This window comes from Citrobacter sp. wls710, assembly GCF_005281115.1.
GTDB classification, from domain to species: Bacteria; Pseudomonadota; Gammaproteobacteria; order Enterobacterales; family Enterobacteriaceae; genus Citrobacter; species Citrobacter werkmanii.
In genome coordinates, this window is sequence record NZ_SZXD01000045.1 from 1 (window position 1) to 57,671 (window position 57,671).

General features: G+C 53.5%; 47 protein-coding genes (1 of these 47 running past the window's edge). 26 read left to right on the forward strand and 21 right to left on the reverse strand.

Annotated elements, in window-relative coordinates; all coding sequences use genetic code 11:
* Positions 1–660: 660 nt before the first annotated feature.
* Together malP and malQ are read left to right on the forward strand one after the other, a co-directional pair.
* A complete protein-coding gene (malP, locus tag FDX14_RS20090; protein WP_137350116.1) occupies positions 661–3,054 on the forward strand; it encodes a maltodextrin phosphorylase in 2,394 nt (797 codons plus the stop codon).
* Positions 3,055–3,063: 9 nt separating this feature from the next.
* Positions 3,064–5,151 (forward strand): 4-alpha-glucanotransferase, encoded by a 2,088-nt coding sequence (gene malQ / locus FDX14_RS20095; protein ID WP_137350117.1) that lies wholly within the window; start codon positions 3,064–3,066, stop codon positions 5,149–5,151.
* A 46-nt stretch (positions 5,152–5,197) separates the two neighbouring features.
* On the opposite strand, the gene gntT is transcribed toward malQ, so the two are convergent.
* From gntT to gntX, 3 genes are all read right to left on the reverse strand, one after another.
* Positions 5,198–6,514 carry a gluconate transporter gene (gntT, locus tag FDX14_RS20100; RefSeq protein WP_042311900.1) on the reverse strand — a complete coding sequence of 439 codons (1,317 nt, stop codon included), beginning with the start codon at positions 6,512–6,514 and terminating at the stop codon, positions 5,198–5,200.
* A gap of 368 nt (positions 6,515–6,882) precedes the next feature.
* A complete protein-coding gene (nfuA, locus tag FDX14_RS20105; protein ID WP_003023509.1) occupies positions 6,883–7,458 on the reverse strand; it encodes a Fe-S biogenesis protein NfuA in 576 nt (191 codons plus the stop codon).
* 58 nt (positions 7,459–7,516) lie between these two features.
* The gene (gene gntX, locus FDX14_RS20110) at positions 7,517–8,200 is read right to left on the reverse strand and encodes a DNA utilization protein GntX (protein ID WP_137350118.1); all 684 of its coding nucleotides are present in this window, start codon (positions 8,198–8,200) and stop codon (positions 7,517–7,519) included.
* 37 nt (positions 8,201–8,237) lie between these two features.
* Here gntX and bioH point away from each other — a divergent pair, with 37 nt between their 5' ends.
* On the forward strand, positions 8,238–9,008 hold the full coding sequence (gene bioH, locus FDX14_RS20115) for a pimeloyl-ACP methyl ester esterase BioH (RefSeq protein WP_137350119.1): 771 nt from the start codon (positions 8,238–8,240) through the stop codon (positions 9,006–9,008).
* Positions 9,009–9,051: 43 nt separating this feature from the next.
* Here the strand turns inward: bioH and FDX14_RS20120 are convergent, their stop codons facing one another.
* The 6 genes from FDX14_RS20120 to greB all read right to left on the reverse strand — a co-directional run bounded on the left by FDX14_RS20120 (position 9,052) and on the right by greB (position 16,278).
* A complete protein-coding gene (locus tag FDX14_RS20120) occupies positions 9,052–9,990 on the reverse strand; it encodes an Rpn family recombination-promoting nuclease/putative transposase (RefSeq protein WP_137350120.1) in 939 nt (312 codons plus the stop codon).
* A 194-nt stretch (positions 9,991–10,184) separates the two neighbouring features.
* A complete protein-coding gene (gene feoC / locus FDX14_RS20125; RefSeq protein WP_038634895.1) occupies positions 10,185–10,421 on the reverse strand; it encodes a [Fe-S]-dependent transcriptional repressor FeoC in 237 nt (78 codons plus the stop codon).
* A gap of 11 nt (positions 10,422–10,432) precedes the next feature.
* Positions 10,433–12,751 carry a Fe(2+) transporter permease subunit FeoB gene (gene feoB / locus FDX14_RS20130; RefSeq protein WP_137350121.1) on the reverse strand — a complete coding sequence of 773 codons (2,319 nt, stop codon included), beginning with the start codon at positions 12,749–12,751 and terminating at the stop codon, positions 10,433–10,435.
* An 18-nt stretch (positions 12,752–12,769) separates the two neighbouring features.
* Entirely contained in the window at positions 12,770–12,997 is a 228-nt protein-coding gene (gene feoA, locus FDX14_RS20135) for a ferrous iron transporter A (RefSeq protein ID WP_003023519.1), read from the reverse strand.
* 375 nt (positions 12,998–13,372) lie between these two features.
* Positions 13,373–15,706 (reverse strand): Tex family protein, encoded by a 2,334-nt coding sequence (locus FDX14_RS20140; protein WP_137350122.1) that lies wholly within the window; start codon positions 15,704–15,706, stop codon positions 13,373–13,375.
* Positions 15,707–15,804: 98 nt separating this feature from the next.
* Positions 15,805–16,278: a transcription elongation factor GreB gene (greB, locus tag FDX14_RS20145; RefSeq protein WP_003023524.1), complete on the reverse strand. Its 474-nt coding sequence runs from the start codon at positions 16,276–16,278 to the stop codon at positions 15,805–15,807.
* Positions 16,279–16,503: 225 nt separating this feature from the next.
* Here greB and ompR point away from each other — a divergent pair, with 225 nt between their 5' ends.
* Entirely contained in the window at positions 16,504–17,223 is a 720-nt protein-coding gene (gene ompR / locus FDX14_RS20150) for an osmolarity response regulator transcription factor OmpR (RefSeq protein WP_001157751.1), read from the forward strand.
* The gene (gene envZ / locus FDX14_RS20155; RefSeq protein WP_042311918.1) at positions 17,220–18,572 is read left to right on the forward strand and encodes a two-component system sensor histidine kinase EnvZ; all 1,353 of its coding nucleotides are present in this window, start codon (positions 17,220–17,222) and stop codon (positions 18,570–18,572) included. Before ompR ends, envZ begins: the two co-directional genes overlap by 4 nt.
* A 75-nt stretch (positions 18,573–18,647) precedes the next feature.
* Here envZ and pckA read toward each other — a convergent pair whose 3' ends face one another.
* From pckA to igaA, 5 genes are all read right to left on the reverse strand, one after another.
* Positions 18,648–20,270: a phosphoenolpyruvate carboxykinase (ATP) gene (gene pckA, locus FDX14_RS20160; protein ID WP_137350123.1), complete on the reverse strand. Its 1,623-nt coding sequence runs from the start codon at positions 20,268–20,270 to the stop codon at positions 18,648–18,650.
* A gap of 500 nt (positions 20,271–20,770) precedes the next feature.
* Positions 20,771–21,649 (reverse strand): Hsp33 family molecular chaperone HslO, encoded by an 879-nt coding sequence (gene hslO, locus FDX14_RS20165; RefSeq protein ID WP_016157640.1) that lies wholly within the window; start codon positions 21,647–21,649, stop codon positions 20,771–20,773.
* 24 nt (positions 21,650–21,673) lie between these two features.
* Positions 21,674–22,075: a ribosome-associated heat shock protein Hsp15 gene (hslR, locus tag FDX14_RS20170; protein ID WP_003837900.1), complete on the reverse strand. Its 402-nt coding sequence runs from the start codon at positions 22,073–22,075 to the stop codon at positions 21,674–21,676.
* Positions 22,076–22,085: 10 nt separating this feature from the next.
* Positions 22,086–22,754, reverse strand: coding sequence for a GMP/IMP nucleotidase (gene yrfG, locus FDX14_RS20175; RefSeq protein ID WP_042311923.1), 669 nt, complete (start codon positions 22,752–22,754; stop codon positions 22,086–22,088).
* A gap of 62 nt (positions 22,755–22,816) precedes the next feature.
* Positions 22,817–24,952 carry an intracellular growth attenuator protein IgaA gene (igaA, locus tag FDX14_RS20180; protein ID WP_079225881.1) on the reverse strand — a complete coding sequence of 712 codons (2,136 nt, stop codon included), beginning with the start codon at positions 24,950–24,952 and terminating at the stop codon, positions 22,817–22,819.
* A 322-nt stretch (positions 24,953–25,274) separates the two neighbouring features.
* Between igaA and nudE the strand changes: the two genes are divergently transcribed.
* Positions 25,275–25,835, forward strand: coding sequence for an ADP compounds hydrolase NudE (nudE, locus tag FDX14_RS20185; RefSeq protein ID WP_038634868.1), 561 nt, complete (start codon positions 25,275–25,277; stop codon positions 25,833–25,835).
* Positions 25,836–25,891: 56 nt separating this feature from the next.
* Here nudE and mrcA read toward each other — a convergent pair whose 3' ends face one another.
* Positions 25,892–28,444: a peptidoglycan glycosyltransferase/peptidoglycan DD-transpeptidase MrcA gene (gene mrcA, locus FDX14_RS20190; RefSeq protein WP_042311928.1), complete on the reverse strand. Its 2,553-nt coding sequence runs from the start codon at positions 28,442–28,444 to the stop codon at positions 25,892–25,894.
* Between the two features lie 120 nt (positions 28,445–28,564).
* Between mrcA and FDX14_RS20195 the strand changes: the two genes are divergently transcribed.
* From FDX14_RS20195 to FDX14_RS20290, 20 genes are all read left to right on the forward strand, one after another.
* Positions 28,565–29,344, forward strand: coding sequence for a type IV pilus biogenesis protein PilM (locus FDX14_RS20195; RefSeq protein WP_061381000.1), 780 nt, complete (start codon positions 28,565–28,567; stop codon positions 29,342–29,344).
* Positions 29,344–29,883, forward strand: coding sequence for a PilN domain-containing protein (locus FDX14_RS20200; RefSeq protein ID WP_042311933.1), 540 nt, complete (start codon positions 29,344–29,346; stop codon positions 29,881–29,883). The genes FDX14_RS20195 and FDX14_RS20200 overlap by 1 nt, the downstream gene beginning before the upstream one ends.
* The gene (locus FDX14_RS20205; RefSeq protein ID WP_079225882.1) at positions 29,867–30,322 is read left to right on the forward strand and encodes a HofO family protein; all 456 of its coding nucleotides are present in this window, start codon (positions 29,867–29,869) and stop codon (positions 30,320–30,322) included. Before FDX14_RS20200 ends, FDX14_RS20205 begins: the two co-directional genes overlap by 17 nt.
* Positions 30,312–30,725: a HofP DNA utilization family protein gene (locus FDX14_RS20210; RefSeq protein WP_061381002.1), complete on the forward strand. Its 414-nt coding sequence runs from the start codon at positions 30,312–30,314 to the stop codon at positions 30,723–30,725. The genes FDX14_RS20205 and FDX14_RS20210 overlap by 11 nt, the downstream gene beginning before the upstream one ends.
* Positions 30,640–31,875 (forward strand): DNA uptake porin HofQ, encoded by a 1,236-nt coding sequence (gene hofQ, locus FDX14_RS20215; protein ID WP_170973607.1) that lies wholly within the window; start codon positions 30,640–30,642, stop codon positions 31,873–31,875. The genes FDX14_RS20210 and hofQ overlap by 86 nt, the downstream gene beginning before the upstream one ends.
* A gap of 405 nt (positions 31,876–32,280) precedes the next feature.
* On the forward strand, positions 32,281–32,802 hold the full coding sequence (gene aroK / locus FDX14_RS20220) for a shikimate kinase AroK (RefSeq protein ID WP_003023552.1): 522 nt from the start codon (positions 32,281–32,283) through the stop codon (positions 32,800–32,802).
* A gap of 57 nt (positions 32,803–32,859) precedes the next feature.
* Complete coding sequence (aroB, locus tag FDX14_RS20225) at positions 32,860–33,948, forward strand: 3-dehydroquinate synthase (RefSeq protein WP_061381003.1); 1,089 nt, start codon at positions 32,860–32,862, stop codon at positions 33,946–33,948.
* Between the two features lie 96 nt (positions 33,949–34,044).
* Positions 34,045–35,340 carry a cell division protein DamX gene (damX, locus tag FDX14_RS20230; protein ID WP_042311943.1) on the forward strand — a complete coding sequence of 432 codons (1,296 nt, stop codon included), beginning with the start codon at positions 34,045–34,047 and terminating at the stop codon, positions 35,338–35,340.
* Positions 35,341–35,457: 117 nt separating this feature from the next.
* Complete coding sequence (dam, locus tag FDX14_RS20235) at positions 35,458–36,294, forward strand: adenine-specific DNA-methyltransferase (RefSeq protein WP_042311945.1); 837 nt, start codon at positions 35,458–35,460, stop codon at positions 36,292–36,294.
* A 17-nt stretch (positions 36,295–36,311) separates the two neighbouring features.
* Positions 36,312–36,989, forward strand: coding sequence for a ribulose-phosphate 3-epimerase (gene rpe, locus FDX14_RS20240; protein ID WP_003023561.1), 678 nt, complete (start codon positions 36,312–36,314; stop codon positions 36,987–36,989).
* Complete coding sequence (gene gph / locus FDX14_RS20245) at positions 36,982–37,740, forward strand: phosphoglycolate phosphatase (RefSeq protein WP_079225883.1); 759 nt, start codon at positions 36,982–36,984, stop codon at positions 37,738–37,740. The genes rpe and gph overlap by 8 nt, the downstream gene beginning before the upstream one ends.
* Positions 37,733–38,737, forward strand: a complete 1,005-nt coding sequence (gene trpS, locus FDX14_RS20250) for a tryptophan--tRNA ligase (RefSeq protein WP_042311949.1) — start codon at positions 37,733–37,735, stop codon at positions 38,735–38,737. The genes gph and trpS overlap by 8 nt, the downstream gene beginning before the upstream one ends.
* Positions 38,738–38,902: 165 nt before the next feature.
* On the forward strand, positions 38,903–39,808 hold the full coding sequence (gene yhfZ, locus FDX14_RS20255; RefSeq protein ID WP_061381006.1) for a GntR family transcriptional regulator YhfZ: 906 nt from the start codon (positions 38,903–38,905) through the stop codon (positions 39,806–39,808).
* A gap of 15 nt (positions 39,809–39,823) precedes the next feature.
* Complete coding sequence (locus tag FDX14_RS20260) at positions 39,824–40,186, forward strand: hypothetical protein (RefSeq protein ID WP_061381007.1); 363 nt, start codon at positions 39,824–39,826, stop codon at positions 40,184–40,186.
* 83 nt (positions 40,187–40,269) lie between these two features.
* Positions 40,270–41,433 carry a YhfX family PLP-dependent enzyme gene (locus tag FDX14_RS20265; RefSeq protein WP_137350127.1) on the forward strand — a complete coding sequence of 388 codons (1,164 nt, stop codon included), beginning with the start codon at positions 40,270–40,272 and terminating at the stop codon, positions 41,431–41,433.
* Complete coding sequence (locus FDX14_RS20270) at positions 41,433–42,659, forward strand: phosphopentomutase (RefSeq protein WP_061381009.1); 1,227 nt, start codon at positions 41,433–41,435, stop codon at positions 42,657–42,659. The genes FDX14_RS20265 and FDX14_RS20270 overlap by 1 nt, the downstream gene beginning before the upstream one ends.
* Positions 42,656–43,534 (forward strand): phosphotriesterase-related protein, encoded by an 879-nt coding sequence (locus FDX14_RS20275; protein ID WP_137350128.1) that lies wholly within the window; start codon positions 42,656–42,658, stop codon positions 43,532–43,534. Before FDX14_RS20270 ends, FDX14_RS20275 begins: the two co-directional genes overlap by 4 nt.
* 10 nt (positions 43,535–43,544) lie before the next feature.
* Positions 43,545–43,898, forward strand: a complete 354-nt coding sequence (locus FDX14_RS20280) for a DUF2620 domain-containing protein (RefSeq protein WP_047408212.1) — start codon at positions 43,545–43,547, stop codon at positions 43,896–43,898.
* Positions 43,899–43,909: 11 nt separating this feature from the next.
* Positions 43,910–45,214: a YhfT family protein gene (locus FDX14_RS20285; RefSeq protein ID WP_042311968.1), complete on the forward strand. Its 1,305-nt coding sequence runs from the start codon at positions 43,910–43,912 to the stop codon at positions 45,212–45,214.
* A gap of 13 nt (positions 45,215–45,227) precedes the next feature.
* Complete coding sequence (locus FDX14_RS20290) at positions 45,228–46,322, forward strand: aminotransferase class I/II-fold pyridoxal phosphate-dependent enzyme (RefSeq protein WP_137350129.1); 1,095 nt, start codon at positions 45,228–45,230, stop codon at positions 46,320–46,322.
* A gap of 68 nt (positions 46,323–46,390) precedes the next feature.
* Here the strand turns inward: FDX14_RS20290 and FDX14_RS20295 are convergent, their stop codons facing one another.
* From FDX14_RS20295 to nirB, 6 genes are all read right to left on the reverse strand, one after another.
* A complete protein-coding gene (locus tag FDX14_RS20295) occupies positions 46,391–46,561 on the reverse strand; it encodes a YhfL family protein (protein ID WP_042311973.1) in 171 nt (56 codons plus the stop codon).
* 198 nt (positions 46,562–46,759) lie between these two features.
* On the reverse strand, positions 46,760–52,387 hold the full coding sequence (bigA, locus tag FDX14_RS20300; protein ID WP_137350130.1) for an autotransporter adhesin BigA: 5,628 nt from the start codon (positions 52,385–52,387) through the stop codon (positions 46,760–46,762).
* Positions 52,388–52,722: 335 nt separating this feature from the next.
* Entirely contained in the window at positions 52,723–54,096 is a 1,374-nt protein-coding gene (gene cysG / locus FDX14_RS20305; protein ID WP_137350131.1) for a siroheme synthase CysG, read from the reverse strand.
* Positions 54,097–54,107: 11 nt separating this feature from the next.
* A complete protein-coding gene (gene nirC / locus FDX14_RS20310; protein ID WP_042312026.1) occupies positions 54,108–54,917 on the reverse strand; it encodes a nitrite transporter NirC in 810 nt (269 codons plus the stop codon).
* A 187-nt stretch (positions 54,918–55,104) separates the two neighbouring features.
* A complete protein-coding gene (gene nirD, locus FDX14_RS20315) occupies positions 55,105–55,431 on the reverse strand; it encodes a nitrite reductase small subunit NirD (RefSeq protein WP_042312029.1) in 327 nt (108 codons plus the stop codon).
* Positions 55,428–57,671, reverse strand: partial view of an NADPH-nitrite reductase large subunit gene (gene nirB, locus FDX14_RS20320; RefSeq protein WP_061381016.1) — the 3' portion only. Its footprint extends 300 nt past the window's final position; 2,244 of the gene's 2,544 nt are visible here — the last part of the coding sequence; its start codon lies off the right edge, out of view; the stop codon is at positions 55,428–55,430. The genes nirD and nirB overlap by 4 nt, the downstream gene beginning before the upstream one ends.

The following is a 57,671-nucleotide window of genomic DNA, read 5'->3' on the forward strand; positions in this document are numbered from 1 at the left end:
TTGTCTGGTGATTCAGGGGGCCAGTCTAATAAGTTAGTCACTTCACTGTGTGAAAATGGGGAAGAATGATTTTTTTTGCGCTTCGTAATTAATAGATATAAGGTCGGCCAGATTGGTATTTTATGCAAGCTAAGCGGGCTTTTTGTGTGTCTGATTTTGCACTATGTCACAAATCTATACATCTATTGCAATAATTTCTTTAAAGAGTCGCAACAGGCGTGGTGACTGGATCCAGCGTGACTTTCACCCAGCGGAAAGATTCCACTTTTTTATGTTGTTACTGTATCGTTTAATAAAAAGACGATGAATTTTGTGCTCGACTTAAAACTTTCATGTGAAATAACTCAAGCAGAATGCGTATTTCAGGTGAGAAACTATTTCTCTGTTTACATATTTTTTCTAAATATCATCTTACTGTTTGATATTGTCTGGCTAATCTCTTTAGGTTAATGCGAAAACCGTGATGCATTTCAGGGGGATGCGGGGGAAACCTACGTATTGACCGGCAATGCCTCTCTTCTTTAAGTGGCGGCGATCACACTTTTATGCTCATCCCCGCCCCTCCTCCCTCCCTAATCCGTGCCAGGATGAGGAAGGTCAACAACGAGCCTGGCAAACTAGCGATAACGTTGTTTTATTACCTAAGGACCTGGAATCCCTATGTCACAGCCAACCTTCAACAAAGATCAATTTCAGGCAGCCCTGACGCGTCAGTGGCAGCATTTCGGTTTACTGTCGGCTCACGAAATGACGTCGCGCCAGTGGTGGCAGGCAGTGAGTGGGGCGTTGGCTGAGTTACTCAGCGCCCAGACAGCGGTGAAACCGGCAAAAAATCAGCGCCATGTTAACTATATCTCGATGGAGTTTTTGATTGGTCGTCTGACCGGCAACAACTTACTCAATCTGGGCTGGTATCAGGGGGTGAGCGATGAGCTGAAAGCGCACGACATCAACCTGACCGATCTGCTGGAAGAAGAGATCGATCCGGCGTTAGGTAACGGTGGGTTGGGGCGCCTGGCGGCCTGCTTCCTTGATTCGATGGCGACGGTCGGCCAGTCGGCGACGGGCTATGGTCTCAACTACCAGTACGGCCTGTTCCGCCAGTCTTTTGCCGACGGTCAGCAGATGGAAGCCCCGGATGACTGGCATCGCGGTAGCTACCCGTGGTTCCGTCACAACGAGGCGTTGGACGTGCAGGTCGGCATTGGCGGTAAAGTCACCAAAGAGGGACGTTGGGAGCCTGGGTTTACCATCACCGGCCAGGCCTGGGATCTGCCGGTTCTCGGCTACCGTAACGGCGTGGCGCAACCGCTGCGTCTGTGGCAGGCCAGCCACGCGCATCCGTTTAACCTGACCAAATTTAATGACGGCGATTTCCTGCGTGCTGAGCAGCAGGGCATCGACGCCGAAAAACTGACCAAAGTGCTGTACCCGAACGATAACCACACCGCGGGTAAAAAGCTGCGCCTGATGCAGCAGTACTTCCAGTGCGCCTGCTCCGTAGCCGACATTTTGCGTCGTCATCATCTGGCCGGGCGTAAGCTGCACGAACTGGCGGATTACGAAGTCATTCAGCTTAATGATACTCACCCGACTATCGCGATCCCTGAGCTGTTGCGTGTGCTGATTGATGAGCACCAGATGAGCTGGGACGATGCGTGGGCCATTACCAGCAAAACCTTCGCTTACACTAACCATACCCTGATGCCGGAAGCGTTAGAGTGCTGGGATGAGAAGTTGGTGAAAGCGCTACTGCCGCGCCACATGCAAATCATCAAAGAGATTAATGACCGCTTTAAGAAACTGGTCGATAAAACCTGGCCGGGTAATGCTGAAGTGTGGGCGAAACTGGCGGTGGTGCATAATAAACAGGTACGTATGGCCAATATGTGTGTGGTCAGCGGTTTTGCGGTTAACGGCGTGGCGGCGCTGCACTCTGATCTGGTGGTGAAAGATCTATTCCCGGAATATCACCAGCTCTGGCCGAACAAATTTCATAACGTCACCAACGGGATTACTCCGCGTCGCTGGATTAAGCAGTGCAACCCGGCGCTTGCCGCACTGCTGGATAAATCGCTGAAAAAAGAGTGGGCCAACGATCTCGACCAGTTGATTAACCTGGAAAAATACGCCGACGACGCGAAGTTCCGTCAGACTTATCGTGACATTAAGCTGGCGAATAAAAAGCGCCTGGCAGAGTTTGTGAAGGTACGGACTGGTATCGAAATCAATCCGCAGGCAATCTTTGATATTCAGATCAAACGCCTGCATGAGTACAAGCGTCAGCATCTGAACTTGCTGCATATTCTGGCGCTGTATAAAGAAATTCGTGAAAACCCGCAGGCGGAACGCGTGCCGCGCGTATTCCTGTTTGGCGCAAAAGCCGCTCCGGGTTACTACCTGGCGAAAAATATTATCTTCGCTATCAACAAGGTGGCGGAAACCATCAATAACGACCCGAAAGTTGGCGACAAGCTGAAAGTTGTCTTCCTGCCGGATTATTGTGTCTCGGCGGCGGAAATGCTGATTCCGGCGGCGGATATCTCTGAGCAGATCTCAACCGCCGGGAAAGAAGCTTCCGGCACCGGTAATATGAAACTGGCGCTGAACGGCGCGTTAACTGTTGGTACGCTGGATGGTGCCAACGTCGAAATCGCCGAGAAGGTGGGTGACGAGAATATCTTTATCTTTGGTCATACCGTGGAAGAGGTGAAAGCGCTGAAAGCGAAAGGCTATGACCCGGTGAAATGGCGTAAGAAAGATAAGGTGCTGGATGCTGTTCTGAAAGAGTTGGAAAGCGGGAAATACAGCGACGGCGATAAACATGCCTTTGACCAGATGCTGCACAGTATTGGCAAGCAAGGCGGTGATCCGTATCTGGTCATGGCGGACTTCGCGGCCTACGTTGAAGCCCAGAAGCAGGTTGACGTGTTGTACCGTGACCAGGAAGCCTGGACCCGTGCGGCGATTCTGAATACCGCGCGTTGCGGCATGTTCAGTTCAGATCGCTCTATTCGCGATTATCAGGCTCGTATCTGGCAGGCGAAACGTTAAGGAATCGCGATGGAAAGCAAACGTCTGGATAATGCCGCGCTGGCGGCGGGGATCAGCCCTAATTACATTAATGCCCACGGTAAACCGCAGTCTATTGGCGCCGAAACCAAGCGGCGTTTGCTTGACGCCATGCATCGCACCACCGCCGCCACGAAGGTGGCGGTGACCCCGGTGCCGAACGTCATGGTTTATACCGCGGGTAAAAAAATGCCGTTGGCGGTTGAGGGAAGTGGAGAGTTTAACTGGCTGCTAACTACCGAAGAGGGTGTGCAGCACAAAGGGTATGCCGTCGGCGGTAAATCTTTCAACCTTCCGGCGAAGCTGCCGGAGGGGTATCACACGCTTACCCTGACTCAGGGGGAGTTGCGTGCCCATTGCCGCATCATCGTGGCGCCGAAACGCTGTTATGAACCGCAGGCGTTGTTGGCCGGGCAGAAGCTGTGGGGGGCATGCGTTCAGCTTTACACCCTACGTTCAGAAAAAAACTGGGGGATTGGCGACTTTGGCGATCTCCGTGCCATGTTGGTGGATGTGGCAAAGCGTGGCGGCGCGTTTATTGGTTTGAATCCGATTCATGCGCTGTATCCGGCGAACCCGGAAAGCGCCAGCCCGTACAGTCCGTCCTCACGTCGCTGGCTGAATATTATTTATATTGATGTCAACGCAGTAGACGATTTCCACCACAGCAAAGAGGCGCAGGCCTGGTGGCAGAAACCGGCGACTCAGCAAGCTCTGCAACGCGCGCGCGACGCCGTATGGGTTGATTACTCCACCGTTACCGCACTAAAGATGACCGCGCTACGTATGGCGTGGAAAAGCTTCTCTGCGCGCGATGATGAGCAGATGGCGGCATTTCGCCAGTTTGTGGCTCAGGAAGGCGATAGCCTGTACTGGCAGGCGGCCTTTGACGCCCTGCATGCGCATCAGGTGAAAGAAGACGCCTTGCGCTGGGGCTGGCCGGTGTGGCCAGAGGCTTTCCAGTCGGTGGACTCGCCAGAGGTCAAACAGTTCTGCGAAGCGCATCGTGATGACGTGGACTTCTACCTGTGGCTTCAGTGGCTGGCGTATACCCAGTTCGCTGACTGCTGGAAAACCAGCCAGGGCTTTGCGATGCCTGTCGGGCTGTATCGCGACCTGGCGGTTGGTGTGGCTGAAGGCGGGGCGGAAACCTGGTGCGACCGCGAGCTGTACTGCCTGAAAGCCTCGGTTGGCGCGCCGCCGGATATTCTCGGTCCGCTGGGGCAAAACTGGGGGCTGCCGCCGATGGATCCGCACATCATCACGGCACGTGCTTACGAACCGTTTATCGAACTGCTGCGCGCCAATATGCAGAACTGCGGTGCGCTGCGTATCGACCATGTTATGTCGATGCTGCGTCTGTGGTGGATCCCTTACGGTGAAACGGCCGATCACGGTGCCTACGTGCATTATCCGGTCGACGACCTGCTTTCAATTCTGGCGCTGGAAAGTAAACGTCATCACTGCATGGTGATTGGTGAAGATTTGGGTACGGTGCCGGTAGAGATCGTCAGCAAGCTGCGCGATAGCGGCGTGTACTCCTACAAAGTGCTTTATTTTGAGAATGACCATGAGAAAAACTTCCGTGCGCCGAAAGCGTACCCGGAACAATCAATGGCAGTCGCGGCGACGCATGACCTTCCTACGCTTAAAGGTTATTGGGATAGCGGCGATCTGACGCTGGGTAAAGCGTTGGGGCTCTATCCGGACGAAGTCGTACTGCGTGGCTTGTATCAGGACAGAGAACTGGCCAAACAGGGGCTGCTGGACGCGCTGCACAAATATGGTTGTCTGCCAAAACGTGCAGGCCACAAGGCCTCATTGATGTCGATGACGCCGATTCTTAATCGTGGCATGCAACGCTACATCGCTGACAGCAATAGTGCGCTGCTGGGCTTGCAACCGGAGGACTGGTTAGGAATGGCGGATCCGGTCAACATCCCGGGGACCAGCGACCAGTACAAAAACTGGCGGCGTAAGCTCACCGTCACGTTGGAGCAGATGTTTGCCGATGACGGGGTGAACAAGCTGATTAAGGATTTGGATAAGCGCCGCAAAGCCGCTGCGAAGAAGAAGTAAAAAAGCCGGGGATTTCCCCGGCTTTTTTGTCTGGGATATGTAGGGGTTAAACCACCATACCCAGTAGCAGACAACCCACCAGACCGCAGACTGAGATAATGGTTTCCAGCATTGACCATGACTTGATGGTCTCACCGATGGTCAGGTTGAAATACTCCTTGAACAGCCAGAAGCCTGGATCGTTCACGTGGGAGAAAATGACGGAACCGGAACCGACTGCAATAACCATCAGCTCAGGGCTTACGCCGGTCGTCGCAATCAGCGGCGCCACGATCCCACCTGCAGTAATCGCAGCAACGGTCGCGGAACCCAGCGCGATACGCAGTACCGCAGCGATAGACCATGCCATCAGCAGCGGGGAAACACTTGAACCGTGCATCATTGAAGCGATGTATTTGTCCACGCCGCTATCAACCAGAACCTGTTTGAAGGCACCGCCACCACCGATGATCAACAGCATCATCGCGATGATTTTGATTGAGGACACCAGCGTGTCGTTAATCTGATCCATCGAACGTCCACGGTTCAGACCAAAAGTGAACATCGCAATCAGCACCGCGATAAGCGTAGCCATGACCGGGTCGCCAAGGAATTCTGCAACAGTCAGGAAAGCATGACCTTTTGGCAGAATCATCTCCGCGACGGCGCGCATCGCCATCAGGATAACCGGAACCAGAGAGGTCCAGACGCTGACGCCAAAGCCAGGCATCTCTTCTTCAGTAAAGGTTTTCGCGCTGTACAGACCTTCCGGGATTGGCTTATCGATGCCTTTCAGGAAACGTGCGTACACCGGACCGGCGAGAATCACGGTCGGGATGGCCAGAATCGTACCAAACAGCAGGGTTTTACCCATATCTGCGTGGAAAATGGTGGCAATAGCGGTTGGACCCGGGTGCGGCGGCAGGAATCCGTGTGTGACGGACAGCGCAGCAGCCATTGGTACACCAACGTACAGCAGAGGGATATTTGCCGCCGCGGCAATTGTGAACACCAGCGGCAGCATCAGAACGAAGCCGACTTCATAGAACAGGGCGAAACCGACGGTGAAACCGGTTAATACCACCGCCCACTGAATGTGTTTTTTACCGAATTTAGCAATCAGCGTGGTGGCAATGCGCTGTGCGCCGCCACAGTCCGCCAACATTTTGCCCAGCATGGCGCCAAAACCCATAATCAGGGCGAGGCTGCCAAGAGTTCCGCCGACGCCGGCTTTAATAGAACCGATGACTTTATCCAGTGGCATCCCTTGCATCAATCCGACAGCAAGCGCCACCAGGACGAGAGCGATGAAGCCGTTCATTTTGAAACGGATCATCAGGAGGAGTAACAAGATTACACCGATAGCAACGATGACTAATGGCATGATTTACCTGGCCTTTACTTTGTTATGGGTAACGTCAGTGTTTAGATGACAAATTCCGATTGTCCCGACCGGGAACAGAGTATTTACAGCACCAATGCTGATTACCTTCAAAACTAATCAGTTTAGCTGGCTATTATGTGTGTGTTAGGTGCTGATACGAATGATACGGGTAACATGCAGCGCTTGAAAATCACCTGGGCAGGCAAAATTTAAATTATGAGAGGCTGGTCAAATTATGCAGGGGATTGTTGCAGGGCATAGGCAGAGAAATGCAGGGTTGTAGGCCGTTACGCTGCCATTCGGCAGCAATGCCCGATAGCGACGCGGATGCGTCTTATCGGGCCTACGGCAACTCTACAGCTGAGGACTTAGTAGTAAGAGTGCTCACCGCGCTGGTGTTCGGTTAAATCGCGAACGCCTTTCAGTTCAGGGAATTCAGCCAGCAGCTGTTTCTCGATACCTTCTTTCAGCGTTACATCTACCATTGAACAGCCGTTACAGCCGCCGCCAAATTGCAGAATGGCGTAGCCTTCATCGGTGATCTCCATCAGAGAGACGCGGCCGCCATGGCCTGCCAGCTGTGGGTTGATCTGCGATTGCAGCATGTACTCTACGCGTTCCATCAGTGGCGCATCATCGGCAACTTTACGCATTTTAGCGTTTGGCGCTTTCAGCGTCAGCTGGGAGCCTAACTGGTCGGTAACGAAATCGATTTCTGCATCTTCCAGATACGGTGCGCTCAGTTCATCAACATATGCGGTCAGCAGGTCAAATTTAATGGCGGTGTCGGTTGCTTCCACGGCGTCTGGCGGACAATAAGAAACGCCGCATTCAGCGTTAGGCGTGCCGGGATTAATCACAAATACGCGAATTTGTGTCCCTTCTTCCTGATTTGCCAGCAGTTTGGCAAAGTGCGCTTGTGCAGCATCGGAAATATGGATCATAGTAATGGCCTAATAGTTGACTATTTTACTTGGTTATAATACGCCCATCATCGAGGCTCTACAAGGTTCGACACAGGCACCATACCTGGACAGTCGCCGCGCCGTTGCGCAAAAGCAGCTGCGCGATTTCCGCGACGGTACTTCCGGTAGTGACGACATCATCCACAATAACCATATGGAGTCCCTGCACTGGCAATTCAAGGCGAAAGGCATTTTTCAGGTTACGTTTGCGTAATCTGGCGCTTAGATGGTGTTGTGTAGCGGTGGCCCGAACCCGTGTGATGGCCTGCCTGTCCCAGTCGCAGCCAAGCCAGTGCGCCAAAGGGCGACACAGTAAGTCGCTCTGATTAAATCCTCTGCGCCAGTGTCTGCGTTGCCAAAGTGGGACGCTAACGATCCTGTCCGGCAGAGGAAGACCGCTGACGCGCCGGGCCTGTAATACCTCCAGCAACAGTAAACGTGAAAGGGCAATGGCCATTTCGCTGCGGCGTGAAAACTTAAACTGGTGGATAAGTCCGCTCAGCGGAGGAATATAGTCACTGACGGCGATCAGACGCTGCCACGGCGGGGGTTTTTGCAGGCAACGGCCGCAGGGAAGCGAAGGATGCGCGGCAGGTAGTCCGCATTGAGGACATCGGCTGAGAGGTTGACGCGTTGCCCGCGAGCAAACCGAACAGATCCCCCAGTGCCCCAACGTCAACGGCATTCGGCATAGCCAGCACAATCCTGGTACTGTTAGCATAGATGCATCCTTTCAGGCTAAAAGAGAACAATAACTGATGAATGACATTTGGTGGCAGACCCAGGGTTCGGGAAATTGCCATCTTGTGCTGCTGCACGGATGGGGACTGAATGCGGAAGTATGGCATTGCATAAGTGAGGAACTGAGCTCGCATTTTACGCTGCACCTTGTCGACTTGCCGGGATTTGGTCGCAGTCAGGGTTTCGGCGCAATGTCGCTGGAAGAGATGGCTGAACGGGTATTAAGACAGGCGCCGGAGAACGCTATCTGGCTCGGCTGGAGTCTTGGCGGGCTGGTCGCAAGTCAGGTGGCGTTAACGCACCCTGAGCGTGTTCAGGCGTTGGTGACCGTCGCGTCTTCACCTTGCTTTAGCGCGCGCGCTGAATGGCCGGGAATTAAGCCGGAAGTGCTGGCAGGTTTCCAGCAGCAACTGAGCGAAGATTTTCAGCGTACAGTGGAGCGTTTTCTGGCATTGCAAACGATGGGCACGGAAACCGCGCGTCAGGATGCGCGGGCGCTGAAGAAAACGGTGCTGGCTTTACCCATGCCGAAAGTCGAGGTGCTTAATGGCGGACTGGAGATCCTGAAAACAGTCGATCTGCGTGAGCCGTTATGCTCGGTGGATAAGCCTTTCCTGCGGATGTACGGTTATCTTGATGGTTTGGTTCCGCGCAAAGTCGTCCCGATGCTGGATACCCTGTGGCCACTGAGCGAGTCGTTGGTGTTTGCCAAAGCCGCGCATGCGCCGTTTATCTCACATCCAACGGAGTTCTGCTCAGCGCTGGTGGCGTTAAAACAGCGGCTATAAATCCGCTGTTTTGCCCGGTAGAATCATGCTGCCGGGCTGGGGATTAATGGCTGCACGTAGCCAGTTCCTCAGCGGCCAGGCCGGTGATTCTGCAGATAGTCAGCAAGTCTATGCCATCAGCCTGCATGGTTGTTGCAATGCGCAGAGCTTCCTCACGTTTGCCTTGTTGCAAACCCTCTCGTAACCCTTTCCTGTGACCTTCCTGAAGACCATTAAGGTGCCCTTCCTGACGTAATCTTTCGGCAATAGTCATCAACTTTTCCTTGTGTTGAGGTAAACGTTCGGCGACCTGGTGAATAAATTCGCTAAAACGCGCGGTGTCCCCGGCCTGCATCAGGTAATTAAACAGGGCTTTCAACTGGTTGTCATTAGCGTGTCCTTTAACAAGCAGGATGGCGAGTTTTTCTACTAACCCCATCAAATCTCGTTTACGAATATGTTTTTGGATGAGCTCCAGCAGCGCCATCCGGCGGTGCTGCATGATCTCGTCATCGGGCACAACGGTGATATCGACCAATGGAAATGCTGTGGCATAAAGTGGTCTGGCTGCCTCCGGGTTGTCAAATTCGTCCAGCCAGCAGAGTGAATATGGATATGGGCTGACGGTACCATGATAAAAAAGTATGGGGATCACCAACGGTAGTTTCTTATGGCCCGCGTCCAGATGCCTCTGCATTACGGCAATGGCATAGCGCATGAGGCGAAATGCCATATGAGCATCCGCGGTACTCTGATGTTCAATGATGGTGTAAATGTAGCCATCGCCTTCACGAGTTTTCAGCGACCACAACACGTCTGAATAGTACGCGCGCAAATCATCTTCAATAAAGCTGCCCGATTCCAGTTGTAGTGTGTTCAGATCGCAAAGTGCACGCAAAGAGTCGGGTAGATGAAGTTGCAGAAAATCGCGGGCGGTCGCTGGGTGGTTTAAGAACGTTTTGAAAATCGCGTCATGCGGCGTAGCTGTCGTGTCAGTATTCATGGCGAACCGTCACCTGGGAAATAAGATGACGAGACTCTACTTGCCCGATCGACAGTAATCATCCACGAGTTGATAGTTCTGCGCGGAAGGCAGAGGGATAGATCTGTTTTGCTGAAACAGTGAAATCGTTGTGGGAGCCGTTACGCAAAAAGCCGGATATCAGCATAAACGCTGAATCCGGCAGGAGCGGCACACTAGCGCAAAGCCCACCACTCGCGCAGGCAGGCTTTACCTTCCGGGCAACTCTTGCAGCTTCCGGACAGACACCCATCGGCATCTTCCTGAATCCGCACCGCTTTGCCCATCTTTTCTAACTGATTCAGCATGGCGTCAATCATTGGCTGCGGGGTATGCAGCGTGTGGCTAATTTGCTTTGCCTCCATACGCCCCCGCAGCGCCAGTAAATCACGAACCTGAATAAGCGATGCCATTGTTGACGACCTTAGTGGCAATCGCCAGTGGTACTGGAACAGCAGGAGCTAGCCGTTCTGTTGGTTGACAGCAGTGAGAGATCCACCCGGCTGCGGGCACGGCGCAGCAGACCCAGCAATACGATGTTAAACAGGATGACGGCTAAGATGCACACCAGACTGTAAGTCGGATGCTCTTTGTAACTGACGGTCTGATAAAACAGCGTCGACAGTGAATAGGCGATGTTCAGGCCCCACAGGATCGAGAAGCCCATCCAACCACGGCTTGATTCACGTGCGATAGCACCCATCACTGAAATGCACGGGACATACAGCAGCACGAAAATCAGGTAGCTGTACGCGGCGGCGGCGCTGCCAAATTTCTCGCCCATCACGCCCATTGCGCCTGTAGCCATCTCGCCGTCGCCTTTGCTGGCTTCGATAGGGTTGGCCAGAACGCTCAGGCTAAAGGTATCTTTCAGGCTTTGCCAGGTTTCATCCACCGCACTGAACAGCTCTTCACCGAGGTGGAAATCTGCCGGATTGAACTCTTCTTCCTGAATGTTTTCTGCGGTATAGAGCGTGTTCAGCGTACCGACAACCACTTCTTTCGCCATCGCGCCGGTAAACAGACCTACGGTTGCCTGCCAGTTATCTTCGTGAACGCCAATCGGCTTAAAGACTGGGGTAATAATGCGGCTAACGGAGGCCAGAGCAGAGTCGTTGATGTTGTCGACGATTTTTCCGCTCAGCGAGAAGCTGTTAAACGCGCTGAGGAAAATGCTGACGATGATGATGACTTTACCGGCACGCAGCACGAAGCCTTTCAGGCGTTGCCAGGTCTGAATAATCAGGCTCTTGATGTGCGGCACATGGTACACCGGAAGCTCCATCACGAACGGTGTTGCTTCGCCACGCATGATGGTGTGTTTGAGCATCAGACCGGTCAGTACCGCCATGATGATACCCAGTACATACAACGAGAAGACCGCCAGCGCTCCGTTCTGACCAAAGAAAGCCGCGGCAAAGACGGCGAAAATCGCCAGGCGTGCGCCGCAGGACATAAACGGCGCCATCATGATGGTCATCAGACGTTCACGTGGGGCATCCAGCGTACGGGCGCCCATCACCGACGGTACGTTGCAGCCAAAACCGACTATCAGCGGGACAAACGATTTGCCCGGCAGTCCCAGCGCCTGCATCAGGCGGTCCATCACAAACGCAGCGCGCGCCATGTAACCGGAGTCTTCAAGGAAGGAGAGGAACAGGTACATCATGCCGATTTGCGGTACCAACGGCAGCACGGTGTTAATCCCGCCGCCAAGACCTTGCGCCAGGAAGATGGTCAGCCAGTCCGGGAAGTGCAGCGTATAGCCAATCCATTGAATACCATGAATAAATAGCGCCACGGAACCCACATCGAATAACGGCTGCAGCGCGCCGCCAATGTTAATGGCGAGCAGGAACATCAGGTACATCACGAACAGGAAAATTGGCAGCCCAAGGAAACGGTTGAGGACAATTTTATCCACCGCGGTAGTGAAACGGCTCGGCTCTGCCGTCAGGGTATTACTGACGGTATCGCAGATTGCGGCGATGCATTGGTAACGCGCATCGGCGATATGCAGCGCCGGATCGTCCATTGTTTCGCTCAGACGCGCAATGGCGGCATCGAGGTTTTGCGCGGCGTCACCGGCGTAGGCACGGCTGTAGATATCGCCTTCCAGCATTTGCAGGCCCAGCCAGCGGCGCTGTTTTAGCGGCATATCTTTGGCCATCGCGTCAGCGAGGGAATCGGCTTCCTGCAGCAGCGGCTGGGCATAATGCACCAGTTCGACGGTGTCGTTTTCTTTATAGCGATCGATCGCCAGCTTCAGCGCTTCAATGCCGCGGGCGCGGGTGGAGACCAGCGGAACCACCGGGCAGCCAAGACGGGCGGAGAGGGCGTCGATATCGATACGGATTTGCTGTTTCTCAGCAATATCCAGCATGTTCAGGGCGACGATACAGGGAATACCCAGCTCAAGCAGTTGCAACGTCAGGTAGAGGTTGCGCTCAAGGTTTGAGGCATCGACCACGTTGATCAACAGATCCGCGTCGCCGCTTAAAATGTAGTGACAAGCGATTTGCTCATCGAGAGAGGTCTGTGATGAGATTGTTGTCAGTGAATAGGTGCCGGGTAAGTCGACCAGCGTGACCTGATGGTCCGTCGTGGCGAAATGACCTTCTTTACGCTCAACGGTAACGCCAGCCCAGTTGCCTACACGCTGACGCGCGCCGGTGAGCTGGTTGAATAAGGTTGTCTTGCCGGAATTAGGATTACCAATTAAACCAATGGTTAGTTTTTTCATTTTTATAGACTCACTGTATTAACAGGACACCGCTTCCACTTCTAATAACGCCAAATCCTTTTTACGCAATACCAGACTTACGCGACGCGTTTCAATATGGATAGGATCGCCGAGCGGGGCGACGCGAACCACGTTGAAGGATGAGCCGGGTAGCATGCCAAGTGACAACAATTTCTGACGATAAGCCGGGCTGATTTCACGGGCAAAACCGGTAATTTTCCACGCACTGTCAGGAGTGAATTGCATAGGGACCTACTTATATCTCGCTAACTGGGTGATTACCTCATGGGGCGACAGGGCGGCATGAGACCAGATGATTAGCCAACGTAAGGAAAGAGTAAATAATCAACAAACCAATGATAATGAGAATGGTTTCTATCATCAATAGAATAAGTGTGACGGAATGTACAATTAGATAATAATTTGAGCCAATTTTGATATTCCTCAATATTTATTCTGGTTGGGGACGAATGATTCGCGCTAGCAATTATTGAAATCCTTAATGTTTAATTAAGGTTTCATCTGTTAATGAAGTGATAAATATAATGAGGAAGAGAGAAGATAATATAGCAAATATGCCGGATACGGTATTTACACCGCTATCCGGCACATGATCCAAACTTAGCGCTTTTTACCCATTGCCGCTGCCAGCGCATCCATCATCGCGCTGTTGCCCGCAGGCTGAGCGTCACGGCCACGAGGTTTCGCGGCTTTTGGTGCCGGACGATTGCCCTGAGTACGATCGCTATTTTCGCCGCTGCGGCGCGCGTTGGTTTCACCTGGCTGCTCATCCAGACGCATAGTCAGCGCGATACGCTTACGCTGCAGGTCTACTTCCAGCACTTTTACCTTCACAATATCACCCGCTTTCACCACGGTGTGTGGATCTTCGACGAACTTATTTGACAGTGAAGAAATGTGCACCAAACCGTCCTGGTGTACGCCGATATCGACAAACGCGCCGAAGTTGGTGACGTTGGTGACAGCCCCTTCCAGAATCATTCCCGGTTGCAGATCGTTCATGGTTTCTACGCCGTCAGCAAACTGTGCGGTTTTGAATTCAGGACGCGGGTCGCGGCCCGGTTTTTCCAGCTCTCTGATAATGTCGGTGACGGTTGGTACCCCGAAACGTTCGTCGGTAAAGTCGGACGCTTTCAGATTACGCAGTTCTGTGCTGTTGCCCATCAGATCACGCAGCGATTGCTCGGTGGCAGCCAGAATGCGTTCCACAATCGGATACGCTTCCGGGTGAACGGTGGAGGCATCCAGCGGATTATCGCCGTGATTGATACGCAGGAAGCCCGCGCACTGCTCAAAGGCTTTAGGTCCCAGGCGGCTGACTTTGAGCAGTTGTTGGCGGTTCTGGAACTGGCCGTTCTCATCGCGCCAGGCGACGATGTTTTGCGCCATCATGCGCGTCAGGCCCGCCACGCGGGTCAGCAGCGGTACGGAGGCGGTGTTCAGATCAACGCCGACGGCGTTTACGCAGTCTTCCACGACCGCATCCAGCTTACGCGCCAGCTGCGTCTGGCTGACGTCGTGTTGATACTGGCCCACACCGATAGATTTCGGATCGATTTTCACCAGCTCAGCCAGCGGATCCTGCAGACGACGGGCGATAGACACCGCCCCACGCAGCGAAACATCGAGGTCCGGGAACTCCAGGGCCGCCAGCTCGGAAGCGGAGTACACTGATGCGCCGGCTTCGCTGACGATTACTTTCTGCGCGGTGACTTGCGGGAACTGTTTCTGTACATCGAGGAAGAAACGCTCGGTTTCGCGCGACGCCGTACCGTTACCAATCGCCACCAGCTCAACGTTGTATTTTTCACATAACGCCGCAACGGCGACGGCGGCTTTGGCGGCCTGACCGGTATGCGGATAAATGGTATCGGTAGCGACCAGTTTGCCGGTACCGTCAACCACAGCCACTTTTACCCCGGTACGCAGACCCGGATCGAGGCCCATTGTGGCGCGCAGTCCGGCTGGGGCGGCCATCAGCAGGTCATGCAGGTTGCGGGCAAAGACGTTAATCGCTTCATCTTCCGCACGTTCGCGCACGGTACCCATCAGCTCGGTTTCAAGGTGCATCAGCACTTTGATGCGCCACGTCCAGCTCACAACGCCTTTACGCCAGCTGTCGGCAGGTGCGTTATTCAGGCGCAGTCCCAGATGATCCTGGATAATCTGCTCGCCGTGGCTCTCTTTTGGCGGCTCATCGAATTGCGGGTCGGCATTCAGAGAAAGCTGTAACACGCCTTCGTTACGACCACGAAACATGGCCAGCGCACGGTGGGATGGCACGGTAGAAATCGGTTCATGGTGGTCGAAGTAGTCACGGAACTTCGCCCCTTCCTCTTCTTTACCGCTGACCACGGTAGAAACCAAATGCGCGTTTTTCCACAGGTAATCACGAACTTTTGCCAGCAGCGCGGCGTCTTCTGCGAAACGCTCCATCAGAATGTAGCGCGCGCCGTCGAGAGCGGCTTTGGTGTCCGCCACGCCGTTTTCGGCGTTGAGGTATTTTGCGGCTTCCGTTTCCGGGTCGTGGGAGGGGTCGTTCCACAGCAGATCAGCCAGCGGCTCCAGCCCGGCTTCAATGGCGATTTGCCCACGGGTGCGGCGCTTGGGTTTGTACGGCAGATAGAAATCTTCGAGTTCGGTCTTACTTAACGTACCGTTGATCGCATTCGCCAGATCATCGGTCAGTTTGCCTTGCTCGCCGATAGATTTCAGGATCGCCTGACGGCGGTCTTCCAGTTCACGCAGATATCCCAGACGGGTCTCCAGATTACGCAATTGCGTATCGTCCAGACCGCCGGTGATTTCCTTACGATAACGTGCGATAAACGGCACGGTGTTCCCTTCATCAAGCAGGCGAACGGCAGCTTCTACCTGTTCAGCACGAGCCTGAATTTCACCTGCGATAATGCGGCAGAAAGAATCATTCATCATGGATAGCTTCGTCTATAGGATAAAAAATCAGGGGATAGTTATACGGATTGACTGGCAAAAATGCCAGTCATCTACGGGGGCTTCGGATTGTTCCGGTCTCACTTCACGTATTCGATCTCGTTTACATACCAACTGGCTTCGCCGCCAGGGGTGTTGACTACCGCGAGATCGCCGACCTCTTTTTTCAGCAGCGCCCGCGCCATTGGCGAATCGATAGAGATGTAATCTTTACGACCGAAGATCTCATCGTAGCCGACAATGCGGAATTTGCGGATGTCGCCATCGTCATTTTCAATCTCGACCCATGCGCCAAAGAAGACTTTGCCTTCCTGTTGCGGGGAGTAATCGACGATTTTCAGATTTTCCATGCACTTGGTCAAATAACGGACGCGGCGGTCGATCTCGCGCAGGCGCTTTTTATTATACTGGTAGTCGGCATTTTCGCTGCGGTCACCCAGACTTGCGGCCCAGGTGACCTTTTTGGTGACTTCCGGGCGCTCTTCACGCCAGAGATAATTCAGCTCTTGTTTGAGTTTTTCATACCCTTCACGGGTTATCAGGGGCGTTTTCATCTTATTGTTTTACCTTCGACTCTGTGATGATGCGCACAATTAGTATTACGTGAGCATATCAACAGAATAAATAATGTATTGCGAGAAACATTGTATACTTAAGCTGCTGTTTAATATGCTTTGTAACAATTTAGCCTGGAATTCATACCAGAATTCGCTGGTGACTCACGTGAGCTTTCTTAAGAATATACACTTAATTGTTGCGAACCTTTGGGAGTAATAACAATGCAAGAGAACTATAAGATTCTGGTGGTCGATGACGACATGCGCTTACGTGCGCTTCTGGAACGTTATCTGACCGAGCAGGGCTTCCAGGTTCGAAGCGTCGCAAACGCTGAGCAGATGGATCGTCTGCTGACCCGTGAGTCCTTCCACCTGATGGTGCTGGATTTAATGCTGCCGGGTGAAGACGGCCTGTCTATTTGCCGTCGCCTGCGCAGCCAAAGCAACCCGATGCCGATCATTATGGTGACTGCGAAGGGTGAAGAAGTTGATCGTATCGTAGGGCTGGAAATCGGCGCTGACGATTACATTCCGAAACCGTTTAACCCGCGTGAACTGCTGGCGCGTATTCGTGCCGTACTGCGTCGTCAGGCGAACGAACTGCCGGGCGCACCTTCTCAGGAAGAAGCGGTTATTGCCTTTGGTAAGTTCAAACTGAACCTCGGTACGCGTGAAATGTTCCGCGAAGATGAGCCGATGCCGCTCACCAGCGGGGAGTTTGCGGTACTGAAAGCGCTGGTAAGCCACCCGCGTGAGCCGCTGTCTCGCGACAAGCTGATGAACCTGGCCCGTGGTCGTGAATACTCGGCGATGGAACGTTCTATCGACGTACAGATTTCTCGTCTGCGCCGTATGGTGGAAGAAGATCCGGCGCATCCGCGTTATATTCAGACCGTATGGGGCCTGGGCTACGTTTTTGTTCCGGACGGTTCTAAAGCATGAGGCGAATGCGCTTCTCGCCACGAAGTTCGTTTGCCCGCACATTATTGCTCATCGTCACCTTGCTGTTTGCCAGCCTGGTGACGACTTATCTGGTTGTGCTGAACTTCGCGATTTTGCCGAGCCTCCAGCAGTTTAATAAGGTCCTGGCCTACGAAGTTCGTATGCTGATGACCGATAAACTGCAGCTGGAGGACGGTACACAACTGGTGGTGCCTCCCGCGTTTCGTCGGGAAATTTATCGTGAGTTGGGTATTTCCCTCTATTCCAACGAGGCCGCTGAAGAGGCCGGACTGCGTTGGGCGCAACACTATGAATTCTTAAGCCATCAGATGGCGCAGCAGTTGGGTGGCCCGACAGAAGTCCGCGTTGAGGTCAACAAAAGCTCGCCAGTCGTGTGGCTGAAAACCTGGCTGTCGCCCAATATCTGGGTACGTGTGCCGCTCACTGAAATCCATCAGGGTGATTTCTCGCCGCTGTTCCGCTATACGTTGGCGATCATGCTGCTGGCCATTGGCGGCGCATGGCTATTTATTCGTATTCAGAACCGACCGCTGGTGGATCTTGAACATGCGGCGTTGCAGGTAGGGAAAGGTATTATTCCGCCGCCGTTGCGTGAGTATGGCGCTTCTGAGGTGCGTTCTGTTACCCGTGCCTTTAACCATATGGCGGCAGGCGTGAAGCAACTGGCCGATGACCGTACATTGCTGATGGCAGGGGTGAGCCACGATCTACGTACTCCACTGACGCGTATCCGTCTGGCGACGGAAATGATGGGCGAGGAAGACGGTTATCTCGCAGAATCCATCAATAAGGACATCGAAGAGTGTAACGCTATTATCGAGCAGTTTATCGATTACCTGCGTACCGGTCAGGAGATGCCGATGGAGATGGCAGATCTGAACTCGGTGTTAGGCGAAGTGGTCGCAGCGGAAAGCGGCTATGAGCGTGAAATTGAGACTGCGCTGCTGCCGGGCAACATTCAGGTGAAGATGCATCCACTGTCGATCAAGCGTGCGGTTGCCAATATGGTGGTTAATGCCGCCCGCTATGGTAACGGCTGGATTAAGGTCAGTAGCGGTATGGAGCCGCATCGCGCCTGGTTCCAGGTGGAAGATGATGGTCCGGGCATCAAGCCGGAACAGCGTAAACATCTGTTCCAGCCGTTTGTCCGCGGTGACAGCGCGCGTAGTACCAGCGGTACGGGTCTGGGGCTGGCGATTGTGCAGCGTATTATCGATAACCATAACGGTATGCTGGAAATTGGCACCAGCGAGCGGGGTGGGTTGTCGATTCGCGCCTGGCTTCCGGTGCCCTTCACTCGTGCGCAGGGCACCACGAAAGACGCATAAAAAAAGGGAGGCGAAATGCCTCCCTTTTTGTTGTTGTAGGCCGGATAAGGCGAAACCGCCATCCGGCAACGTCAATTACAGCTTCGGCCCGGCGCTAACCAGCGCTTCACCTGCTGGGGTGTCGGTGTACTTCTCGAAATTCTCGATAAACAGTTTCGCCAGTGCGTTGGCTTTTTCCTGCCACTGCTCCGGTGACGCGTAGGTGTTACGCGGATCGAGAATGCGAGTATCCACGCCCGGCAGTTCGGTTGGGATAGCCAGGTCAAACATCGGCAGACGGAATGTTTCTGCGTCGTCCAGTGAACCGTTCAGAATGGCGTCGATAATCGCGCGAGTATCTTTGATGGAGATACGCTTACCGGTACCGTTCCAGCCGGTGTTAACCAGATACGCCTGCGCACCTGCCGCCTGCATACGTTTCACCAGCACCTCTGCGTACTGCGTTGGGTGCAGCGTCAAAAATGCTGCGCCAAAGCAAGCAGAGAAGGTTGGGGTCGGTTCAGTGACGCCACGCTCGGTACCGGCCAGTTTAGCGGTAAAGCCAGACAGGAAGTGGTACTGCGTTTGATCGGCGGTCAGGCGAGAAACCGGCGGCAGCACGCCAAACGCGTCGGCGGTCAGGAAGATAACCTTAGTGGCATGACCCGCTTTTGACACCGGCTTAACAATATTCTCGATGTGATAAATCGGGTAGGAAACACGGGTGTTCTCGGTTTTGGAACCGTCGTCGAAATCGATGGAACCATCTCCGCGCACGGTAACGTTTTCCAACAGCGCGTCACGACGGATCGCGTTGTAGATTTCCGGCTCGGCCTCTTTAGACAGTTTGATGGTCTTGGCGTAGCAACCGCCTTCGAAGTTAAACACGCCATCGTCATCCCAACCGTGTTCATCATCGCCGATCAGGCGGCGTTTGGGGTCGGTGGACAGCGTGGTTTTACCGGTGCCGGACAGGCCAAAGAAGACCGCCACATCACCTTTTTCCCCGACGTTTGCCGAGCAGTGCATAGAGGCGATGCCCTTCAGCGGCAGCAGGTAGTTCATGACGGAGAACATCCCTTTTTTCATCTCGCCGCCGTACCAGGTACCACCAATCAACTGAATGCGTTCAGTCAGGTTGAATGCCACGAAGTTTTCTGAGTTCAGACCCTGCTCTTTCCATTGCGGGTTGGTGCATTTAGCGCCGTTCATTACGATAAAATCAGGTTTAAAATCAATCAGTTCTTCGTCGCTTGGGCGGATGAACATATTTTTGACAAAATGCGCCTGCCAGGCCACTTCGGTAATAAAGCGCACGGAAAGACGGGTATCGGCGTTAGCGCCGCAGAACGCGTCAACGATAAACAGGCGTTTGCCAGAGAGTTGCTGGGTGACTAACCCTTTCAGATGTTGCCAGGTTTCCGGGGAGAGCGGTTTGTTGTCGTTCTTGCCTTTACCTTTGTCTGACCACCACAGCGTATCTCGCGTGGTGTCGTCGCGGACAATGTACTTATCCTTCGGCGAACGCCCGGTAAAGATACCGGTATCAACAGCAACGGCGCCCAGATCCGTTAACACGCCACGCTCATAACCTTCCAGATTTGGATCAAGTTCTTCCTGATACAACAGGTCGTAGCTGGGATTGTAAACGATATCCTGAACGTCATTGATACCATAAGCCTTGAGATCTTGCGGGGTTAAACTGTTGTTCACACGCATTTCACTGCTCCTTAGCCAATATGTATTACCTGGAATAGTAAGGTTTTTTTGGGATTGCTAACCGCGACAAGGCTCATAGATTTACGCATCCGGAAAAACCACAGGCGACCGAATGCGCTGCGACTCCTGTCACAAAGAGGCAGATATTATGGCAGGAAACCCTTTTTTGTTGTGGAAAATGTTCTTAAAACGTTAATAGAGAGTGTTTTTGACGGGAATCTTGTGAGTGTAATCGCATTCACGTAAGAAAAATACGTAACTCATACATAAACAATATCGATTCACTTCCCGTCGTCATGGTTCGAAAAAGGTCAGTCAATACTCAAAATTGTGAAGTTGATGCGATTATGGGGCTTTCTCGTGATGCTGGATGACGACATGGATAGCGTTGAACTTTCACAAACGACTAGCGGGAGTATGAGATCTATTGGTATGCGGCAGGTGGGGGCTAATGAGTAAGCAGGAGCTAGCCCGGCAGAGCAAACTACCGGGCTAATAACTTAATGGACCTGTGGGTCTGCTGGAGAAGCGTTGCTGCGGATCTCAGCAATATCCATAGCGTTAAACAGATAGTGGCTACCGCAGTAATCGCAGTGCATATCGATCTCGCCTTCTTCCGCCAGAATGCTGTCCACTTCTTCGTCCGGCAGCGTTTTCAGTGCGCCTGCGCAGCGTTCGCGTGAACAGGTGCATTTGAACTCAACGTCCTGCGGATCGTAGAGAGTGACTTCCTCTTCGTGGTACAAACGCCACAGTACTTCGTTAGCTGGCAGCGTCAACAGCTCTTCGGTTTTGATGGTTTCGGTCAAAGCGGTGAGGTGATCGAAATCATCTGCCTGCGCGTTTTGCGCCGGCATCACCTGCAGCAGCATCCCACCAGCGGCGGGTTTGCCATCGACGTCGCCAGTACGGATAAACAGACGAGTCGGTAGCTGTTCAGAACGCATGAAGTAATCTTCCAGACAGGCGGCCAGCGTGTCGCCTTCCAGACCGACTACCCCCTGATAACGCTCGCCTTCTTCCGGCGTAATGGTGATCACCAGGTAGCCGTTACCTACCAGCGTTTTCAGATCCGCGCCTTCAGGAATATCACCCTGCATGCGGGCCACGCCACGCATCTGCTGGTTGTTATTGCCGTTGATGACGGCCAGGCTCAGCGGACCATCGCCCTGCAACTGAACGGTGATATCACCAGCAAACTTCAGCGTAGCGGTGAGCAGACTGGTGGCAACCAGCAGTTCAGCCAGCACGTTTTTGACTGGCTGCGGGTAAGTATGGTTTTCGAGGATCTGTTGCAGGGTTTCCGAAACGGTCACCAGCTCGCCGCGCACGGCAAAGTTTTCAAACAGATAACGATGTAATTGGTCATGTTGCGGCATAATCATCTCTCTTGCAGGTGACAGTCACTCGCTGTCGCCGTGTTTAAATCGTAACAGGTCGCGGCGTTCTTTCTTGTCCGGTCGTCTGTCCGGGTGCGGCATGGTTAACGCGTTAAGTTTACGCGCCAGCGCCATTTTTTCGCGTTTTTCCACGCTTTCCGCGGTTTCTTCATACAGCGTAACGGCTTCCGTGGCCGGGCGACGCTGCTCGGTAATGGCCTTGATAATGACCGTTCGCTCGTCATTTCCCTGGCGCAGGGTGAGGGTGGCGTTCAGCTCGACAATCTTGCTCGGCTTACTGCGCTGGCCGTTGTAATGCACCTTACCGCCTTCAACCATTTCGCGGGCCAGCGCACGCGTTTTATAAAAGCGCGCAGCCCATAGCCATTTATCCAGCCTGACTTCAGCAGAGGGCTTTTCTTTCATGGCGTCTCCTTCACATCAGTGAGGGGATCAGTCGGCGGTAGTCATTCAATGACGGATGGCGTGCGTACTGTTTTTCCGCAATACCTGAGTCGGGATTGGTTACGCCGAGGCAGTAACGAATGCCGAACAGAGCAGCGGCGTCGAGAATGGGTTCGCTATCGTCAATAAACAGCGTCTTCTCTGCACTCATTCCCGTTTCTTCAGCCACAGCGTGCCATAACCGCTGATCCTCTTTGGGATAACCAAATGTGTGGGTGGAAAGTAATAAATCAAGGTGCGAGGCCAGACCGGTATGCTCTAGTTTTACCGCGAGATTATGCGGATGTGCGTTGGTGAGCAAAATACGGCGTTTGCCGCTGGCTTTCAAAGCATCAAGAAACGGTACGGTATCTTCACGCAAAACGGCGCGTGGTCCCTGTTCCGTTGTCATGGCGCAAATATCCAGATCCAGGCACTCGCTCCAGTAATCCAGGCAGTACCAGTTTAGCGTATGCTGCACGGCATGATACTGCTGGCGAATATAGTCCTGGGCTTCCTGGGGAGAGATGCCCTGCTTCGCGCCGTAGGTTTCCGGCACCAGTTTTTGCCAGAAATAATTGTCGAATGCCAGATCGAGTAGCGTGCCGTCCATATCCAGCAACACAGTGTCGACATCCTGCCAGGCAATATTGATATGCATGGAAACTCCCCAGAAGAAAACATGATGCGCGACAGGGTAGCATATCCTGGCGCGCGAGCGTGTTATCGAATCAGGCTTTCCGGGTCGTCAATCAGCGTTGGGTTGAGGCAACTTTCGTAGTAGCTCTGAATTTCCGCGATGCGCGAACGATGGCGCTGGTAGCGTCTGAATGCCTGAACGCTGTTATAGATAGTGCATCCGAGCATGGAGAGCATCAGCAGCGTCGTGCCAAGGTAGCGCCATAATCCTGAACGATCCGGGATTCGGTGCAGGCCAATGTGCTGAGTACCGTTGGCGTCGGTAGAGATATTGGTGACAATCCCCTCCGCGCGAAATGGTGTTTGCATTAGCATCTGAGCCAGACGCTGGAAGGCGTTCCACTGTTCTTGCGGCGGGTAGTCATACAGAGAGGTCGACGGCCAGGGCTGATCCACCAGATCGCTGCCTTCGTCGCTGATAATCAAAAAACCGCCAGGGGCAGGGCTATTCAGCGCCTGGGCCGCACGCGCTGTCTCGCGTGCAATAAACGGCGCCGTAGAGGTATTCACCAGATTATCCAGCGACTCTGCGCTTACTGGACGTAACAATACGTTTACGCCATCCAGTTTTCCGGCGTTGGCGCGTTTCACCAGCGCAGCCCAGTCTTTACTGTTACCGAGGTTAACCAGCGCATTTTTTAAGCGTACGCATTCATCTTTGGCTGCGCACAAATCGGCTGTTTTCAGGACAATTTCACCAAAATCGTCCAGTAACACCATGCCGGACTTTTGGATTGCCGAACGTAACGACGCGCTGACGCGGGAATCATCATCCGGTTTGGGGTGCAACTGGCGGTTTACGGCCTGCGTGAGCGCGGTGGCTTTATTCACCAGATCGGATTCAGGAAGCGGTAGCGCGCGCGCGTCATTCCAGATAATTTGCGTGCAATCAAAAGGCATGAACGGCGTGGCGGGCTGTGTATTCCAGCTCCCTTGGGTATGAATGTTACACATACCTGTGCCGCTCAGGTGTAGCGTGTCCCCCACGCGGACGCCCGCGTTCTCAAGCTGTTTCACGCTGGTGGCTTCGATAGTCTGTGCACCTTTCATCCACGAAAGCGTGAATTTTATCGGCATATCTAACGGGATCCAGAACAGTAGCATCAGCAGCACCAGCAGCGAACCGCCTGCGATAACGGCATTGCGTAGCCAGTGTTGCAACGGGAAATTTTTAACTTCGTCGTGCAGGGATAAAAAACGCCCCTGGCGAACAACGTGGCGATCGAGATAAATATCGATATCCGTTTGCTGACCGAGATCCTGCGCAATGTATGGCTGCCAGTGAGGGGGGTAGATCAGATCAATAATACCCAGAGAGATATTGTTAATTTGCTCCTGGTCGTTCTCGCCAAACAATCCCCAGCGACGCGGTGTCCCGCGCAGACAATGAATTTCTCGCAGGGCGGTTTTAGATGGCGGAGCGAACAGCCCCCACAGACCTGCACCCAGCAACAGCACCGCGCCACCGACTGCCCACGGCACAAACGTATCCGGGATGATTAAACATAAAAAGAACAGCAGGAATGATGCGGCGATCAGTAACGCTTCGCGTAATCCAGAAGGGCGGCTGAGCGCATATTCTTCATGGGTTTCCTGACGAATATTCAGTAGTTCGATTTGTTCGCTTTCTTCACCGCGAATGGACGCCTGGGTAGAGGCGGTATGCTGCAACGCATAGCCACGCGCTTCCTGCATATATTCCTGCAGCGTGTGGCCGTTTAGCGAAATAACCAGCGGCAACGTATTGGTGTGGATCAGCTCAACGCTGTTTTCGTCATTGATGTATTGTTCCCAAAAAGGCGGCAAATGCACCTCAACGGAATCAAGATAATAGCGCCATTTGTTAGGATCGTCGGTGGTAATGCCGTAACGTGTAATCGCGTGCGTAAGCACAATGACGCTGTTACTTTGGGCATTCAGCGTTAACGATACCGGCGCAGAGCTGGCGCCCGTTGGACCTGGTACTTGCTGAATTTGACTCAGGTTTTCGAGATAGTTTTCGACAGCGCTGCGTTCTTCAGGCGTAAGTTTACGCTTCGCGGCGTCTGAAAAGACGTTGCTCAAGGGTAAATTTTTCCGTCTGGATTTCGTTCTGAGTCGCCACCCTGCAAGCAATGAGCAGGCCAGCAAAGCAGCTAAAAAAATCAGAATGGTGCTCATGCTTTCCCCATCTTACTTAGTCTGTCAGGCGTGGTCAGTCGCACCCTGTTCAATATTCGTGATTCTTTAGTTGGCTATCGGCAAGTGTGGAGTTGAACTTGAGCATCTTAAAGCGCAGCCCAGTAAATGCGAATCATAGCAAAATCACTAAAAATGGAATATCAGCAAATTCCTGGAGTTATTTCAACCTATTGACTTTTAATTTGAAATAGGGATTAACTTTTAGTACGTTACATAAATGTAAATAAACGGCAATTCACGTTGCCGAAACCGTGCGGTATATCGCACAATGACCCCAGATTTCACAGCAAAGATCCTCACAATGAGCAAATCATTACAAAAACCCACGATTTTGAAAGTGGAAACCGTCGCCCAATCCCGGCTGTTTAAGGTCGAAAGCGTGGACCTTGAGTTCAGCAATGGCGTACGCCGCGTTTATGAACGTATGCGGCCCTCCACGCGTGAAGCAGTAATGATTGTGCCGATTGTGGATGACCACCTGATCCTTATCCGCGAATACGCGGTCGGGACCGAGTCCTACGAACTGGGTTTTTCCAAAGGATTAATTGATCCCGGTGAAAGCGTATTTGAGGCGGCGAATCGGGAACTGAAAGAAGAGGTGGGATTTGGCGCGAAAGATCTGACTTTTTTGAAGAAACTCAGCATGGCGCCATCTTATTTCTCCAGCAAGATGAACATTGTGGTGGCAGAGGATCTTTATCCTGAATCGCTGGAAGGGGATGAACCTGAGCCATTACCGCAGGTACGCTGGCCACTCGCGCATATGATGGATTTGCTGGAGGATCCTGATTTCCACGAAGCTCGCAATGTGAGCGCGTTGTTCCTCGTACGCGAATGGCTGAAAGGGCAGGGCCGGCTTTAATATCTATCCCACTAAATACACAAACAATAAAAAAGGCGCCGAAGCGCCTTTTTTGATCAGAACAGTTCGTGTGTCTCACCATTATCGATAATGGTTGTCCCTACCTCGTGTACCGCCTGCTGCGTTGGCTGAGTACCTTCAATGAAATACTCTGCACGGCTGTTACCGCCGCTCGCCAGTTGACCGGTACTGCGATCGATATTGACTGTCACAATACCCGGCGGCGGCGTCAACGGCTGCTCAGGCACTCCTTCCAGCACAGATTTCATGTAAGCATCCCACGCAGGCTGTGCGCTCTTCGCGCCGCCTTCATAGCCGGAGATTTGATCTTTGATCGCCCCGGAAGCTGTCGTGTGACCCAGATTGCGGCGATGATCATCAAAGCCGATCCATACTGACGTCACTACGCCTGGCCCGTAACCGGAGAACCATGCATCTTTCGAACTGTTGGTGGTCCCGGTTTTCCCGCCGATATCATGACGCTGTAAATCGCGACCGGCACGCCAACCAGTTCCCATCCAGCCTGGTTCACCAAAGATATTGGTGTTCAGCGCGCTTTTAATCAGGAAGGCCAGCGGCGTGTTGATCACGTGCGGAGCGTACTCCTGCGTTCCACTTTGCGCGACCAACGCCTGATTCGCCTGCTCAAGCTGCGGCATAGGCACGGCGGCATTCTGCTGTTCCTGCGAGACAGCGACATCTTCTACATTGCTGTTTTCCAGCACGTTAGATTTCTGGGTATCGCCATAAATCACCGGGATATCACAATCCGGGCAGGCAATTTTTGGCTTCGCTTCGAAGATAACGCCGCCCATATCGCTTTCGATCTTACTGATGAAATACGGATCGACCAGGAAACCTCCGTTCGCCATCACCGCGTAACCGCGCGCCACCTGCATTGGCGTGAACGAGGCGGAACCCAGCGCCAGCGACTCGGTGTGCACAATGTTCTGTGCCGGGAAGCCGAAACGTTGCAGATACTCTGCCGCGTAATCCACGCCCATGGCGCGCATGGCACGGACCATCACCACGTTTTTCGACTGGCCCAGACCCTGACGTAAACGGATAGGACCAGCATACTGCGGCGGTGAGTTCTTCGGCTGCCAGTCGGAACCGGCACCGGCATCCCAGCGGGAGATCGGCACGTCGTTGAGCATACTCGCCAGCGTCAGACCTTTATCCATCGCGGCGGTATAGAGGAATGGTTTGATGTTGGAACCCACCTGGCGTAGCGCCTGGGTTGCACGGTTAAACTTGCTCTGGTTGAAGTCAAAACCACCCACCAACGCCAGCACCGCGCCGTTTTGCGGATTAATAGAAACCAGGGCGGAGTTAACGTCCGGCACTTGCGCCAGCCACCAGGCATCGCCAACCTGGCGTACCCAGATTTGCTGACCGGCCTGTACCACATCTGTCACTTTACGCGGTGTCGGACCTTGCTGGGTATCCGAGCGGTAAGGACGCGCCCAGCGCATGCCATCCATCCGTAATGACACTGACGTACCATCCGCCAGCGCGGCAATGGCTTCCTGCGGATTGGCGCTGGTGACAACCGCCGGCAACAGTGGCCCATATGTTGGCAGCGCTTTCAGCGTATCGGTAATTTTTTTGCTGTCCCAACTGCCTTCGCCCACTTTCCACAGCACGTTTGACGGGCCGCGGTAGCCGTGGCGCATGTCGTAATCCATCACGTTGTTACGTACTGCCTGCTGAGCCGCCTGCTGCACTTTGCGCGTAATGGTGGTGGTGATGCGATACCCGTCTTCATAGGCTTTCTCGCCATAGCGGTTATACATCTCCTGGCGCACCATCTCAGACAGATACGGCGCAGAGAAGGCGATTTCCGGCGCGTGGTAGTTGGCGTCAATGGCTTCATTACGCGCCTGATCGTACTGGGCCTGCGTAATGTAGTTTTCACTCAGCATACGCGACAGCACGACGTTACGTCGCGCGGTGGCACGGTCCATCGAATAGAGAGGGTTGAAGGTTGACGGCGCTTTTGGCAGACCGGCAATCACTGCAATCTCACTTAAGCTGAGCTGATCGACCGTCTTACCGAAATAGACCTGTGCGGCAGCACCCACGCCATAGGCGCGATACCCCAGGTAGATCTTGTTCAGATACAGCTCGAGGATCTCATCTTTACTCAACAATTGTTCAATGCGGATCGCCAGAAACACTTCTTTGATCTTACGCATCAGCGTACGTTCCGGGCTCAGGAAGAAGTTTCTCGCCAACTGCTGGGTAATAGTACTCGCCCCTTGTGAAGCGTGACCGGAGAACAATGCGACGCTGGCAGCACGGAAGATCCCCACCGGGTCTACCCCGTGGTGCTCATAAAAGCGGCTGTCTTCTGTGGCGATAAAAGCTTTGACCATCACTGGCGGCATCTGATCCAGCGTGACCGGGATTCGACGTTTCTCGCCATATTGCGCGATCAGCTCGCCGTCAGCGCTGTAAACCTGCATCGGGATCTGTAAACGCACATCTTTGAGCGTCGCGACGTCAGGTAATTGCGGCTCAATATAGCGATAGAGGCCATAAATCGAGCCTGCTCCCAGCAGGATGCAACATACTGCAAGGATTAATAAATACTTTACGAACTTCACTGGAGATTTCCCATTTAGTGGCATTTGGGCAGTTTATAAACAAACGCGCGGTAGTATAAAGGCAAGCCAGACGCATTGATATACCCGTTAAAGCAACGGGTGATAAGGAGATCATCAGCAATGGCTTTCAATATCTGGAAAATTGGTCTGCATATTCAGCAACATGAAGCGCTGGCTGCCGCTGTCGTTCGCGACGCGACCGGTTGGTTTCTACAGCGCTGGTGGCGTATGCCGCTGGCACCTCAGGTTATCGTTGATGGCCACATTCGCGAGCCTGAACAGCTTGTCGCAACGCTACTGCCGTGGAGCCGTGAGCTTCCTCGCCGACATCATATTCATCTCTCCTTTCCCGCCAATAGGACGTTACAAAAAAAGTTTCCTCGCCCGGCAATATCCTTGCGCGAGCCAGAGCAAACCGCATGGTTGTCCGGTTCGATGGCGCGTGAACTGGATATGTCGCCGGATGCGCTGCATTTTGATTATAGCGAAGACACGTTGAGCCCGGCGTTTAACGTCACCGCCGCGCAAAGCAAAGAGATTTCAACGCTGCTGACGTTAATACAAACGCTGAAAGTACAGGTTAAAGCGATTACGCCGGACGCCAGCGCCTTACAACGATTTATTCCTTATTTACCCGAAGATCAACAGTGTCTGGTATGGCGTGATGATACCCAGTGGCTATGGGCGACCCGCTCGTCATGGGGGCGAAAATTGACGAGCGATATTAGCCGTCTCGACGAACTCGCCGCGACGTTATCTCTTTCCCCGGCAGCCATTGCGCTATGCGACCCCAGCGGATTCGATCCGTTAAACGTCGTGTCCGTTCGCCAGCCGCCAATTCCACCGCAAAGTCACCGCTTTGCCATTGCATTGGGACTGGCCATGGGAGGAACGTATTGATGATAGCGACCATCAATCTTCTGCCCTGGCGTCAGACACGGCGGTATGCCTGTTTGCGCTTCTGGGGTGTCTTCTTTAGCGCTTCACTACTGCTGAGCATTGGCGTGACGTTAATCTATTACAGTGTTTTTAGCATGGAAAACCGGGTCGAACTCCTGCTGGTAGAGGCTGAAAATGAACGCATAGCGGCGCTGACGGCGCTAAAGCCTCGTTTGCAGCAGCGTCTGCAACAATGGCAACAGGTACAAGCGCGAAACAAACAGCGTGACCAGACCCAAAGCTGGCAACAGATTCTGCAACAGCTGGCGGAATTACTCCCGGAACAGGCGTGGTTAACCAAAATGACCTGGCAGCAAGGGACGCTGGAGCTGACCGGAAATACGTTGAGCTTTGCCGCCCTTAAGTCACTGGAAACTCAATTACGCCAGCAGCCGTGGTTTGCGTTAAATCGCCCCGGCGAAACGCAGCAGGATGCCCAAGGGCGCTGGCAATTCCACTATCGTCTGACGCGGAGTGACACGCATGATAACGCTCTGTGATGCCTGGCTGGCGCAGTCGCCGCGCTTTCGATTTATGTGCGCATGCGGCTGGATTTTAGGGCTGCTCATGATAGTAGCGCTATGTCTTTACCCCGCCGCCAGGCAGCGGGGTATGCAACAACAGGCGCTGAACCAGCAGCGTGCCGCCATTCAGACGCAATGGCGAAACGTGTATCTGCTGGCATCATCGCCAGGAGAGTCTGAAGAAACGTTTACTCCGTTTTCCCCGCTGCTGTTTCAGACCCCCCTTGCACGTCTTGTTCACTGGCAACCCACCATTAAGGGCGGGGAGATGACGCTGAGGCCAGCGTGGGATGCTATCCCGCCGATGTTTGCCCAACTGGCGGAACAAGGGATGAACGTCAGCCGGTTTTCTCTCAGTGTAGAAGGCGCTGAACTGCTGTTAACGCTACAGCTGGAACATCTGAATGACGGTTGAACGCTGGCTGTTGGCGTGCATTAGCGTGCTGATCCTGACCGGTATGCGCAATCCCTTCTTACCGCCGGAAGACCCTTGCCAGATAGCCGAGCTGTCGACGTGGCGCTATCAGGGCATGGTGAGCGTGGGTGAGCGACCGATCGGCATCGTGCAGGATGGGCAGCACAAATGGCGGCGAGTTGAGCGAAACGACGTCCTGAAAAACGGTTGGACGATTTCGCAGATAACGGCTGAAAGCTTAACTCTCAACACAGAGAAAAGCTGCGAGCCTGCTCAATGGCAGTGGCAACGACAGGGAGCGATAAATGAATCGATGGATGAGATGGATAGCCATGATGCTGCTGGTCGTGGTGCCCGGCGAGCTGGCGGGAAAACCGCAAAACGTAACGCTGGTGGTGGATGATGTGCCTGTTGTGCAGGTTTTGCAGGCCCTGGCGGAACAAGAAAAGAAAAACCTGGTGGTTTCACCGGATGTTGGCGGGGTGCTGTCACTTCATCTGACCGATGTGCCCTGGAAGCAGGCATTGCAAACGGTCGTGAAAAGCGCCGGATTGGTGCTACGTCAGGAGGGCAACATTCTGCATGTGCATTCTGTGCAATGGCAGAGTGAAAATGCGGCCCGCCAGGAAAATGAACAGGCGCGGATTCAGGCCAGCCTGCCTTTGGAACAACGCAACATCATTTTGCAATACGCTGACGCCGCCGAGTTGGCAAAAGCTGGAGAGAAGCTGCTGAGCGGCAAAGGCAGCATGACGGTTGATAAACGAACCAACCGCTTACTGCTGCGTGATAATAGCGTGGTGCTTAACGCGCTGGAAAAATGGGTGGCGCAAATGGATCTACCCGTTGAACAGGTCGAACTGGCAGCGCATATCGTCACGATTAATGAAAAAAGTTTGCGCGAGCTGGGGGTTAAATGGTCGCTGGCTGACGCGCAACAACCGGGGGCGGTGGGGAATGTCACCACGCTTGCCAGCGATCTTTCGGTGCCCGCGGCGACATCCCGTGTGGGATTTAATATTGGTCGTATTAACGGTCGGTTACTGGAACTGGAGTTGTCGGCACTGGAGCAAAAACAGCAGCTTGATATCATCGCCAGCCCGCGATTACTGGCTTCTCATCTGCAACCTGCCAGTATTAAGCAGGGCAGCGAGATCCCGTATCAGGTCTCCAGCGGAGAAAGCGGGGCGACATCCGTCGAGTTTAAAGAAGCAGTCCTGGGGATGGAGGTTACGCCCACTGTTTTGCAGAAAGGTCGAATCAGGTTGAAACTGCATATTAGCCAGAATGTTCCCGGGCAGGTGCTACAACAAGCTGATGGTGAAGTTCTGGCTATCGATAAGCAGGAAATTGAAACACAGGTTGAGGTAAAAAGTGGAGAGACGATCGCGCTGGGCGGCATTTTTTCATATAAAAATAAATCTGCGGCTGACAGCGTGCCGTTGTTAGGCGACATCCCCTGGCTTGGCTCTCTTTTTCGTCACGATGGAAAAGAAGATGAACGTCGGGAGTTAGTGGTCTTTATTACGCCCAGACTGGTGTCAACGGAATAACTTATGCATGAAAAACCGTTGTTTTTGCACTGAACACGTTTCAGGGATTTGACGTGGGGGTGTATTTAGCATACAAGGAGTACCGATTTGAGCGTCGGTACTTTTCTTTACTTGTGCGGCAATGAATACGCTTTGCCTTTCTGGTGGTGTGTCATAGGCTTATTTAGCCGTCATTTGACTGCGCGATATGTCGCCAGGTCTGATGTTTGCAGGGCTGCATGCCTGTCACGACCAGAAATGCGTAGGGTTTGGTGATTTATTCAGTTGCCAAACCCGCTTGAGTATTGAGATAATTTTCAGTCTGACTCTCGCAATATCTTATGAGGTTTCAGTTCATGTCCTGCTGCGCTGGGTGTCTGCGAAGCGGGTTTACCATTAACGAATAGTCTTAGTAGTACCGAAAAAATGGCAGAGAAACGCAATATCTTTCTGGTTGGGCCTATGGGTGCCGGAAAAAGCACTATTGGGCGGCAGTTAGCTCAACAACTCAATATGGAATTTTACGATTCTGATCAAGAGATTGAGAAACGAACCGGAGCTGATGTGGGCTGGGTCTTCGATGTAGAAGGTGAAGACGGCTTCCGTGATCGCGAAGAAAAAGTCATCAACGAGTTGACGGAAAAACAGGGTATTGTGCTGGCAACTGGCGGTGGCTCTGTAAAATCACGTGAAACACGTAACCGTCTCTCCGCGCGTGGCGTCGTGGTCTATCTTGAAACGACAATTGAAAAACAACTTGCGCGTACTCAACGTGACAAGAAACGCCCGCTGCTGCAGGTAGAATCACCGCCTCGTGAAGTTCTGGAAGCGTTGGCTGACGAACGCAATCCTCTGTACGAAGAGATTGCAGACGTGACCATTCGCACTGACGATCAGAGCGCAAAAGTCGTAGCAAACCAGATTATTCATATGTTGGAAAGCAACTAATTCTGGCCGAATACACACTCGTCTGCGGGTACAAGTAACTAAGGTGGATGTCGCGTAATGGAGAGGATCACAGTCACTCTCGGGGAACGTAGTTACCCTATCACCATCGCGGCTGGTTTGTTCAATGAGCCAGCTTCATTCTTACCGCTGAAATCGGGCGATCAGGTTATGTTGGTGACCAACGAAACCCTGGCTCCCCTGTATCTCGATAAGGTTCGCGGCGTACTTGAACAGGCGGGTGTTAACGTTGATAGCGTTATCCTTCCCGATGGCGAACAGTATAAAAGCCTGACGGTTCTGGACACGGTCTTCACCGCGTTACTGCAAAAACCGCACGGTCGTGATACCACGTTAGTCGCACTTGGCGGCGGCGTGATTGGCGATCTGACCGGTTTTGCGGCAGCCAGTTATCAGCGCGGTGTTCGTTTCATTCAAGTCCCGACAACCCTCTTGTCGCAGGTCGACTCCTCCGTTGGCGGCAAAACTGCCGTAAACCATCCCCTCGGTAAAAACATGATTGGCGCGTTTTACCAACCAGCCTCCGTGGTGGTGGATCTCGATTGCCTGAAAACGCTTCCTGCGCGTGAGCTGGCATCGGGGCTGGCGGAAGTCATCAAATACGGCATCATTCTTGACGGTGAGTTTTTCAACTGGCTGGAAGACAATCTGGACGCGTTATTGCGTCTGGACGGTCCGGCAATGGCGTACTGTATTCGCCGTTGTTGTGAGCTGAAAGCAGAAGTTGTCGCAGCAGACGAGCGCGAAATGGGCTTACGTGCTTTACTGAATCTGGGACACACGTTCGGCCATGCGATCGAAGCTGAAATGGGTTATGGCAATTGGTTACATGGTGAAGCCGTCGCAGCAGGTATGGTAATGGCTGCTCGTACGTCAGAACGTTTGGGTCAGTTTACCTCCGCGGATACGCAGCGCATTATTACGCTGCTACAGCGAGCAGGCTTACCGGTTAATGGGCCGCGTGAAATGTCTACCGAGGCTTATTTGCCGCACATGCTGCGAGATAAAAAAGTGTTAGCGGGAGAGATTCGTTTAGTGCTTCCGCGGGCAATAGGGAAGAGTGAAGTGCGCGGCGGAGTGTCGCACGAGGTGGTTCTTAACGCTATTGCTGATTGCCAGCAGGCGTAACAACAAGAAAGGTCCGACGTACGTTGCAAAACGTAGGTCTTTTAGCTTCAGGTTACGTGCAAAGTTGTAAGCATTAACCTTTGAGTGGGGTGTTAAATGGATGAATTCAAACCAGAAGACGAGCTGAAACCCGATCCCAGCGATCGTCGTACTGGTCGTTCTCGTCAATCGTCTGAACGCGATAATGAGCCGCAAATCAATTTTGATGATGTTGATCTGGATGCTGACGATCGCCGTCCTGCGCGCGCACGTAAAGAGCGTGAAGAAGAGCGGGACATCGAGGAAGACTATGAATCTGATGACGATGCGGTGGATGAAGAGCGTGTAGAACGTCGTCCGCGCAAGCGTAAGAAAGCGGTCAGTAAACCTGCCTCTCGTCAGTATATGATGATGGGTGTCGGTGTTCTGGTGCTGCTGCTTCTGATCATCGGTATTGGTTCTGCGCTGAAAGCCCCCTCATCTTCTTCCAGTGAACAGACTGCGTCTGGCGAGAAGAGCATCGATCTTTCTGGCAGCAATGCGACGGATCAGGCGAACACGAATACGCCTGCAACGGGCGCAGAGCAGACTGCGGGCAATACCCAGCAGGATGTTTCCTTGCCGCCGATTTCCTCTACCCCAACTCAAGGGCAGACGCCTGCGGCAACTGAAGGCCAGCAGCGTGTTGAAGTGCAGGGCGATCTGAACAATGCGCTGACGCAACCGCAAGGTCAGGAGCAGGTTAACAACGTTGTGGTGAACTCTACGCTGCCGACCGAACCTGCGACCGTCGCACCAGTTCGTAATGGTACTGCTGCGCGCCAGACTGCGAAAACGGAAACGGTTGAACGTCCTGCTGCTACGCACCAGGAACGTAAACAGGCCGTCATTGAGCCGAAGAGCAAACCGCAGACCACGGTGAAAGCGACGACGACAGAGCCAAAACCTGTTGCTCAGGCAAAACCAACCGCGACTGCGCCGACGACCACAACCAAAGCGCCTGTGGTAACCGCTGCGCCAAAAGCGACAGCAGAACCGAAAGCAACCGCGACGACGACACCTGCACAGACCGCAACTCCTGCGCCAACCGCGACGGCAACGCCTGTTGCTGGCGGAGCGAAAAGCACAGGGAATGTTGGCGCGTTAAAATCTGCGCCGTCCAGTCATTACACGCTGCAGCTCAGCAGTTCTTCTAACTACGACAACCTGAACGGTTGGGCGAAGAAAGAAAACCTGAAGAACTACGTGGTGTATCAGACGACGCGCAACGGTCAACCGTGGTATGTTCTGGTGACGGGTGTGTATGCGTCTAAAGAAGATGCAAAACGTGCAGTGTCTACGTTACCCGCCGACATTCAGGCGAAAAATCCGTGGGCAAAACCGCTGCACCAGGTTCAGGCCGATTTGAAGTAAGATAGGATATGTTCTGCAATGGTTTGCTGTTTCGCCCAATTGCGGGACAAAGACTAAAGCGCAGGATGCTGTCGGAGCTTTCTCCACAGCCGGAGAAGGTGTAATTAGTTAGTCAGCATGAAAAAAAATCGCGCTTTTTTGAAATGGGCAGGGGGAAAATACCCCCTGCTTGATGATATCAAACGGTATTTACCTCAGGGTGAGTGTCTGATTGAACCCTTCGTAGGGGCCGGGTCGGTGTTTCTCAACACCGACTTTTCTCGTTATATTCTTGCCGATATCAACAGCGACCTCATCAGTCTCTATAACATCGTGAAGACCCGCACCGATGAGTACGTGCAGGCTTCGCGCGAGCTGTTTATGCCAGAAACTAATCAGGCTGAGGTGTACTACCAGTTTCGGGAAGAATTTAATGCCTGCCAGGATCCATTCCGCCGCGCAGTGCTATTCCTGTATCTGAACCGCTTTGGTTACAACGGGTTGTGCCGTTATAACCTGCGCGGTGAGTTTAACGTACCGTTTGGTCGTTATAAAAAACCTTACTTCCCGGAAGCCGAGTTGTACCATTTTGCTGAAAAAGCGCAGAATGCGGAGTTCCATTGCCTCTCCTATGAAGAGTGCATGGACCGTGCGGATACCAACTCCGTAGTCTATTGTGACCCGCCTTATGCACCGCTTTCGGCGACGGCAAATTTCACCGCGTATCATACCAACAGCTTTAGTCCGAAAGAGCAGGCGCATTTGGCCGAGATGGCAGAAAAGCTGGTCAGTAAGCAGATCCCGGTGTTAATTTCGAACCATGACACGCCCGATACCCGTGAGTGGTACCGGGCAGCGAAACATTTTCAGGTCAAAGTGCGGCGCAGCATCAGCAGCAATGGCGGCACGCGTAAAAAGGTGAACGAACTGCTGGCGCTGTATAAACCAGGAGTCGCAACGCCTGCGAAAAAATAATTCTCAAGGAGAAGCGGATGAAACAGTATTTGATCGCCCCCTCAATTCTGTCGGCTGATTTTGCCCGCCTGGGTGAAGACACCGCGAGAGCGCTGACTGCCGGTGCCGATGTAGTACACTTCGACGTTATGGACAATCACTACGTACCGAACCTGACCATCGGACCGATGGTGCTGAAATCGCTGCGTAAATATGGCATCACCGCCCCGATTGATGTTCACCTGATGGTGAAACCGGTCGATCGTATTGTCCCGGACTTCGCCGCCGCTGGCGCCAGCATCATTACTTTTCATCCGGAAGCCTCCGAGCACGTTGATCGTACCTTGCAACTGATCAAAGAGCATGGCTGTAAAGCGGGCCTGGTGTTTAACCCGGCAACACCTTTGAGCTACCTGGATTACGTCATGGATAAGCTGGATGTGATCCTGCTGATGTCCGTTAACCCAGGCTTTGGTGGACAGTCTTTCATCCCGCAAACGCTGGATAAGCTGCGTGAAGTGCGTCGTCGTATTGATGAATCTGGCTATGACATCCGCCTGGAAGTTGATGGTGGCGTCAAGGTGAACAATATTGGTGAAATCGCGGCGGCGGGTGCAGATATGTTTGTTGCAGGCTCCGCTATTTTCGACCAACCAGACTACAAAAAAGTCATTGATGAAATGCGCAATGAACTGGCGAAGGTAAGCCATGGATAAGTTTCAGGATATTCGGGGCGTAGCCTTTGACCTCGACGGTACGCTGGTCGACAGCGCGCCGGGATTAGCCGCAGCGGTGGATATGGCGCTGTATGCGCTGGAATTGCCGGTTGCTGGTGAAGAACGTGTTATCACCTGGATTGGTAATGGTGCAGATGTACTGATGGAGCGCGCGCTGGCGTGGTCTCGTCAGGAGCGCGCGACATTACGTAAAACGATGGGTAAGCCCCCCGTTGATGATGATATTCCCGCCGAGGAACAGGTACGTATTTTGCGTAAGCTGTTCGACAGGTACTACGGCGATGTCGCAGAAGAGGGGACATTCCTGTTCCCTGATGTTGCCGATACGCTGGGCGCGTTGCATGCTAAAGGTTTGCCGCTGGGTCTGGTGACCAACAAACCAACCCCGTTTGTCGCGCCATTGCTCGAGGCGTTAGATATCGCCAAATACTTCAGCGTGGTCATCGGTGGTGACGACGTGCAGAATAAAAAACCACACCCGGATCCACTACTGCTGGTGGCAAGCAAGCTTGGCATTAAGCCCGAGCAAATGCTCTTCGTAGGGGATTCTCGTAATGATATTCAGGCGGCTAAGGCTGCTGGTTGTCCGTCCGTTGGTCTGACGTATGGTTACAACTATGGTGAGTCTATCGCCTTGAGCGAGCCCGATGTCATGTCCGACCGCATTAATGAACTACTGCCCGCTCTCGGGCTTCCGCATAGCGAAAATCAGGAATCGAAAAATGACTAAGCCCATCGTTTTTAGTGGCGCACAGCCCTCAGGTGAATTGACCATTGGCAACTATATGGGTGCGCTGCGTCAGTGGGTGAACATGCAGGATGACTACCATTGCATCTACTGCATCGTTGACCAACATGCCATTACCGTTCGTCAGGATGCTCAGCAACTGCGTAAAGCAACGCTGGATACGCTGGCGCTGTACCTGGCATGCGGGATCGATCCTGAAAAAAGCACCATTTTCGTTCAGTCTCACGTACCGGAACACGCACAGTTAGGCTGGGCGCTGAACTGCTACACCTATTTCGGCGAGCTGAGCCGTATGACTCAGTTCAAAGATAAATCTGCGCGTTATGCAGAAAACATCAACGCCGGTCTGTTTGATTATCCGGTACTGATGGCGGCGGACATTCTGCTGTATCAGACCAACCAGGTACCGGTTGGCGAAGATCAGAAACAGCATCTGGAACTGAGCCGCGATATCGCCCAGCGCTTCAACGCGCTGTATGGCGACATCTTCAAAGTACCGGAACCGTTCATTCCTAAATCCGGCGCACGCGTGATGTCGCTGCTTGAGCCGACGAAGAAAATGTCCAAGTCGGATGACAACCGCAACAACGTGATCGGCCTGCTGGAAGATCCGAAATCTGTGGTTAAGAAAATCAAACGCGCGATGACCGACTCGGAAGAGCCGCCTGTTGTGCGTTACGACGTGAAAGAAAAAGCAGGCGTTTCTAACCTGCTGGATATCCTCTCTGCCGTCACTGGCCAGAGTATTCCGGAGCTGGAACAGCACTTCGAAGGCAAAATGTATGGTCATCTGAAAGGCGAAGTCGCAGAAGCCGTTTCCGGTATGCTGACCGAGCTTCAGGAACGTTATCACCGTTTCCGTAACGATGAAGCATTCCTGCAGAAAGTGATGAAAGAAGGTGCGGAAAAAGCCAGCGCACGCGCGTCTGTTACGCTGAAAGCCGTTTACGAAGCGATTGGTTTTGTCGCCAGGCCGTAATGTTCTCTGTGTTGTTGAAGAAACCGGGTTTCGCCCGGTTTTTTTTCGCCTGCTCGTTGGTAAATCTCAAAAAATGTGAACCGTCTCGCCGTTTGCATATTTCCCCATTGCGCTATATCTTCATTTTAATGAAGATATAAATATTCAATTTACTGAAAATATAAAATGCGTCGGACATTTATTAAGAAAGAGGGGGTTGTGCTGACAACCCTGGCCCGTTACCTGCTCGGTGAGAAGTGTGGTAACCGACTGAAAACGATAGATGAACTGGCCGCTGAGTGTCACTCATCGGTAGGGTTAACCCAGGCTGCGTTGAAAACGTTGGAATCCTCGGGGGCGATCCGTATCGAGCGTCGTGGGCGAAACGGTAGCTATCTGGTGGAGATGGATAATCGTGTGCTGCTCAAGCATGTGGATATTAATAACGTCGTCTGCGCAATGCCGCTGCCCTATACCCGTTTATATGAAGGGCTGGCGAGTGGGCTAAAGGCGCAGTTCGAGGGGATCCCGTTTTATTACGCGCATATGCGCGGGGCTGATATTCGTGTGGAATGCCTGTTGAACGGCGTCTACGACATGGCGGTGGTTTCCCGGCTGGCTGCGGAAAGTTATCTCGCTCAGGATGGATTGCGCATCACGTTGGCGCTGGGACCGCATACCTACGTTGGCGAGCACCAACTGATTTGCCGCAAGGGTGAATCCGCAGCGGTAAAACGAGTCGGACTCGATAACCGCTCGGCGGATCAGAAAATCATGACCGAGGCCTGTTTTGGCGACCGCAACGTTGAATTGATCGATATGCCTTATCACGAGAGCTTGCAGCGCATTGCGAAAGGCGATGTCGATGCGGTTATCTGGAACGTGGTTGCGGAGGCTGAGCTGGCTGTACTGGGGTTAGAAGCCACGCCGCTCACCAACGATGCGCGGTTTCTTCGGGCCACAGAGGCCGTGATACTAACCCGGGCGGAGGATTATCCGATGCAGCAGCTTCTGCGAGCCGTTGTTAATAAAGAAGCACTGCTTGCCCACCAACAACGTGTGGCGAACGGTGAACAGGAACCCAGCTATTAAGTAAAGGCGAACGACATGGAAAACAGGCTTAACCTGCTGTGTGAAGCGGGCGTTATCGACAAGGATATTTGTAGCGGCATGCTGCAGGTGATCAGACGGCTGGATGAAGAGTGGCGTTTGCCGGTTCATAGCGAGCAAGGGATTATGGCGATGACCCATATGGCGAGCGCGTTGATGCGCAGCCGCCAGGGCGAAGTGATTGAAGCGCTGGACGGTGAGATTTTGGCGGAGATGGCGCAATCGCCTCTCTGGCCAACTATTTTGCTGGTTCATCAGGCGCTGCTGAAAGAGTTTACGGTGACGCCGCACGCTAATGAGGAAGGTTACATGCTGGCGAACCTGTATGGATTGTGGATGGCGGCGAACGAAGGCGTCTGAAATCAATGAAGAATTAGCTTAGCGCACCCTAAATATTCAAAAAAATGAATATTTAACTGAAGGATTAGAAACGAGGCAGAGAAATGTTTATAGAGGCATTGAAACGCCAGAACCCCGCGCTGATCTCGGCCGCTATCGCGTTATGGCAGCAGGGAAAAATCGCACCTGACAGTTGGGTCATTGATGTTGACCAGGTTATTGAGAATGGCAAACGCCTGCTGGATGTCGCCAGGCAACATGGCATTTCGCTGTATCTGATGACCAAACAGGTTGGACGCAACCCCTGGCTGGCGGACAAGCTGTTGCAGCTTGGCTATGAAGGCATTGTGGTTGTGGATTACAAAGAGAGTCGCGTCATGCGCCGTGCCGGGTTACCGGTTGCGCATCAAGGACATCTGGTGCAGATCCCGTCGCGACTGGTCAATGAGGCTGTGGCGCAGGGGACCGAGGTTATCACGCTGTTCTCGTTAGAAAAAGCGCGCGAAGTCTCGGCTGCCGCGGTGAAAGCCGGCTGTGAACAGAACGTGATGTTGAAGGTGTATGACAAGGATGATTTTCTCTATCCGGGGCAGGAAAGTGGTTTTCCGTTGGCGTATCTGACGGATGTGGTCAATGAAATCCGCAGACTGCCGGGTCTGCGCCTGAGCGGGTTAACCCATTTTCCCTGCCTGCTATGGGATGAAAAATCAGCGCAGACAGTGCCGACACCTAACCTGCATACCCTGGTGAGTGCCCGACACCAACTGGCGGAAGCCGGAATTGCCATTGAGCAACTTAATGCGCCGTCAGCCAGTAGTTGCACGTCGTTACCCCTGTTGGCGGAATATGGTGTCACCCACGCCGAGCCGGGCCATGCGTTGACCGGCACTATCCCTTCCAACCAAAAAGGCGACCAGCCTGAACGCATCGCGATGCTGTGGTTGAGCGAGGTTTCGCACAATTTTCGTGGAGACAGTTATTGCTACGGCGGGGGGTATTACCGTCGCGGCCATGCGCAAAACGCGCTGGTCTTTACGCCAGAAAGCGGTGCGCCGATCGCCGCAACGCTGAAACCCGTGGATGACAGCAGCATTGACTACTACCTGCCTGTGGCCGGTGAGTTTCCGGTGAGCAGCGCGGTGATCTTCTGTTTTCGCACACAGATCTTCGTGACGCGTAGCGACGTCGTGCTGGTGTCCGGTATTCAGCGTAACGCGGCTGAAATCGTCGCCCGCTACGACAGTCTTGGCAATATCCTGGAGGACTAATGGCCCGATTCGTGGTGTTGGTTATTGATAGCTTTGGCGTTGGCGCAATGAAAGACGTCACGCTGGTCAGGCCGCAGGATGCCGGAGCGAATACCTGTGGTCATATCCTGAGCGAGTTCCCGCAGCTACAGCTGCCAACGCTGGAAAAGTTGGGACTGATTAACGCCCTGGGCTTTGCGCCGGGGGTGATGAAACCTTCAGCATCGGCAGTCTGGGGCGTTGCACAGTTGCAGCATGAAGGCGGCGATACCTTTATGGGTCATCAGGAGATCCTGGGTACGCGTCCTCAGGCGCCGTTGCGGATGCCGTTTAACGACGTCATCGATGGTGTTGAGCAAGCGTTGAAAGCCGCAGGCTGGCAGGTGGAAAGGCGTGGTAGCGACCTGTCGTTTCTGTGGATTAACGACGCGGTGGCGGTAGGGGATAACCTCGAAGCGGATTTAGGACAGGTCTATAACGTTACCGCCAATCTTGCTGTTATGCCGTTTGATGAGGTGTTGAAAATTGGCCGCGTGGTACGTGAGCAGGTACAGGTTGGGCGCGTGATCGCGTTTGGTGGGCTGCTTACGGACAGTCAGCGCATTCTGGATGCCGCTGAGACCAAAGAAGGACGCTTTATCGGTATAAGCGCCCCACGCTCCGGCGCTTATGACAACGGTTTTCAGGTCCGGCATATGGGTTACGGCGTAGATGAGCAGGTGCAGGTTCCGCAAAAACTTCATGAAGCCGGAATCCCTACCGTGCTGGTCGGTAAGGTGGCGGATATCGTTGGCAATCCGCACGGGCGCAGCTGGCAAAACCTGGTGGATAGCCAGCAGATCATGGATATCACCCTTAACGAATTTAACGCGGAGCCGACGGTATTTATCTGTACCAACATTCAGGAAACCGATCTTGCCGGACACGCTGAAGACACGGCGCGTTATGCCGAACGGTTGCAGGTTGTTGACCTTAATCTTTCGCGCCTTCTGGCCGCTATGGATCCAAATGATTGTCTGGTGGTCATGGCCGATCACGGCAACGATCCGACCATTGGGCACAGTCATCATACCCGAGAGGTTGTACCGGTTCTGGTGTATCGGCAGGGGCTGGAGCCAGCACAATTAGGTATTAGGGCGACGTTATCCGATGTTGGCGCTACGGTGTGCGAATTTTTCGGCGCGTCGTTACCACAAAACGGCAGCTCTTTTCTTTCGGCATTACGGCTTAAAGAGGACATCTTATGAGTTTTGATCCGACGGGTTACACCTGGGTTCACGAACATCTGCATATCGATCTCTCCGGGTTCAAGAATAACCTTGATTGCCGGTTAGATCAGTACGACCTCATTTGCCAGGAGATGAAGGATCTCCGGGCGTTAGGTGTCAGCAACATTATTGAGATGACCAACCGCTATATGGGGCGTAATCCGCAATTCATGCTCGACCTGATGCACGATACCGGCATCAACGTGATGGCCTGCACAGGCTATTATCAGGATGCTTTTTTTCCCGAGCATGTTGCGACCCGTAGCGTGGAACAGCTCGCGCAAGAGATGATCGATGAGATTATCATCGGTATCGATGGCACTGAGTTGCAGGCTGGAATTATCGCGGAAATCGGCTCCAGTGAAGGAGTGATTACGCCGCTTGAAGAGAAGGTGTTTATCGCCGCAGCGCGCGCGCATAACGAAACCGGACGCCCCATTTCGACCCATACCTCTTTTAGCACCATGGGATTAGAACAACTGACCCTGCTGAGGACGTACGGCGTTGACCTTTCTCGCGTAACCGTTGGTCACTGCGACCTGAAAGATAACCTCGACAATATTTTACGCATGATCGATCTCGGCGCGTATGTGCAGTTCGATACCATCGGTAAAAACAGCTATTACCCGGATGAGAAACGCATTGGCATGCTGCACGCGCTACGCAATCGTGGGCTGTTAAATCGCGTGATGCTCTCTATGGACATTACCCGCCGCTCGCATTTAAAAGCCAATGGCGGCAATGGCTATGACTATCTGTTAACCACTTTTATCCCACAGTTGCGCCAGTCAGGATTCAGCCAGGCCGATGTGGACACGATGTTACGTGATAACCCCTCACAATTTTTCCAATAAGGACAGAATCATGAAAAAGATTGGCGTTGCTGGCTTACAACGTGAGCAGATTAAAAAGACCATCGAAACCGCCGCTCCTGGCTGCTTTGAGGTGTCCATTCATAACGATATGGAAGCGGCGATGAAGGTGAAATCCGGACAACTGGATTACTACATCGGCGCTTGTAACACCGGCGCGGGCGCAGCGCTGTCGATTGCCATTGCGGTGATTGGCTACAACAAAAGCTGCACTATCGCCAGGCCGGGTATTAAGGCGAAAGACGAACATATCGCAAAAATGGTTGCGGAAGGGAAAGTGGCTTTTGGCCTCTCCGTCGAACATGTTGAACATGCGATACCGATGCTGGTTAACCATCTGAAATAAAAGGCATGACTATGGATCTGTACATTCAGATTGTGCTGGTGGCCTGCCTGACCGGCATGACGTCACTTCTGGCGCATCGCTCGGCGGCTGTCTTTCATGACGGTATCCGTCCGATTCTGCCGCAGCTGATCGAGGGATACATGAACCGCCGCGAGGCGGGAAGTATCGCGTTTGGTCTGAGTATCGGTTTTGTGGCGTCGGTGGGGATCTCTTTTACCCTAAAAACAGGTTTGCTTAACGCCTGGCTGCTGTTCCTGCCAACGGACATTCTCGGTGTGCTGGCGATGAACAGCCTGCTGGCGTTCGGTCTGGGCGCTATCTGGGGCGTATTGATTCTGACCTGCCTGCTGCCGGTAAACCATCTGCTCACGGCGTTGCCGGTTGATGTGCTGGGTAGCCTCGGCGAGCTGAGTTCTCCGGTGGTTTCTGCATTCGCACTCTTCCCGCTGGTGGCGATTTTTTACCAGTTTGGCTGGAAGCACAGCATTGTCGCCGCGGTAGTGGTACTGATGACCCGTGTGGTGGTCGTGCGTTACTTCCCGCATCTGAACCCGGAATCCATTGAGATCTTCGTCGGGATGATGATGCTGTTGGCCATCGCCATTACGCATGATATTCGCCATCGTGGTGATGACGAGATAGATGCCAGCGGGTTATCGGTCTTTGAAGAGAGAACTTCGCGGATTATTAAAAACCTGCCGTACATCGCCATTGTCGGCGCGTTGATTGCCGCCGTCGCCAGTATGAAGATTTTCGCCGGCAGTGAAGTTTCGATTTTTACGCTGGAAAAAGCTTACTCGGCGGGAATTACGCCGGAGCAATCGCAGACACTGGTTAACCAGGCGGCATTGGCGGAATTTATGCGCGGGCTGGGTTTTGTGCCAATGATTGCGACAACCGCGCTGGCGACGGGTGTTTATGCGGTAGCGGGCTTCACGTTCGTCTATTCCGTTGGCTACCTGGCGCCGAACCCGTGGATTGCGGCAATCCTTGGCGCTATCGTGATTTCAGCGGAAGTGCTGCTGCTGCGTTCGATTGGCAAATGGCTGGGACGGTATCCGTCAGTGCGTAACGCGTCGGACAATATTCGTAATGCCATGAATATGCTGATGGAAATGGCGCTGTTGGTCGGCTCGATTTTTGCCGCTATCAAGATGGCGGGCTACACCGGCTTCTCGATTGCGGTGGCGATTTACTTCCTCAACGAATCGATAGGGCGTCCGGTTCAGAAGATGGCGGCCCCGGTCGTGGCGGTGATGATCACCGGTATTGTGCTGAATATTCTCTACTGGTTTGGTCTGTTTGTTCCGGCTTGAGGAGGCGTAAAAAATGAAAACATTCCCTCTGCAAAGCCTGACGCTCGCAGAAGCGCAGCAGAAGCAGTTTGCGCTGGTGGATACGATCTGCCGTCACTTTCCCGGCGCTGATTTTCTGGCCGGAGGTGACTTGGGACTGGTGCCGGGGCTGAATCAGCCTCGGGTGACGCAGCGTGTGGAAAAAGTGCTGGCCGAGGCATTTCATGCTGAGGCCGGTGTGTTGGTTCAGGGGGCTGGTACCGGTGCGATACGCGCCGGACTGGCGGCGCTGCTCAAACCCGGCCAGCGACTGCTGGTTCATGATGCGCCCGTTTACCCCACAACACAGGTACTCATCGAGCAGATGGGCATTACTCTGGTCAGGGCAGATTTCAACTGCCTCCCGGAAATCACGCGGGTTATTACGCAGCATCGCCCGGATGCCGCGCTGGTGCAACATACGCGTCAGCAGCCGCAGGATCGTTACATTTTAACCGAGGTACTGGCGGAGATTGCGCGCTGCGGCGTACCGACGTTAACCGATGATAACTACGCCGTCATGAAGGTAGACGGTATCGGCTGTGAACATGGGGCGACGCTGTCTACATTTTCCTGCTTCAAGCTCTTTGGTCCGGAGGGAGTTGGGGCGGTTATCGGCAAGGCGGAGGTTATCGCCAGAATCCGTGCGACTCTCTATTCCGGCGGCAGCCAGATTCAGGGGGCGCAGGCCCTGGAGGTGCTTCGTGGTTTGGTTTTTGCTCCGGTGATGCATGCGGTACAGGCTGGCGTTTCTGAACGATTACTGACGCTACTCAATAGCGGCGTGATACCTGAGGTGAAAAAGGCGGTTATTGCCAATGCCCAGTCGAAGGTGCTAATTGTTGAGTTTCATCAGCCGATTGCCGCCCGCGTACTGGAAGCGGCGCAAGAGAAAGGCGCATTACCGTATCCGGTGGGGGCAGAGTCGAAATATGAGATCCCTCCTCTGTTTTATCGTCTTTCCGGGACGTTTCGCGAAGCAAATCCGTCGCTGGGCGATTATACGATTCGTATTAATCCAAACCGGAGTGGAGAAGAGACCGTACTACGTATTTTGCGTGAAAGCGTGAATGCGATAGCATATGAATGAGCATAGAATCTGAAAATGCAAAAAACCGGGAAATACCCGGTTTTTTTGTATCTGCGCAATAACGTCTATTACTGATCTGCAGCCGGGCCACAGCCACCAATAATTTTAGAAATTGAAATTGCCGGATGCAGGAAATAATCGTAGCTGCAGTTATTTTTTTTGTTTTCGATATGACCAGTACATGCGGTCAGTGTAGCCAGAACCCCAGCGACAATGGTGATTTTTGCAAATTTAAACATGTTAAAAATCCTTGTTAGATATCTATTTTAAAATGGATGAAATCCATTTCTCGGCGGTTAGGATATCAACTAACATAAAACTTAAGTAGTCCAGAAAAGGACTTGGTAATTTTTATATAAAACATATGGTTAGTGAATTGTTTTTAAATTAAAACAGCCTGGTATTAATAAGTAATACCAGGCTGCCGATTTAATTTATTAGCGGAATGTTTTTCTGAAATTTAACATAAAGCCTTTATCGCTGATGTTGTCCTCTTTCCACTGGTAAGCATCCAGATTCAGGCTGGCGTCTTTGGTGCTGTATTTCACGCCGATGGTTGCCAGACCATTAACGCCGCCGCCTTTTTGACCGTCATCCACGCCGAACGATTGACCCGCCGCACCCTGTAATGACGCTGTACGCTGGCTCTTGCTGTAGCTCAGGTTCGGGCCGCCTTCCAGCGTGGCGGTGGCACCCCAGCCGTTTTTCCCAACGTAATCCAGCTTCAGGCCGACAATGGAATCTACAGCGGTTTCGCTGCCAGCGTTCATCGACAGGTTAAAATCTCCGGCACTGCGCTCTTTGTAGCCATCTTCCATGGTGTGACGCAATTTCACCCCGGCATATGGCGTGACTTTCAGCGCATCGCCCATCATGGTGAAAGTTTTCGCTCCTTCGCTGCGAAGCTCAAGATACTGCTGACGTGCGTCGGAATCCGCCACCTTGTTGGTGTCGCCATATGAGACAGAACGGCTGCTGTCGAGGTTGTGCACGTCATAACGCAGGCTGTTGTTCCACGCCAGACCTTCATCAAACGCCATGCTGTGCTTCAGACCAAAGAACTGACTGTAGCCGCCGGTCAGGCCGTTATCGCCCGCGGTTTTCGAACCGTCGCCATCCAGACGCGCAATACCGTACTCCAGCGTCAGATTCTGGCTGGCGGTGAGATCCAACGTCTGGCGTAATGCCAGCATGTCGTACTGGGTATCGTTGCCCAGCTCGGCGCGCGGGTCGCCTTTCGCTACCACGTTAAACGCCAGGCCGTCTTTAATCTGCGGCGCCGCGTCGGCCAGCATGGTAAAGCGGTTGCTGAGTACACGCGCTTCACGGAATACCGTGGTGGCCTGACTGCCGCTTACCTGTTTCAGCGCGCTGTTCAGCTCGGCGGTAGTACCCACGTTAAGGCTGGTGTACAGCTCGTTGTTGGTGTAACCAGCGTCCAGCGCACTCGCCACGCCAGAAACGCTGGCGTCGGTGGCCACGTCGGCATAGGCGTTTTTGGTCATGGTGACATCAACGTTGCCGTCGCTGTCCTGGCTACCCTGGGCGTTCCACACTACGCTGGTGGATGTGATGTTGTCCGCACCCTGGATATTGCTGCCGGTGAAGGCGTTATCCACCACCACGGTGGTCTCCGCCGTGCCGCTGGTAAAACCGGTATCCACCTTCACGTTGTCACCAATCACCAGATTATTGGCTTTCAGCGTACCGGAACTGCCATCGGCGTTGGTGCCGACAATATAGTTGGAGATCTGCTGCGGCGCGTTTGGATCCGCTGGCGGCGTGGGGATGCTGCCCTCGGTTGGGGCGGTAGCCGCATCTGGGATAACGATGTCTGCCGTACCGTTGTGGTCATCCAGCGTACCGGTGGTGCCCGGTGCGTAGATGTCGCAGCCGCTGTCGCACAGCAGATTGATTTCACCGTTGTTAATGATGGCTTTGGTCTGGCCGCCAAACGCATACGAGTCATCGGCGTAAACGTTGATCACGCCGTCTGCGGCGTTGTTAATAGTGGTGGCTTTACCGTTGCCTTTGATACCGATAAGCCCGGTGCCGTTGGTACCGTCCTCCTTGCCCTGCTCGGTACCGACGTTGATGGTGCCGCTGTTGACCAGGTTGATTACATAGCTGCTGGTGCCGCCGCTAATCGCCACGGCGTTATCGCCCTGCACGTTGATAGTGCCCTGGTTGCCAAAGTTATAGCCGCGGCCCAGGTTAATCAGCGGCGCATCCGGGTTAATACCATTGATCACGCCGGTTTCGGTGTTCCAGATCCATTTGGGGTCATTGCTGCCGTTGACCGTGGTGATGGCGCTGTAACCGTTAGTGGCGGTGATGGTGCCGCTGTTCACCTGGGTCAGCGAATCATTGGCGCGTGTCAGGTTGATAATGGTGTTCTCGCCGCCTTCCACCGCGCTTCCGCTGTTGGTAAGCGTTGCGCCCTGCTGGTTATAGAAGTAGAAGCTGCCGCTGACCAGCGATTTGCCGTCTTCCGCCACCGTCATGTTGCCGGTGTTAACGATTTCCTGCTTGTAGCTGTCACCCGCGATGGAGCCGGTAAAATCACCGTCATTGTAGAAAGTAACGTCGCCGTTAAGGGTTAACAGATCGGTGGTGATGCTGCCGCCCTTTTCATTAAAGAGGCTGTGCCAGGTGGAAATAGCATCCGCGTCCAGCGTCCCGTAGTTGGCCAGCGCGTTAGCCCCGCCGTTAATCGTCAGGGTGCCGTTGACGGTAAGTGAAGCGCCAGCCTCGTTGTACAACCAGCCCCCGCTAACGTCCACATCACCGTTCAGGGTTTCAGTACCGTAGTTTGCCAGCGTACCATTGGTGAAGAAACCCGCGTCAGAAGTCTGGGTGTCGCTGTCGCCGCTGCCAGGCAGGGACTGAATCCAGATTTTATCCGTTGGTGCGTCGCCCATATGGGAATCAGCGTCATCCATCGGGCTGCCGTTAAGGTTGATGGAGCCGTTATTGATGATGTAGCTGGAACTGTCGCTCAGAAACGCCTGGCCGTAATCGGCGTCGATGTTAATCACGCCGGTAGTGTCATTGATGACGACGCCGCCGTTGAGCGCCGCCATGCCGACTAACTGGTTTGCCTGGCCTTCAACGCCCTCATCGGCGGTCAGGGTGATCATACCCTGGTTAATGGCGGTGCCGCCATTAAGCGCCATCATGCCGAACCCGGCGTTGTTGACGGTAATGGTGCCGGTGTTGATAGCGGTGGCGTCGCCGTCACCATCGGTGGAGCCAGCGACCATCCCCGAACTGGTGAGATAAAGCTGCGATGGTTTCCAGTAATTTGTGTCGGTGATGTTATTTTCATCATCCAGCGTCGGAACAAAGCCGTCCAGGTAGATATCGCCCGCGTTTGATGCGGTTCCTCTGCTGGCAGCGACGCCATACACGCCCGCCCCCTGCAAATGGATCGTGGCGCCCTCATCGTTAACGACATCGCCATAATTGGACGCCAGCATGGCGTAAAAAGTATGGTTATACCATTTCATTGGGTATACGCCATAACCGCCACTGGACCGTGGAGTCTGGTCAGAAATGACGGTAATGTCGCCATCCGCTTTGTTACGTACAACAGAGCCTTTACCGTCGGCGCGAACAATGGCGGAACGATCCTCAATATTACTGCCATCGCCGGTGGTGTAAGACAGAATATTGCCGCTATTGCTGATTTCTGCGCCGTTATCAGCGCGCATAATGTAATACACGCCGTAGCTTGTGATATCGCCTTTGTTTTCAACAGAGGCTCCACTTCCGTTACCCATTAATAAGGCGTAATCGGTGTAATAACCCGTGGGTATATAGCTGGAAGTAACCTCAATAACCGAGTCGTCGTTCAGTATCAGGGAACCGCCGTTACTGACCTGCGCCAGAATGACATGACCCCCCATTATCGTGTTTGTATCGATGGTCGAATGGCCGCTTAGCGTGACGTTACTGTTACCGCTGACGTTAATGCCCACAACCTCTGCGGAGTATCCATCATCCGGTTGTTCGCCGTGGGTGATGTTAATACCGCCGCCGATCTCAACGTTGTTATCATCACCGGTGACGTTCAGGCCAATAACGTCCAGGTATTGGCCGCTGACGGCGGACAGATCTTTATCGTCGATATTCAGTGCGCCATTAAGCGCCACGTCGTTGCCGTCGCCGCTGACGGTGACGCCGATTATCGGCGTGTCGGATTGAGCCAGAGCGTCCTGCCCGTAGTCGGCGTTGATATTCACATTGCCGGTGATATCAACGGTATTGCTGTCGCCGCTCACGCTCACCCCGGTTGCGGTGCGGAATATGCCTTCGCTGTCCTGCACTGAGGTTACGTTAATATCGCCATCCAGCGTCACCTGCGACGTATCGCCGCTCACCAGCGCGCCGGTGCCGTTAAGTCTGACGTCAATATCCCCTTTGTTTTTGAAAGTGTTTTTTTCGCCTGCGACCACAAAACCCACTGAGTCTGCGTCACGCACGGTGGCGTTACCGGTATTTTTGGCTTCGTTGCCGCTGCCGTAGGTGATAATACCCATCGCGCCATCGGTCACCAGCAGATCGCCCGCCTGGGTCAGGCTGCCGTTATCGCCATTGATAACTACGGCGGCAGAGCCTGCGCCATCCACCGCGATATCGCCGGTATTGGCGATACGGGCGCCGTCGCCATCAATTTGCGTACCGATGGCGCCGCCGGAGATAGTCTGATTACCTTCGTTGATAATAAGCGCGTTGTCGCCGTCGATATACAGCGCCGTGGAGTCCGCGCCGCTGACGGTGGTGCTCCCGGCGTTATCGATAACCACGTTGTCGCCGGTAATGTGGCCGCCGGTGCCGCCGTCGGTGATGGTCATATCACCGTCGTTGTTGACGCGGGCGTTATTGCCGTCAATGACGGTGCCGGTGGAGCCTGCGCCGTTGATGTTGGAGGTACCGGTATTCTTAATCGTGGTGTTGTCGCCGTCGATGATGATGGCGGTGCCGCCGCCGCTTACGGTAATGTCGCCGGAGAAATCGGTGCTGGTGCCGTTGCCGGAAATCAGCGCGCCGGTGGCGTTGTCCACCGTTGAGTGGCCCGAAATGGTGTTGGTGGTGCCGTCTCCGGAGATAACCATACCGGTGGCACCGTCGGTCACGCTGGAGTCCCCGGTGAGCGTGTTGACGGTTCTATCGCCGGAAATAATCGCGCCGGTACTGCCCTGGCCGCTGATATCCATGCCGCGATCGGTGGAATGCGATTCGTCGTCGCCGCTGATAACCGTGGTTTTATCGTCGGCAATAATCAGATAGCCACGGCTGTCGTACTTCCAGTAGAGACCGTTTTCCTGGGTGCCTTCAATCACGGCGGCATTGGCGTCGGTCACGTCCCAGCCGGAGACGTTCAGCGTTTTGCCGTCCAGGGTGGTGAGCTGCCACTGGTTGTTCTGTTCTGAATAATTCCACACGGCACCCTCGAGAACGCTGCCGCTATCCAGTTTGAAGCTATCGAAGGCCAGGGTGTCTTTGCCTTTATCGATGGTGACGCCGTTGCTGAAGGTAGTAACAGAGTTATCTGGGGGCGTGTCGTCGTCATCGGGCGGGGTCACATCGTCATCGCCGCCATCATCGGGCGGGGTTACATCATCATCGCCGCCATCGTCAGGCGGGGTTACATTGTCATCGCCGCCATCGTCGGGCGGGATCACATCATCATCGCCGCCATCATCGGGCGGGGTCACATCGTCATCGCCGCCATCGTCGGGCGGGGTTACGTCGCCGCCATTGTCGGGCGTAGGGGGCATATAAGAATGAGTGGAATCTCCGCCACTGTTATTTTCAACGCCAATAGCCACGCCCGCGGCCAGCGCAGCAACGCCGCCAGCAACCCAGCCCCAGTGATTATCTTTTTCAGATAATGTAGCAAGGCAGGCCGGTGAGAGTTTTTCGCGCTTTTCTTTAGGCAGGGAGGAGATATTACTGGGACATTCTTTTTCATCATCGTTATTCTCTGCGGCGATGGCCGGAATGTAATAACTTTGCATCGCGAGAGCTATAGCGATAGAAATAAGTTTTTTCTTTTGCATAGGGTTCATCCTTGATTAATATTTTCCTTGCGTACTAAATATATGCAGATAGCGATACAGGCAATGATGAAATGGCCAGAGTAAAATTATCCTTTAGTGTTTATTTTATCACCCGATAACCTGGGTAGGTCAAATTGAATACTTAACGATACTATTTGCGGTATGAATGGATGTGGGGCGAATTTGGCTAATGAAAGAGTTTTTACGCAATATTATTAATAATCAAATTCACTTCATGAATTTAATTTGGGTTGCTTAATTCAATTTTAAGTAAAGTTAATTCGAAGTTACGAGTAGTTGTAAAAAAAAGCCCTGGGGAACAGGGCTTTTTTTAATTAATGGTTAGAGAACCAGTTCAGCTTATCGCGAAGGCCTACCACACGACCAACAATAATTAGCGCTGGGCTTTCAACCTGTTGCGCTAATTCCCCGAGCTGCGTCAGCACACCGTTGACGACGCGTTGTTTCACGGAGGTGCCGTTTTCTACAAGTGCAACCGGCATATCGGGCTGCATGCCAAATTCGATCAGTTTTTCCTGAATCGTGGCCGCCTGGTTCAGCCCCATGTAGAACACCAGCGTCTGTTTCTCTGCCGCCAGATTTTCCCAGTCCAGCTCGCCGCCGGTTTTCAGGTGCCCGGTAACCAGACGAACGCTCTGGGCGTAATCACGATGGGTCAGTGGAATGCCGGAATAGGCGGAACAACCGGAGGCTGCGGTAATACCCGGTACGACAGAGAATGGAATACCGGCGTGGCAAAGCGTTTCCAGCTCTTCGCCACCGCGACCAAAGATGAACGGGTCGCCACCTTTCAGTCTCACGACGCGTTTACCCTGTTGCGCTTCACGCAGCAGGATCTGGTTAATCTCTTCCTGCGGTACGCAGTGGTAACCCGCACGTTTACCGACGAACACCCGGTCGGCATCGCGGCGCACGAGGTTCATAATATCGTCGGAAACCAGACGGTCATAAACCACTACGTCTGCCTGCTGGATCTGCTGCAGCCCTTTCAGCGTCAGCAGCCCGGCATCGCCAGGACCGGCACCAACCAGCACCACTTCTCCACGGTGATCCAGTGGTTCGCTAAGCAACTGCTCGGTGGTTTCTTCGATGGCTTTTGTGTCACTGTTTGCCAGCGACTGCGCCAGGCGGTCATTAATGAACAATTTTTCCCAGAAGCGGCGACGTTCACCCATACTGGCAAACTGTTTTTTAACCCGAGAGCGCAGCTTGCCGGCATATTGCGCGACCTGGCCCAGATGCTGAGGCAGCATGGATTCGAGTCTTTCACGCAGCAGACGGGCCAGCACCGGTGAAGTGCCGCCAGAGGAGACCGCCACCATCAGTGGCGAGCGGTCGATAATGGAGGGCATGATAAAACTGGCTGCTTTTGGCGCATCGACCACGTTGCAGAAGATACGCCGTGATTCTGCTGCGGTGCTGACGCTTTGGTTAACAGCATCGTCATCGGTGGCGGCGATAACCAACCAGCAAGGATCGAGCAGGGACTCATCGAACGGCCCCTCAACCAGTGTCAGCATGCCTTCATTTGCCCATACGGTGAACTGCGGAATAAACGCCAGCGCATTAACCGTTATACGGGCGCCCGCTTCCAGCAGTAACCGCGCTTTGCGTTCTGCGACATCACCACCGCCGACGATCAAGCAGTCGCGGTCACGTAGTTGACAAAATATAGGCAAATGGTCCACGACATTACCCCTTAATTATTGGCAGCAGCCTCTGGCTGATTGATTTTTGCCGGAGCCGGACGCTCCGATTTTGGCGTAGCATACCAATAACCCAATCCCATGAATACGACACCGGACAAAGTATTACCGAGTGTCACCCACAACAGGTTATGACCAATTCCGGCCAGGGTATAGGCTTCGCTATGATGACCGAACCAGGAGAGGGCAAACAGCGTCATGTTGGCAACTGAGTGCTCGTAGCCGGAAGCAATAAATGCCAGCAGACACCACCAGATAGCGAGGAATTTCGCTGCGCCTTCGGTACGAATTGCCATCCAGATTGCCAGACAAACCAACCAGTTACACAGCGCGCCTTTGAAGAACAGCACCGTTGCAGGCGCTGTGGTTTTCGCCAGTGCAACCGAATGCACGATGCTGGTATCGACCGGCAACAGGCTGCCGCCGCCCCAGCTATAAAGCAGGGCGACAAACACGGATCCGACCAGATTACCCAGCCAGGTTTGCGGCAAAATGGCCCACATTTGACCGTGGCTGATGGTGCCCGCTTTAACGCCGAGCGTCAGGAACATGGTGTGACCGGTAAACAGTTCAGAACCCGCGATGATGACCAGCGTTAAGGCGATACCAAAGGTTGCACCCATCACCAGAGGACGTACGGATGGGTCGAGCAGATTGCCGAGGGTGAAAATAAGAATGATGCCGAGACCGACATAGGCCCCTGCCATTGCCGAACTGACCCAGAATCCGAGCGGGTTATTAGTCGACAGGCGTGCGATGCGCGCAGCATTAGCCGCACACTTATTGATAGTGTCTGTGAACATGTGTTGATTATCCTTGAAGTACAAACAATAAAAAGAAATCGTAACCGTAGGCCGGATAAGGCATTTATGCCGCCATCCGGCAATGTGCTTGTGCAATTGCCTGATGGCGCTACGCTTATCAGGCCTACAAATAAAAGACCTACAAATACGTCAAAAAAGGGGAGGCGTTGCGCCTCCCAAAAATTTATTAACCGCGCAACTGCACCGTGCCGTCTTTTACTCGCGCTTCGTAATGTTTTACCGAGAACTGTTCGTCTTCCATGCACAGTCCGTCGCTTAAACGAAAGCGTTGTTTCTTCAGCGGGCTGGCGACCCACAGTTCTCCCTGATGTTCAGCGATCAAACCACGAGAAAGCACGCTGGACTCAAAGAACGGATCGATGTTGCTGATCGCAAACACCTGGTCGCTGTGATACGGGCGGAAAATCGCGACTTGTTCAGTACCTAACAGGGCACAGACGCCTGTTGCAGGCAGAATGTCATCGATTTTGCAGATGTTTTGCCACTGGCTCATGCGTTTTCCTCCACCAGAGTCACCGGGATACGCTCATAAGGCGTTGCCGGACGATGTTGTTCACGTTCAGGCACAACCTGGACGTTCGGGTCGCGTTTGTCGCTGTTGATGAAGTGCTTGAAGCGAACCTGCGCAGATGGGGTGTTAACGGTTTCTGTCCACTCGCAGACCACCGCTTCACGCAGACGGGCCATCTCTTCTTCCAGATGTTCGTTCAGGCCCAGCTTGTCGTCGATGATGACCGATTTCAGATACTCGATGCCGCCTTCCAGGTTGTCTAACCATGGTGCGGTACGGGTCAGTTTGTCGGCAGTGCGGATGTAGAACATCATGAAGCGGTCGAGATACTTCAGCAGCGTTTCGCGATCGATATCCGCCGCCAGCAGATCCGCATGACGAGGTTTCATCCCGCCGTTACCGCAAACGTACAGGTTCCAGCCTTTTTCCGTGGCGATGATACCCACGTCTTTGCCCTGGGCTTCCGCGCATTCACGGGTACAGCCGGAGACACCGAACTTCATCTTGTGCGGCGTACGGATGCCTTTGTAGCGGTTTTCCAGCTCGACGCCGAAACCGACGCTATCGCCCACGCCGTAGCGGCACCAGGTGCTGCCCACGCAGGTTTTCGCCATACGCAACGCTTTAGCATAGGCATGACCGGTTTCGAAACCGGCTTCAATCAACTGGCGCCAGATTTCCGGCAGGTCATCTTTCTGTGCGCCGAACAGGCCAATACGCTGAGAGCCGGTGATTTTGGTATACAGGTTAAATTCACGCGCGATACGCCCCACGGCCACCAGACCTTCAGGGGTGATTTCACCGCCAGCGGAGCGCGGGATTACAGAGTAGGTGCCGTCTTTCTGGATATTCGCCAGGAAGTTGTCGTTGGTGTCTTGCAGCGGTGTGTGCTGAGGTTTGAGAATGTACTCATTCCAGCACGAGGCCAGCAGGGAACCGACGGTCGGTTTACACACTTCACAGCCGTAGCCTTTCCCATGTTTTGCCAGCAACTCTTCGAAGGTTTTAATGCCTTCTACGCGAATGAGATGGAACAGTTCCTGACGCGAGTACGGGAAGTGTTCACACAGGTTGTTGTTAACTTCAATACCCTGTTTCGCCAGTTCAGCGTTCAGGACCTGCGTTACCAGTGGGATACACCCACCGCAACCGGTACCGGCTTTGGTTTCAGCTTTCAGCGCCGCAACGGTGTGGCAACCTTTATTGATAGCAGCAACCAGCATGCCTTTGGTGACGTCGAAGCAGGAACAAATCTGCGCGCTGTCCGGCAGTTTATCGACGCCGATAGACGGTTTGCCGCTGCCCGCATGTGCTGGCAGGATCAATGAGTCCGGGTTTTCCGGCAGTTCGATAGCGTTCAGCACCAGTTGCAGCAGATTGCCGTAATCGCTGGTGTCGCCTACCAGAACCGCGCCGAGCAGCGTTTTGTTATCTTTGCTGACAATGAGGCGTTTGTAGACTTCTTTGCTCTCGTCGAGGTAAACGTAGCTGCGCGCACCCGGTGTGCGGCCATGTGCGTCGCCAATCCCGCCAACGTCAACGCCGAGCAGCTTCAGCTTGGCGCTTAAATCTGCGCCTTCGAAGGCGTTTTCGGTTTCGAGGATATGGTCAACGGCAACCTGCGCCATTTTGTAGCCGGGTGCCACCAGACCATACACACGGTTGTTCCAGCTGGCGCATTCGCCGATGGCATAGATGTCCGGGTCAGAAGTCTGGCAGGTGTCGTTAATCACGATCCCACCGCGCGGAGCGACGTCCAGACCGCACTGGGTAGCCAGTTTGTCGCGTGGACGAATACCGGTAGAGAAAACGATAAAGTCGACCTCCAGTTCGCTACCATCGGCAAAACGCATGGTTTTGCGCGCTTCGACGCCTTCCTGGACAATCTCTTTCGTGTTTTTGCTGGTGTGCACTCGCACGCCCATGCTTTCAATTTTGCGACGTAACTGCTCGCCACCCATATGATCCAGCTGTTCAGCCATCAGCATCGGAGCGAATTCAATCACGTGGGTTTCAACGCCGAGGTTTTTCAGCGCACCGGCGGCTTCCAGGCCCAGCAGACCACCGCCTACGACAGCACCGCGTTTGCTACGGCGCGCACAAGACTCAATGGCGTTGAGATCTTCAATGGTGCGGTAAACGAAGCAGTCCTGTGTTTCCGAACCTTTAATCGGCGGGATCCACGGATAAGAGCCAGTCGCCATGATCAGCTTATCGTAATA

Bases quoted from the DNA above. Each gene is read 5' to 3' on its own strand.
- FDX14_RS20140 (WP_137350122.1), bottom strand. From the start codon at position 15,706: ATGATGAATGATTCTTTCTGCCGCATTATCGCAGGTGAAATTCAGGCT.
- greB (WP_003023524.1), bottom strand. From the start codon at position 16,278: ATGAAAACGCCCCTGATAACCCGTGAAGGGTATGAAAAACTCAAACAA.
- aroK (WP_003023552.1), top strand. From the start codon at position 32,281: ATGGCAGAGAAACGCAATATCTTTCTGGTTGGGCCTATGGGTGCCGGA.
- ompR (WP_001157751.1), top strand. From the start codon at position 16,504: ATGCAAGAGAACTATAAGATTCTGGTGGTCGATGACGACATGCGCTTA.
- envZ (WP_042311918.1), top strand. From the start codon at position 17,220: ATGAGGCGAATGCGCTTCTCGCCACGAAGTTCGTTTGCCCGCACATTA.
- aroB (WP_061381003.1), top strand. From the start codon at position 32,860: ATGGAGAGGATCACAGTCACTCTCGGGGAACGTAGTTACCCTATCACC.
- igaA (WP_079225881.1), bottom strand. From the start codon at position 24,952: ATGAGCACCATTCTGATTTTTTTAGCTGCTTTGCTGGCCTGCTCATTG.
- FDX14_RS20275 (WP_137350128.1), top strand. From the start codon at position 42,656: ATGAGTTTTGATCCGACGGGTTACACCTGGGTTCACGAACATCTGCAT.
- pckA (WP_137350123.1), bottom strand. From the start codon at position 20,270: ATGCGTGTGAACAACAGTTTAACCCCGCAAGATCTCAAGGCTTATGGT.
- FDX14_RS20195 (WP_061381000.1), top strand. From the start codon at position 28,565: ATGGCTTTCAATATCTGGAAAATTGGTCTGCATATTCAGCAACATGAA.
- FDX14_RS20270 (WP_061381009.1), top strand. From the start codon at position 41,433: ATGGCCCGATTCGTGGTGTTGGTTATTGATAGCTTTGGCGTTGGCGCA.
- trpS (WP_042311949.1), top strand. From the start codon at position 37,733: ATGACTAAGCCCATCGTTTTTAGTGGCGCACAGCCCTCAGGTGAATTG.
- nfuA (WP_003023509.1), bottom strand. From the start codon at position 7,458: ATGATCCATATTTCCGATGCTGCACAAGCGCACTTTGCCAAACTGCTG.
- yrfG (WP_042311923.1), bottom strand. From the start codon at position 22,754: ATGCATATCAATATTGCCTGGCAGGATGTCGACACTGTGTTGCTGGAT.
- hslO (WP_016157640.1), bottom strand. From the start codon at position 21,649: ATGCCGCAACATGACCAATTACATCGTTATCTGTTTGAAAACTTTGCC.
- malP (WP_137350116.1), top strand. From the start codon at position 661: ATGTCACAGCCAACCTTCAACAAAGATCAATTTCAGGCAGCCCTGACG.
- nirC (WP_042312026.1), bottom strand. From the start codon at position 54,917: ATGTTCACAGACACTATCAATAAGTGTGCGGCTAATGCTGCGCGCATC.
- rpe (WP_003023561.1), top strand. From the start codon at position 36,312: ATGAAACAGTATTTGATCGCCCCCTCAATTCTGTCGGCTGATTTTGCC.
- bioH (WP_137350119.1), top strand. From the start codon at position 8,238: ATGAATGACATTTGGTGGCAGACCCAGGGTTCGGGAAATTGCCATCTT.
- feoA (WP_003023519.1), bottom strand. From the start codon at position 12,997: ATGCAATTCACTCCTGACAGTGCGTGGAAAATTACCGGTTTTGCCCGT.
- FDX14_RS20295 (WP_042311973.1), bottom strand. From the start codon at position 46,561: ATGTTTAAATTTGCAAAAATCACCATTGTCGCTGGGGTTCTGGCTACA.
- FDX14_RS20260 (WP_061381007.1), top strand. From the start codon at position 39,824: ATGGAAAACAGGCTTAACCTGCTGTGTGAAGCGGGCGTTATCGACAAG.
- FDX14_RS20205 (WP_079225882.1), top strand. From the start codon at position 29,867: ATGATAACGCTCTGTGATGCCTGGCTGGCGCAGTCGCCGCGCTTTCGA.
- gph (WP_079225883.1), top strand. From the start codon at position 36,982: ATGGATAAGTTTCAGGATATTCGGGGCGTAGCCTTTGACCTCGACGGT.
- bigA (WP_137350130.1), bottom strand. From the start codon at position 52,387: ATGCAAAAGAAAAAACTTATTTCTATCGCTATAGCTCTCGCGATGCAA.
- malQ (WP_137350117.1), top strand. From the start codon at position 3,064: ATGGAAAGCAAACGTCTGGATAATGCCGCGCTGGCGGCGGGGATCAGC.
- FDX14_RS20280 (WP_047408212.1), top strand. From the start codon at position 43,545: ATGAAAAAGATTGGCGTTGCTGGCTTACAACGTGAGCAGATTAAAAAG.
- FDX14_RS20265 (WP_137350127.1), top strand. From the start codon at position 40,270: ATGTTTATAGAGGCATTGAAACGCCAGAACCCCGCGCTGATCTCGGCC.
- FDX14_RS20285 (WP_042311968.1), top strand. From the start codon at position 43,910: ATGGATCTGTACATTCAGATTGTGCTGGTGGCCTGCCTGACCGGCATG.
- FDX14_RS20290 (WP_137350129.1), top strand. From the start codon at position 45,228: ATGAAAACATTCCCTCTGCAAAGCCTGACGCTCGCAGAAGCGCAGCAG.
- gntT (WP_042311900.1), bottom strand. From the start codon at position 6,514: ATGCCATTAGTCATCGTTGCTATCGGTGTAATCTTGTTACTCCTCCTG.
- nirD (WP_042312029.1), bottom strand. From the start codon at position 55,431: ATGAGCCAGTGGCAAAACATCTGCAAAATCGATGACATTCTGCCTGCA.
- FDX14_RS20200 (WP_042311933.1), top strand. From the start codon at position 29,344: ATGATAGCGACCATCAATCTTCTGCCCTGGCGTCAGACACGGCGGTAT.
- feoC (WP_038634895.1), bottom strand. From the start codon at position 10,421: ATGGCATCGCTTATTCAGGTTCGTGATTTACTGGCGCTGCGGGGGCGT.
- hslR (WP_003837900.1), bottom strand. From the start codon at position 22,075: ATGAAAGAAAAGCCCTCTGCTGAAGTCAGGCTGGATAAATGGCTATGG.
- dam (WP_042311945.1), top strand. From the start codon at position 35,458: ATGAAAAAAAATCGCGCTTTTTTGAAATGGGCAGGGGGAAAATACCCC.
- FDX14_RS20210 (WP_061381002.1), top strand. From the start codon at position 30,312: ATGACGGTTGAACGCTGGCTGTTGGCGTGCATTAGCGTGCTGATCCTG.
- damX (WP_042311943.1), top strand. From the start codon at position 34,045: ATGGATGAATTCAAACCAGAAGACGAGCTGAAACCCGATCCCAGCGAT.
- FDX14_RS20120 (WP_137350120.1), bottom strand. From the start codon at position 9,990: ATGAATACTGACACGACAGCTACGCCGCATGACGCGATTTTCAAAACG.
- feoB (WP_137350121.1), bottom strand. From the start codon at position 12,751: ATGAAAAAACTAACCATTGGTTTAATTGGTAATCCTAATTCCGGCAAG.
- nudE (WP_038634868.1), top strand. From the start codon at position 25,275: ATGAGCAAATCATTACAAAAACCCACGATTTTGAAAGTGGAAACCGTC.
- yhfZ (WP_061381006.1), top strand. From the start codon at position 38,903: ATGCGTCGGACATTTATTAAGAAAGAGGGGGTTGTGCTGACAACCCTG.
- gntX (WP_137350118.1), bottom strand. From the start codon at position 8,200: ATGCTAACAGTACCAGGATTGTGCTGGCTATGCCGAATGCCGTTGACG.
- hofQ (WP_170973607.1), top strand. From the start codon at position 30,640: ATGAGATGGATAGCCATGATGCTGCTGGTCGTGGTGCCCGGCGAGCTG.